At 70.3% G+C, this 57,671-nt stretch carries 44 protein-coding genes and 1 pseudogene (1 of these 45 only partly in view); 14 read left to right on the forward strand and 31 right to left on the reverse strand.

Translation table 11 applies throughout. From position 1 onward, the window contains the following. The first annotated feature begins 1 nt into the window (after position 1). Complete coding sequence (locus OTB20_RS03765) at positions 2 to 790, forward strand: SDR family NAD(P)-dependent oxidoreductase (protein ID WP_267815158.1); 789 nt, start codon at positions 2 to 4, stop codon at positions 788 to 790. Here OTB20_RS03765 and OTB20_RS03770 read toward each other — a convergent pair. Both OTB20_RS03770 and OTB20_RS03775 read right to left on the reverse strand, forming a co-directional pair. Beyond that, a complete protein-coding gene (locus OTB20_RS03770; protein ID WP_267815159.1) occupies positions 766 to 1,128 on the reverse strand; it encodes a hypothetical protein in 363 nt (120 codons plus the stop codon). The two genes, OTB20_RS03765 and OTB20_RS03770, sit on opposite strands and share 25 nt — an antisense overlap. A gap of 74 nt (positions 1,129 to 1,202) precedes the next feature. Beyond that, the gene (locus OTB20_RS03775) at positions 1,203 to 3,194 is read right to left on the reverse strand and encodes a PIG-L family deacetylase (protein WP_267815160.1); all 1,992 of its coding nucleotides are present in this window, start codon (positions 3,192 to 3,194) and stop codon (positions 1,203 to 1,205) included. 893 nt (positions 3,195 to 4,087) lie between these two features. Between OTB20_RS03775 and OTB20_RS03780 the strand changes: the two genes are divergently transcribed. Then, positions 4,088 to 4,690, forward strand: a complete 603-nt coding sequence (locus OTB20_RS03780; RefSeq protein ID WP_267815161.1) for a hypothetical protein — start codon at positions 4,088 to 4,090, stop codon at positions 4,688 to 4,690. Between the two features lie 93 nt (positions 4,691 to 4,783). Here OTB20_RS03780 and OTB20_RS03785 read toward each other — a convergent pair whose 3' ends face one another. Then, positions 4,784 to 7,699: a discoidin domain-containing protein gene (locus OTB20_RS03785; RefSeq protein WP_267815162.1), complete on the reverse strand. Its 2,916-nt coding sequence runs from the start codon at positions 7,697 to 7,699 to the stop codon at positions 4,784 to 4,786. A 285-nt stretch (positions 7,700 to 7,984) separates the two neighbouring features. Between OTB20_RS03785 and OTB20_RS03790 the strand changes: the two genes are divergently transcribed. From OTB20_RS03790 to OTB20_RS03815, 6 genes are all read left to right on the forward strand, one after another. Continuing rightward, entirely contained in the window at positions 7,985 to 8,869 is an 885-nt protein-coding gene (locus tag OTB20_RS03790) for a peptidoglycan DD-metalloendopeptidase family protein (RefSeq protein WP_267815163.1), read from the forward strand. 75 nt (positions 8,870 to 8,944) lie between these two features. Further along, positions 8,945 to 9,697 (forward strand): FHA domain-containing protein, encoded by a 753-nt coding sequence (locus tag OTB20_RS03795; RefSeq protein ID WP_267815164.1) that lies wholly within the window; start codon positions 8,945 to 8,947, stop codon positions 9,695 to 9,697. Continuing rightward, positions 9,694 to 11,181 carry a serine/threonine-protein kinase gene (locus OTB20_RS03800; protein WP_267815165.1) on the forward strand — a complete coding sequence of 496 codons (1,488 nt, stop codon included), beginning with the start codon at positions 9,694 to 9,696 and terminating at the stop codon, positions 11,179 to 11,181. The genes OTB20_RS03795 and OTB20_RS03800 overlap by 4 nt, the downstream gene beginning before the upstream one ends. A gap of 96 nt (positions 11,182 to 11,277) precedes the next feature. Continuing rightward, positions 11,278 to 11,772 (forward strand): hypothetical protein, encoded by a 495-nt coding sequence (locus OTB20_RS03805; RefSeq protein WP_267815166.1) that lies wholly within the window; start codon positions 11,278 to 11,280, stop codon positions 11,770 to 11,772. A 395-nt stretch (positions 11,773 to 12,167) separates the two neighbouring features. Next, positions 12,168 to 15,032, forward strand: a complete 2,865-nt coding sequence (locus tag OTB20_RS03810; protein WP_267815167.1) for a glycoside hydrolase family 48 protein — start codon at positions 12,168 to 12,170, stop codon at positions 15,030 to 15,032. A gap of 154 nt (positions 15,033 to 15,186) precedes the next feature. Then, positions 15,187 to 16,773 (forward strand): carbohydrate-binding protein, encoded by a 1,587-nt coding sequence (locus OTB20_RS03815; protein WP_267815168.1) that lies wholly within the window; start codon positions 15,187 to 15,189, stop codon positions 16,771 to 16,773. A gap of 95 nt (positions 16,774 to 16,868) precedes the next feature. Here the strand turns inward: OTB20_RS03815 and OTB20_RS03820 are convergent, their stop codons facing one another. The 3 genes from OTB20_RS03820 to OTB20_RS03830 all read right to left on the reverse strand — a co-directional run bounded on the left by OTB20_RS03820 (position 16,869) and on the right by OTB20_RS03830 (position 20,179). Continuing rightward, a complete protein-coding gene (locus tag OTB20_RS03820; RefSeq protein ID WP_267815169.1) occupies positions 16,869 to 17,999 on the reverse strand; it encodes a pectinesterase family protein in 1,131 nt (376 codons plus the stop codon). Between the two features lie 2 nt (positions 18,000 to 18,001). After that, positions 18,002 to 19,300: a pectate lyase family protein gene (locus OTB20_RS03825; RefSeq protein WP_267815170.1), complete on the reverse strand. Its 1,299-nt coding sequence runs from the start codon at positions 19,298 to 19,300 to the stop codon at positions 18,002 to 18,004. A 72-nt stretch (positions 19,301 to 19,372) separates the two neighbouring features. Next, the gene (locus OTB20_RS03830; protein WP_267815171.1) at positions 19,373 to 20,179 is read right to left on the reverse strand and encodes a rhamnogalacturonan acetylesterase; all 807 of its coding nucleotides are present in this window, start codon (positions 20,177 to 20,179) and stop codon (positions 19,373 to 19,375) included. 164 nt (positions 20,180 to 20,343) lie between these two features. Between OTB20_RS03830 and OTB20_RS03835 the strand changes: the two genes are divergently transcribed. Further along, entirely contained in the window at positions 20,344 to 21,546 is a 1,203-nt protein-coding gene (locus OTB20_RS03835; RefSeq protein WP_267815172.1) for an RNA-guided endonuclease InsQ/TnpB family protein, read from the forward strand. Positions 21,547 to 21,642: 96 nt separating this feature from the next. Here OTB20_RS03835 and OTB20_RS03840 read toward each other — a convergent pair whose 3' ends face one another. The 9 genes from OTB20_RS03840 to OTB20_RS03880 form a co-directional block, all read right to left on the reverse strand. After that, positions 21,643 to 22,989, reverse strand: a complete 1,347-nt coding sequence (locus OTB20_RS03840) for an ABC transporter substrate-binding protein (protein WP_267815173.1) — start codon at positions 22,987 to 22,989, stop codon at positions 21,643 to 21,645. Positions 22,990 to 23,006: 17 nt separating this feature from the next. Then, positions 23,007 to 23,855: a PmoA family protein gene (locus tag OTB20_RS03845; RefSeq protein WP_267815174.1), complete on the reverse strand. Its 849-nt coding sequence runs from the start codon at positions 23,853 to 23,855 to the stop codon at positions 23,007 to 23,009. After that, positions 23,852 to 25,084 carry a Gfo/Idh/MocA family protein gene (locus OTB20_RS03850; protein ID WP_267815175.1) on the reverse strand — a complete coding sequence of 411 codons (1,233 nt, stop codon included), beginning with the start codon at positions 25,082 to 25,084 and terminating at the stop codon, positions 23,852 to 23,854. The genes OTB20_RS03845 and OTB20_RS03850 overlap by 4 nt, the downstream gene beginning before the upstream one ends. Positions 25,085 to 25,095: 11 nt before the next feature. After that, the gene (locus OTB20_RS03855; RefSeq protein WP_324290331.1) at positions 25,096 to 25,923 is read right to left on the reverse strand and encodes a carbohydrate ABC transporter permease; all 828 of its coding nucleotides are present in this window, start codon (positions 25,921 to 25,923) and stop codon (positions 25,096 to 25,098) included. Beyond that, a complete protein-coding gene (locus OTB20_RS03860; protein WP_267815176.1) occupies positions 25,920 to 26,855 on the reverse strand; it encodes a carbohydrate ABC transporter permease in 936 nt (311 codons plus the stop codon). The genes OTB20_RS03855 and OTB20_RS03860 overlap by 4 nt, the downstream gene beginning before the upstream one ends. A gap of 104 nt (positions 26,856 to 26,959) precedes the next feature. Further along, positions 26,960 to 28,690 (reverse strand): L-arabinonate dehydratase, encoded by a 1,731-nt coding sequence (araD, locus tag OTB20_RS03865; RefSeq protein ID WP_267815359.1) that lies wholly within the window; start codon positions 28,688 to 28,690, stop codon positions 26,960 to 26,962. Beyond that, positions 28,678 to 29,589 (reverse strand): dihydrodipicolinate synthase family protein, encoded by a 912-nt coding sequence (locus OTB20_RS03870; protein WP_267815177.1) that lies wholly within the window; start codon positions 29,587 to 29,589, stop codon positions 28,678 to 28,680. Before OTB20_RS03870 ends, araD begins: the two co-directional genes overlap by 13 nt. Beyond that, positions 29,586 to 30,242, reverse strand: a complete 657-nt coding sequence (locus OTB20_RS03875) for a GntR family transcriptional regulator (RefSeq protein WP_267815178.1) — start codon at positions 30,240 to 30,242, stop codon at positions 29,586 to 29,588. The genes OTB20_RS03870 and OTB20_RS03875 overlap by 4 nt, the downstream gene beginning before the upstream one ends. Before the next feature lie 174 nt (positions 30,243 to 30,416). Next, positions 30,417 to 31,583 carry a hypothetical protein gene (locus OTB20_RS03880; protein ID WP_267815179.1) on the reverse strand — a complete coding sequence of 389 codons (1,167 nt, stop codon included), beginning with the start codon at positions 31,581 to 31,583 and terminating at the stop codon, positions 30,417 to 30,419. Between the two features lie 138 nt (positions 31,584 to 31,721). Between OTB20_RS03880 and OTB20_RS03885 the strand changes: the two genes are divergently transcribed. Further along, positions 31,722 to 32,531 (forward strand): NAD-dependent epimerase/dehydratase family protein, encoded by an 810-nt coding sequence (locus OTB20_RS03885; protein ID WP_267815180.1) that lies wholly within the window; start codon positions 31,722 to 31,724, stop codon positions 32,529 to 32,531. Between the two features lie 50 nt (positions 32,532 to 32,581). Then, positions 32,582 to 32,800 (forward strand): substrate-binding domain-containing protein, encoded by a 219-nt coding sequence (locus OTB20_RS42705; RefSeq protein WP_420716322.1) that lies wholly within the window; start codon positions 32,582 to 32,584, stop codon positions 32,798 to 32,800. Between the two features lie 56 nt (positions 32,801 to 32,856). Here the strand turns inward: OTB20_RS42705 and mmsB are convergent, their stop codons facing one another. From mmsB to OTB20_RS03910, 4 genes are all read right to left on the reverse strand, one after another. Continuing rightward, positions 32,857 to 34,110: a multiple monosaccharide ABC transporter permease gene (gene mmsB, locus OTB20_RS03895; protein ID WP_267815181.1), complete on the reverse strand. Its 1,254-nt coding sequence runs from the start codon at positions 34,108 to 34,110 to the stop codon at positions 32,857 to 32,859. A gap of 3 nt (positions 34,111 to 34,113) precedes the next feature. Next, entirely contained in the window at positions 34,114 to 35,661 is a 1,548-nt protein-coding gene (gene mmsA, locus OTB20_RS03900; RefSeq protein WP_267815182.1) for a multiple monosaccharide ABC transporter ATP-binding protein, read from the reverse strand. Positions 35,662 to 35,772: 111 nt separating this feature from the next. Continuing rightward, entirely contained in the window at positions 35,773 to 36,870 is a 1,098-nt protein-coding gene (chvE, locus tag OTB20_RS03905) for a multiple monosaccharide ABC transporter substrate-binding protein (RefSeq protein WP_267815183.1), read from the reverse strand. 419 nt (positions 36,871 to 37,289) lie between these two features. Next, positions 37,290 to 38,558 carry a YhgE/Pip domain-containing protein gene (locus OTB20_RS03910; protein WP_267815184.1) on the reverse strand — a complete coding sequence of 423 codons (1,269 nt, stop codon included), beginning with the start codon at positions 38,556 to 38,558 and terminating at the stop codon, positions 37,290 to 37,292. 377 nt (positions 38,559 to 38,935) lie between these two features. Between OTB20_RS03910 and OTB20_RS03920 the strand changes: the two genes are divergently transcribed. Further along, a complete protein-coding gene (locus OTB20_RS03920; protein ID WP_267815185.1) occupies positions 38,936 to 39,169 on the forward strand; it encodes a hypothetical protein in 234 nt (77 codons plus the stop codon). Between the two features lie 31 nt (positions 39,170 to 39,200). On the opposite strand, the gene OTB20_RS03925 is transcribed toward OTB20_RS03920, so the two are convergent. Together OTB20_RS03925 and OTB20_RS03930 are read right to left on the reverse strand one after the other, a co-directional pair. After that, a complete protein-coding gene (locus tag OTB20_RS03925) occupies positions 39,201 to 43,391 on the reverse strand; it encodes a bifunctional nitrate reductase/sulfite reductase flavoprotein subunit alpha (protein WP_267815186.1) in 4,191 nt (1,396 codons plus the stop codon). Positions 43,392 to 43,525: 134 nt separating this feature from the next. Next, positions 43,526 to 43,774: pseudogene (locus OTB20_RS03930) on the reverse strand (hypothetical protein); the annotation flags it as partial. Between the two features lie 156 nt (positions 43,775 to 43,930). Between OTB20_RS03930 and OTB20_RS03935 the strand changes: the two are divergent. Beyond that, entirely contained in the window at positions 43,931 to 44,575 is a 645-nt protein-coding gene (locus OTB20_RS03935; RefSeq protein WP_267815187.1) for a dihydrofolate reductase family protein, read from the forward strand. On the opposite strand, the gene OTB20_RS42710 is transcribed toward OTB20_RS03935, so the two are convergent. The 4 genes from OTB20_RS42710 to OTB20_RS03955 all read right to left on the reverse strand — a co-directional run bounded on the left by OTB20_RS42710 (position 44,500) and on the right by OTB20_RS03955 (position 49,226). Next, the gene (locus OTB20_RS42710; RefSeq protein ID WP_420716323.1) at positions 44,500 to 44,841 is read right to left on the reverse strand and encodes a nucleotidyltransferase domain-containing protein; all 342 of its coding nucleotides are present in this window, start codon (positions 44,839 to 44,841) and stop codon (positions 44,500 to 44,502) included. The two genes, OTB20_RS03935 and OTB20_RS42710, sit on opposite strands and share 76 nt — an antisense overlap. Positions 44,842 to 44,926: 85 nt before the next feature. Continuing rightward, a complete protein-coding gene (locus OTB20_RS03945; RefSeq protein WP_267815188.1) occupies positions 44,927 to 45,664 on the reverse strand; it encodes a class I SAM-dependent DNA methyltransferase in 738 nt (245 codons plus the stop codon). A gap of 84 nt (positions 45,665 to 45,748) precedes the next feature. After that, positions 45,749 to 47,227 (reverse strand): ABC transporter substrate-binding protein, encoded by a 1,479-nt coding sequence (locus OTB20_RS03950; protein ID WP_267815189.1) that lies wholly within the window; start codon positions 47,225 to 47,227, stop codon positions 45,749 to 45,751. 4 nt (positions 47,228 to 47,231) lie between these two features. Next, entirely contained in the window at positions 47,232 to 49,226 is a 1,995-nt protein-coding gene (locus OTB20_RS03955) for a hypothetical protein (protein WP_267815190.1), read from the reverse strand. A gap of 628 nt (positions 49,227 to 49,854) precedes the next feature. Between OTB20_RS03955 and fusA the strand changes: the two genes are divergently transcribed. Continuing rightward, positions 49,855 to 51,945, forward strand: coding sequence for an elongation factor G (gene fusA, locus OTB20_RS03960; protein WP_267815191.1), 2,091 nt, complete (start codon positions 49,855 to 49,857; stop codon positions 51,943 to 51,945). Between the two features lie 156 nt (positions 51,946 to 52,101). Here the strand turns inward: fusA and OTB20_RS03965 are convergent, their stop codons facing one another. From OTB20_RS03965 to OTB20_RS03990, 6 genes are all read right to left on the reverse strand, one after another. After that, positions 52,102 to 52,482: a hypothetical protein gene (locus OTB20_RS03965; RefSeq protein ID WP_267815192.1), complete on the reverse strand. Its 381-nt coding sequence runs from the start codon at positions 52,480 to 52,482 to the stop codon at positions 52,102 to 52,104. A 94-nt stretch (positions 52,483 to 52,576) separates the two neighbouring features. Continuing rightward, positions 52,577 to 52,894: a hypothetical protein gene (locus OTB20_RS03970; RefSeq protein ID WP_267815193.1), complete on the reverse strand. Its 318-nt coding sequence runs from the start codon at positions 52,892 to 52,894 to the stop codon at positions 52,577 to 52,579. A gap of 667 nt (positions 52,895 to 53,561) precedes the next feature. Then, positions 53,562 to 54,002, reverse strand: coding sequence for a hypothetical protein (locus tag OTB20_RS03975; protein WP_267815194.1), 441 nt, complete (start codon positions 54,000 to 54,002; stop codon positions 53,562 to 53,564). Next, complete coding sequence (locus OTB20_RS03980; RefSeq protein WP_267815195.1) at positions 54,003 to 54,983, reverse strand: hypothetical protein; 981 nt, start codon at positions 54,981 to 54,983, stop codon at positions 54,003 to 54,005. 190 nt (positions 54,984 to 55,173) lie between these two features. Next, the gene (bla, locus tag OTB20_RS03985) at positions 55,174 to 56,088 is read right to left on the reverse strand and encodes a class A beta-lactamase (RefSeq protein ID WP_267815196.1); all 915 of its coding nucleotides are present in this window, start codon (positions 56,086 to 56,088) and stop codon (positions 55,174 to 55,176) included. Between the two features lie 293 nt (positions 56,089 to 56,381). Then, on the reverse strand, positions 56,382 to 57,671 hold the 3' portion of the coding sequence (locus OTB20_RS03990; RefSeq protein WP_267815197.1) for a discoidin domain-containing protein. The gene runs 702 nt beyond the window's last position; the window shows 1,290 of its 1,992 coding nt (coding positions 703–1,992); its start codon lies beyond the right edge, outside the window; the stop codon is at positions 56,382 to 56,384.

Raw genomic sequence — 57,671 nt, forward strand, 5'->3', positions numbered from 1 at the left:
CGTGCTCATCGACCTCACCGGAAAGACGGCACTGGTCACCGGATCGACCCAGGGCATCGGCGCGGCCATCGCCTCGGGCCTGGCCGCCGCAGGCGCCCGGGTGGCCGTCAACGGCCGCCGCAGGGAATCCGTCGACGAGGCCGTGAAGCGGCTGGGCGAGGCCGGCGGCGAGCTGTTCGCCGCACCCGGCGACATCTCCACCGACGAGGGCGCCGCGGCCGTCTTCCGGGCCGTCCCGCACGCCGACATCCTGATCAACAGCCTCGGCGTCTTCGGCCCGCGGCCGGCCCTGGAGATCGACGACGACGAGTGGCGCCGCTTCTTCGAGATGAACGTGCTCACCGCCATCCGGATGACGCGGCACTACCTGCCGGGGATGGTCGAGCGCTTCTGGGGCCGGATCCTGAACATCGCGAGCGATTCGGCGGTGGTCATCCCGGCCGAGATGATCCACTACGGCATGTCCAAGACGGCGCTGCTCGCGGTGGCCCGGGGATTCGCGAAGGAAGCCGCCGGAACGGGCGTGACCGTCAACTCCGTCATCGCCGGCCCCACGCACACGGGCGGGGTGGAGGACTTCGTGTACGAGCTGGTCGACCGGAACCTCCCCTGGGAGGAGGCGCAGCGCGAGTTCATGCGCCTGCACCGTCCGCAGTCGCTGCTGCGCCGGCTGATCGAGCCGGAGGAGATCGCGAACATGGTCGTCTACCTCAGCTCCCCCTTCGCCTCGGCGACCACGGGCGGAGCGCTCCGCGCGGACGGCGGCTACGTGGACTCGATCCTGCCGTAGGCCGTCTCTCTCCAGCCAGGTGTGCGGCAGTGCGCCGAGCGGCCTGCCCGAGATCCGCAGAGGTCGAACCGGCCGATCGCGAGAGTGGCAAGGTGGCCGGCCCGCGGCTGGAGCTCCGCGGTGCCGTCGGCGATCGCCCCGGCCACCCGGGCGACGTCAGCGGGGTGGTACGTGCGCCACTTCGTCTCACCCCAAGTGGAGCGCGATGCATGGAGGTTGTTGCGGACTCCATTGGCATTCGCGGTGGCGTACAGGCAGGTCGCCCGGATGGTCGGCCAGGCTCGGGCCAGCTGCCTCTCGGCCAACCAGGCGACGTGCTCCGGTTCGGCTGCTGTCACGGGCGCACCTGCTCCCGGCTCGCAAGCAGTCTCTCCCCGCTCCGGCCGGATAGGCAACACCCTCTTCTCATCACCTACTGGCGGACGCTCTCAGTGGTGGCGCGTTTCCACGGCCCCGCGGCCGAGTTCACCTCGGACGCCTTGGCCCAGTACAGCTTGCCGTCCAAGCCCAGAGCGACGAGTACACCGCCGGCTCCGGCCGGGGCGCCCGCGATGAGCAGTTCGGCGGTGGCCCACCGGGTCCGGCCGCTGCCGACCGAGGCAGTGCCGAGCGAGCCGTTGGGGCCGCGGCCGGCGATGGCCTGACCGCAGAGGCCGACGGCGCCGTAGCCGCCGACTCCGCCCAGGTCGACGACGACCGGACGCGCGGAGCCGTCGAGCACGGCCGTCTGCACGGCGCCGGAATCGGGCTTGCGGAAGAACACCCGGATCCCGTCACCGTCGGCGCATACGGACAGCCCGGCGACCGTGCTCGCGGGCAACCCGCTAGGTGTGGGCCGCTTCGGCATGGCGGCTCCCGGCTTCGGCTGTGCCCAGGTCAGCACGGACTCCGGAGTGGCGACGACGACGTGGACACATCCGCTGCTGTCGGTCGTGGCGACCGGGTCGCCGTGCAGGCCGCTGCCGTCCAAGTCGATCCAGTCCGACCACTGCCCGGAGAGGGTCTGCTCGATCGCGTACAGCCTGAGATCTCCGCCGCGTACGAACACGGTGAGCTGCCCCGAGCCGTCCACGGCGGGCGCAGGGGCCGACAGGTCGGACAGGGAGGTGGTGCCGCTGCGCGTCGGCGTACCGAGTGACCGGAACGGACCGAACTCGCCTCCGGGCCGTTGCTGTACGGCTGTCACGACGTCACGGCGGTACTCGGCGCCCTTGCCGAGGTGGGTGCGGATGCCGAACACCGCGATGCGTCCGTCGCGTAGCAGCGCCGAGGTGACTCCGGTGTCGAGCGGCCCGTCCGCCGCCACCAACTTCGGCCCGCTCCAAAAGCCCTCCTCGCCGCGCGTCTTGTGCCAGACGGCAAGTTTCTGGTCGAGCACGCCCATGGCCCACAGGCTGCCGTCCTTGCCCATCTGCAGCCAACTCGTGGAGTTGGCGCGGGAGTACCGGATGGACTGGGCCCAGTTGTTGCCGTAGGGGCGATCGGACACCTTGCGGTCTCCGCAGCCGGCCGGGCTGTTGCAGTAGTTGTCGTTCGGGTCCATCCACGCGTAGGTCTTCACCGTGTCCGCCTTCGCGTCCGCGACGGCCTTGTCGAGAGCGTGCGGCAGATAACTGGTGTTGTAGCCGAGGTAGGTCTGGACGGTGAAGCTCGGGCGGTCCGTAGCTACGGCGTACTTCCGCAGCGCGGCCTGGGCGAAGCGCGCGCTGAAGACGTGGTCCTGATGGTCGACGATCTGGTGCTTCGCGCCCTCTCGGGCCGGGCTGGGGTCCAGGGTGCGCACGTGAGTGGGGCGAAACTGCCGCATGAGCGTCACGAGTGCCGCGACGAGCTGGTCCTTCGTATAACTGACCGGTTTGGCGGGCGTGTTGGAGGTGAGGATCGGCTCCAAGGCGGTGGTCTCGCCGTTCCACAGACCGCGCAAGCTGTGCGGCACGTTCTTGTACATCTCGCGGGCCTCGCGCATCTGCATCCAGACCAGGCTGATCTGAGGCTGTGCCCGGAGGGTGTCCAACTCGGCAGTGCCGCCGTCGCCGGTGGATATGGAGGTGCGGATCCAGGGGCTGGTCTTGTCACCGGTCGCCATCTGGGCGTACGCCGCGCGTATGCCGTTCTGCCGGGCCTCGGCGTACCGCGCCCGGTTGGTGGGCGGCATGGGGTGGCCCGGTGTCTCGTGCCCGGGAGCGTTCACACCGTCGGCCTCCCCGGACGTCACGTACACGGACACCATGGGCCGGCCGGAGCGTATCGAGTGGTCCGTGTCCGGGTTCATGAAGAACAGGTCGTCGTCCGGGTGCGCGACGATCTGCATCACGGACTCGCGGCTCTCGGCGTGCGTGGTCGGTCCGTCGGAGCCGTCCTTGCCGCCTTCCCCGCCCGCATCACCCGATCTGGAAGCGAACACCCTGCCGCCGATCATCGCCACGGCGGCTGCGGACCCGATCAGGAAGGTCCTGCGCGATGGCGCGGGACGTTGATGCCTGGCCCCCATGTACGTGCCCTTTCACTGCGGCAGCCCGAGGCGGCGTCGAACCGCAGCAACGAGCCGAGCCCGGTCGCCAATGCTCGACCAGGGGCCGGATGCTTTTGGAGTCCGCCCCATTATGCGGGTGTTTAATACCTATCCGGCCGGATGCTACCGAGGAGGGAGTTTCTGCCCAGGGGGCCCGGACACCCTTTGTTTGGGGGGTGTTGGGCTCGTCAATGGCGTGATCGGCGGCCTCGGGCGTAAGCGCGTGTGGTGCGTGCCATAGGGCAATTCGTCCCAATGGCTGAGGCGGACAGCCTCCAGCGCGGTCTTGGCGATGTGTCCGGCGCTGTCGTGGATGGGGGTGACGGCGGCTTGTCGGCGCTGGCGGCCGGGGGGCTTAGGTCCTTCGAGGTCGTGACTTTCGGCTTGTTGGATGCCGTCGGCGCAGTGATGGGGTCGTATCCATGGCCTGCCGATCCGTCCACTTCTTCAGCCAGGTATTAATTCCTCATTTTCGGGACTATTGGGAGGGAAGGCCGCCCTGTTTGAGGAGTTCCGTGGATCAGCCAGAACCGGACCGACACGGCGGTCGTGAACGCGGGAGGGGCGGCCGCGGAATTGCAGGGGGCCCCACCCCGGCCCCCTGACAGGGAGTGAGGACGCGGCTCTGGAGTTGCCCTTCTCTTCGACCGTCGGCGAGGCAGGCGGACGACCTCGCCGGGGCGTGTTCGCGCCCTGCCTATGATCGGAGGGCGAAGGGCACAGGCGGGACGAGAGCTGAGGACGCGGACGTGACACACCGTCGCTACGGTTTGATGATTGCGGCCGTGACAGCTGCGGCCGTGCTGGCCGGTTGTCAGAGCGGCGGTGCGACACCGCTGAGTCTGAGCGGGCTTACCGAGACCGCGGACTCCATGGACCCCAAGGGGGCGGACGCCTGCCCGCTCTCCTACGACATTGCCAAGGCGGCGAAGGCCGCCGGTCTGGAGGGCGAGGCCCGGCCGGGGCACGCGGACGGCGGTGACGAGCCGGTCGCTAGCGCCGAAGGCGGGAAGCGGGCCCGGCCCGAGGAGGCGCTGGCGCAGAATCCCGGGGCCCTGGTGAGTTGCGATTTCCTCATCGGCCGGGAGGACGTCGTGGTGCACACCGCTGCGACGCGAGACCGGCAGGCGATCAACCCCCTCGCCCCGGTGATCCAGCAGCGGGCGGGGATGGACCTCGAAGCCCTGACCGCCTACCTGAAGCAGGCCGGAGATGCCGCAGCCGGCAAGCCGGTCGTCGCCGCGAGCGGGAACCTCGCCGCCGTGCGGCTGAAGCTCGACGGTGAGGGCGACGCTTTCCTGGTCGTCGCGGTCGGGGACAGCCCCGGTGCGCAGGACAGCGGGCGCGTCAGCGCCCTGGCGAAGGCGCTCGCCGGCCAGGTGCAGTAACCGGCCGGGTGCACGGGGCCGCCGAGGCCTGATACCCGGACGGCCGGCCCGGAGGAAACCCGAGCCGGCCTCGGTGTGCGGCGTGCGGACGGGCTACGAGCCGTACGCCTCGAGTTCCGACAGCTGGCCGGCGGGCCAGCCGGTGTTGCCGGTGAAGGTCAGGCGCAGATGGCGGACGCCGGACGCGGGAAGGGTGACGGTGACCGTGTTGGATCCCTCCGTGAAGGTGTAGGTGGCGGAGGCCTTCAGCGTCGACCAGGCCGCGTTGTCGGTGGATCCGAGTACGGAGAGGGTCTGGGTGCGGGTTCCCCAGGAGGCGGGGAGTTTCAGCACCAGTCGTCCGACGGTCTGCGTGGCGCCGAGGTCGACGCTGAGCGACTGCGGGAAGACGTTGTTGTTGCTCTCCCAGTAGCTGCCGGCGTTCCCGTCGGTGACGTTGCCGGCCACGTAGCCCTGGGTGTGGGTCGTGTCGGTGGCGCTCTTGCCCTGCGCGAGGTTGGTGCCGGCCGGCGGGGTCGTCGGCGGCGGGGTGGTCGGCGGGGCCGTCGGGCCGCCGTCGGCCGCGTAGACCTCGAACTCGGAGATCTGTCCGGCCGCCCAGCCGGTGTTGCCGGTGACGTTCAGCCGGACGTAGCGGACGTTGGCCGCGTCCAGGGTGATCGATGCGGCGTTGCCGGAGGCGGGGTTGAAGGTGACGCCCGCTGCGGCGCGCAGCGTGGACCAGGCGGCGTTGTCGGTGGAGCCGAGCACTGCGAGGTTCTCGGTGCGCGTGGCCCAGTCGGCGGAGGGCGGCAGCTTGAGGGTGATCTTGCCGATCTGCTTGGTCTCGCCGAGGTCCACCGTCAGGGTCTGCGGGAAGGAATTGCCGTTGCTCTCCCAGTAGGTGGAGGCGTTGCCGTCGACGGCGTTGGACGCCGAGAACGACTGCACGGCCGAGGAAGCGGTGGCCGGCCGGCCCTGGGCGAGGTTGCCGTTCGGCGGAGTGGTCGGCGGAGTGGTGGGAGGCGTGGTCGGGGGTGTCGTGGGCGGGGTGGTCGGGGGTGTGGTGGGAGGCGTCGTCGGATCGCTGGGCACGCCGCCGTTCGTCCACACCGGCGCGGGCCACAGGCCGGAGCACGTCTGTCCGGTGTTCCAGCCGGAGTTGCCGCCGCCGTCGGTGATCTGGAGGCCGGTGCCGATGCAGTTGTGGATCGGGGTCGCCGACTGGGCGATGTTCTTGGCGGTGACCTGGGTGAACTTCGCGGCGAGGTTGGACTGCGCCTGGATGGCGTAGGTCCCGGCCCCGTCGATGTTGATGTTGGTGAACTCCACCCCGCTGATGGGGCCCTCGATCGAATGGATCGCCGCGTACGAGGAGTCCAGGATGTCCGTGTCGGAGATTTTGATGCTGGCGCCCTGCACGCCCTCGTTCAGGCCGGAGAACCAGATCGCGCCGACCCCGAAGTTCCAGTTGAAGTCGCTGTTCCCGGTGCGGATGAGGGTGTTGCGCGCGGCGGTGATGGTGCCGGCGACCGCGGTGCCCTTGCCGGAGTCGACCCCCGGGTAGCGGTTGGCGATGTGCAGGCCGCCGCCGTTGCTGATGGTGTCGGACATGACGTTGTCCGAGATGGTGAAGTCCCTGCCGCCGTAGGTGACGATGTTGTTCGCCAGGATCGGCAGGACGACCGTGTTGTGGTCGAAGCTGATGTTGGTGTTCGGCTTGTCCTGGGGCCAGGATGCAAGGCCGTCGTCACCCGCGTTGCGCACGAAAGTGTTGGTGACGCGGGAATTCGTGACACCGGTGTGGAAGTTCACGCCGTCCGCCGTCATGTCGAGGAAACGGCTGTTCTGGATGGTGAAGTGGTCCATCGGGCCGTCCATCCAGGCGGCGACCTTCACGTGCTGGATCCAGAGGTTGTCCACCGTGGAGTTGGACATCGCCCCACCCACGGCGTTGACCTGGTCGTCGTCGATCCGCTCGCCGATGTCGCCGATGATCGCGAAGTCTTTGAGGGTGACGTTCTTGCTCGGTCCGTTCGCCTCGTGCGACCGGACCGGGCCGGTGTAGCCCCCGCCGGGGACGTACTTGCCGTAGAAGCCGGCGGCGCGGTTGCGGTTCACCGGGTCGCGCCCGCCGAAGACCGTGTGCCAGGGGCCCGCACCTTGGACGGTGACCCCGTCCACGACGACGTGGTCGTAGAGGGTGTAGGTGCCCGGCGGGACGTAGACGGTCTTGCCCTGGGCCTGTCCCGCGTTGACGGCAGCCTGCATGCGGGCCGTCGAATCGGTGCCACCGGTCGGGTCCGCGCCGAAGTCGGCGACGGCGTCGAGCGCCCCGGCCGGCTTGCCGGCGGCCGGGGCGACCTGCTCGAAGTCGGCCAGGTCGATGGTGAAGGCGGGGGACTGGGCGGTCGAGGTCACCTGTACGCGGATCTTGGTGCCGGCGGGGTAGGTGGAGCCCAGCAGGGTGCGGGACTCGTCGTAGAAGTGGTGCGGGTTGGTGTCACCCGGGTTGTTGTTGAAGGGGTAACCGCCGTAGTACCAGCTGTACTTGGAGGTGACGGGAAGGTTCTTCACGGACTGCCCGTTCGCCCGGACGTCCAGCGTCGCGTCGCGCCCCTTCCCGTCGCCGGTGTCCGGGAGGCTGTAGCGCAGGGACATCGCGTTGGCGGGCTTGGTCAGAGTGAACTCGACGTACTGGCCGACCGCGTTCAGTGTCACCGCCTGCCGGCCGGATGCCTCCGACGGGAGCCGCCCGTAGAGCCGGTCGGGGCCGATGAAGGTGCCGTTGGTGGCCGCGTACTCGGCCTCCAGCTCGGTGAACGGCACGCTCGCGCCCCGCCCGGCTATGCCGATCGGCGAGGGTGCGGGCACCCCGGCGGCGTGCGCCGCGGGGGCGGCGCCGAAGCTCAGGGCGGTCAGGGCCGCGGTTCCGGTGAGGGCCAGGGCGAGGAAGACGGCGCTGGCCCGCCGTCTGAGGAAGCGGACTTGCTCGGGCGTCGGGGGAGGGCTTTGTGGCGACTGGGGCACGGGCACGCACGTCCTTGCGGCTCGATCGGCGGGGAGCGGAAGTGACTCAACGCGGGACGCTACGACTCCACATGGAGAAAGTCTATGAGCTGGCGCAAGAAACAGACGCGACTCTGCAATAAGCCTCTATCGACGGTCTTCGTTGCCCCCGCCGGACGCCGGCGACGTGCAGCACGGCCCCCGCACCCTCGTAGCCGCGAGGTGTCGTCATCGGATCCCGCCCCCGACCATGGCGCTGGGCAACGTCCGGCCGGGCGCCGTCCAGGTGAGCGGGGAGGGGAAGACATGCTGCGGTATCCACGCGGACTGCGGGCCGTGGTGCTGATGTGCGTGGCGGGACTGGTGCTGGCGGGCGCGCCCGCCTCGGCCGCGACCGGGGCCGGAGCCGGGGCCCGAGCGGCGACCGCCGCGGCGAAGCCGTCGTTCCAGCTGCCGTTCCCGTGCGGTACGACATGGGAGATGCACACCTGGGCCCACAACCCCGCGCTGGACATGGTGGTGGAGGGCAACACCGGCTCCGACGGCCTGCCCGTCCAGGCGTCAGCCGCCGGCACGGTGTCCGCCACCTACTGGAACAACGGCTCCGGCAATACGATCCAGATCAGCCACGGCAACGGATGGTTCACGGCGTACTACCACCTGAAGGACGACCCGGCGGCCTACGTGAAGAAGGGCGACCCGGTCCTGCCGTCCACCCGGATCGGCCGGATCGGCACCTCGGGCGCCTCGGGCTGGGCCCACCTGCACTACGAGCAGCGCTACCTGGCCACGGGTGGCGACTTCACCGACGAGAGCAACCGGGTGCCCGTCCACTTCGACGGCGTGGAGTACGCCGGGCCCTCGAAGGACTGGACGGGCGTCACCAGCCGCAACTGCACCGGCGTACCGCCCGCTTGGCAGGACTGTCCGTCCGGGTACGTGTGCTTCTATTCGGGCGCCGACGGCACCGGTACGGTCTGTCGCTCCGCCGGGAACGAGCCCAACAGCACCTGCGGCCTGCGCAAGTCCTTCTTCAACAACGGTACGGCCGACCCCGGTTACGACCACATACAGGTCAACTTCGCGGAAGGCGGCAGCACCTGCCTGCACTACGGCTGGAGCGAGGGGCGCGGGAATCTGCCCACCGGCGGCCGGACCGTCCAGAGCTTCCAATGGCGCGGCGAGTGCTGAGAACGCGCCGCCGTTACAGGACTGATTGATTCCGCTGGCTAACCTTCCTCCGGCACTCTGGGGGAAGGAAACGGCGTGTACAGCATCATCGTGGTTCCGGGGCCCACCATGTCCCCGGCCGCACAGATCCGCCTGGCACCGGGGCAGACCCTCCGGTTCGGACGCGGAAACGAAGGCGACGGAGGCCTGCACGTACCGCACGCCGGCGTCTCGCGCTCGGCGGGGGAGATCACCGCCACCGGTACGTACTGGTCGCTCAGCAACCTCAGCCGCTCGTCGACCTACGTGGTGGAGAACCCCGAGGGCGCCGGAGAGCACATCAAGATCGCGCCCGGAAGACTGGGCGCACCCGTCCCGTTCGAGTTCGCCCGGATCGTCCTGCCGGCCGGCTCCGAACTGCTCACCCTGGACGTCTGGGCACCCCGCCACGACTACGCCGACCGGAACGAGACCGGCGAGCCCGGCGGGGAGCCGACCGTGCTCTCCTTTCCGCTCGACCGCTCCAGCCGGTACTTCCTGGTCCTCACCGCGCTCTGTGAGTCACGGCTGCGCGGCGAACCGCACGCACCGTCGCCCACCGTCGAGCAGGTCGTCGAACGGCTCAAGCCGCACTGGACCGCCGCGAACCGCGCCGCCGTGCAGTGGAACATCGACTACCTCGCGGTCAAGCTCCGCCTCAAGCCCGGCCCCGACACGGCGGACCCGGGACCGCGACTGGTCGGCAAGAAGGAGACCCTGGTCTCGCTCGCCCTGCGCTTCGACCTGGTCGGCGAGGACGACCTGGCCGCCCTGCCGGCCTCCGCCTCCCCGCCGGGTAGCGCACGTTGACCGGGCGGGCGGGCCATTTAGGAGCCCTCGAGATCCCGGCGGGCTACAGGATCGGGCCCTGGATCGCCGGCCGTCTGCTGGGCGCCGGTGCCTTCGGCAGCGTGTACGCGGCCGTGCGCGCCGTTCCCGAACCCGGGCTGCCCGGCCGGGCCGCGCTCAAAGTCCTGCCGACCGGCACCCGCACCCCGCGCCAGCTGCGCCACCTGAGCGAGCTCGCCGATCGCGAGACCGAGGTGCTGCGCCGGGTGCGCACGCCCCGGCTGATCCGGATGTACGAGGTGCTCACGGTCGACGACCCCGGCCGTCCCGAACTCGACGGCGCCACCGTGCTCGTCCTGGAGGAGGCGAAGGGGTCCCTCGACGCCATGCTGGCCCGGGGAGTGCCGGCTGCGGGTCCCGCCCTCCTCGCCCAGGTCTGCGAGGGGCTCGACCAACTGCACCGGGCAGGCTGGGTGCACGGCGACCTCAAGCCCGGGAACGTCCTGCTGATGCCCGACGGTTCGGCGCGGCTCGGCGACTTCAACATGGCGGCGGAACTGGAGGGAACCCACGCGTACGCGCCGGCCTTCGCGACGCCCGACTACACCCCGCCTGACCTGCTCTGGTCGGAGGTCGGCGAACGCGGGATGAAGATCCGCCCGACGGCCGACATCTGGGCCTTCGGCGTACTCGCCCACGTCGTCCTGACGGGCACGCTGCCGCTGCCCGGCGGCACGCCCGCCGCCCGCCGGGACGCGGCGCTGCGCTACGCCAGGGGCGACGAGGAACTCCGACTGTCGCCGGAACTGCCGGAGCCCTGGCGGGACATCGTCCGCGACTGCCTGGCGCGGCGACACGAGGACCGGGCCGGGCACACCGCGGCGTCGCTGTGGTGCCGGGCGCAGGAGGCGGCCGACGGCCGGGCCGACCGGACGTACGTACGACCGGTCCCGTGCGACCCGGAGCGGCGAAGCTCCGCACCGCAAACCTCCGCACCGCAAACCCCCCTATCGCAAACCCCCATCCCGCAAGGCCCGGTACCACGCAGTGCCGAACGTGGTTCCGAACCTCGCGCCGCCGGGTCACGGCGCCGCCGTCGCGTGCTGATCGCGGCCGGGGCGGCCGCGCTCACGGGCCTGGGAGTCGTGTGGGGCTCGGGTCTGCTGCCCCTCGCGGGAGCCTCGGCAGCGGGGTACGACCGGTGCCGGCGCGGGGCCGTCTGCTTCTTCGCGGAAGAGAACGGGCGGGGCGAAATATGCTCCTGGGTCGACGGGGACGCCGACTGGACCGACACGCTGGGCCCCTGCCCGTGGACGGCGCGCCGCGCGCCGCGCTCGGTCTACAACAACGGGTTCGACCTTGCGGAGGGAGCGGCCAAGGTCGACGTCCTCTACTACGCGCAGGCGGGCGAGCGCGAGCGGCTGGGCTGCGTGGAGGTACACACAAGGGCGAACCTCACCGGCGCGGACCTGCCGCGCTCCCACGCCTGGGTCCCGAACTGCTGACCGCCCCGGGCAGTACCTCGTACCTGCGAGGTACTGCCCGGCAGGCACCTCCGAGACTCTTGAGGCACATCACACCGCTCTGACAAGGGGTTCACGATGCGCGTCAAGCGTTCCATCCTCGGCATGGCCGGCGTCTGCGCAATGCTGTCCGCGGCAGCCTTCACCACCGGGTCGGCCCAGGCCGCCGTCCCCTCGGGCCAGGCCGCGGCAGCAAGCCGCGTCCTGGTCGCCCCGGCCGCGCCCGCGGCCGCCCAGTCGGCGTCCCTCGTGGCAGCCGCCTCCCCGGGCATCTCGCCGTGGGCCGCCAGTGGCCACGTGTCGCCGGGCGGCAGCTACGGCTGCGCCAGCGGGAACCTGTGCACCCTCGTCTGGGACCCGACGACATCGGACTGGAAGATCTTCTACCTCAACGCCTGCCACCGGTACTCGGTGTCCAACTGGGACGGCAACGGGTTCTACTTCGACGCCCAGACCGGCGGGGTCACCTCCTACCTGTACGGCTCGAACGGCGGCGAGCTGAGCCACTTCCAGCCCGGAGGCGGGCAGGTCGGCGTGAACTGGTCGCCGGTGTACTCCATCAAGAACTGCTGACGGGCCACCCCACGCGAGCCCACCCCCACGCGGGCCCGGCCCCGGTCGAAATCGACCGGGGCCGGGCCCGTTCTGACAGGCGGCGGCACTCTGGTCGTCGACATGGCCCACAGGGCCGCCGGGCATCGGCCGGTGTCAGACCGGGGCGGCAACTGGCGTCAGGGAACAGAGGAGTTGACCGAAGTCCTCGTCGAAGTGCTTCGACTCTTCGCACATCTTGACGCCGTGGGGGCCGGTCTGCAGAGTGGGAGCGCTCCCACTGGTTCGGGACTTGCGCCCGAGCCGGAAGCTCGCCCACCCCACCTCCCCGAGCCGCGAGGAGAACCGCCCCCATGCCATCACCCCCATCACGCCCGTCACCCAGAGGGCGCAGACGACGCAGCCTGCTGACCGCGATGGTCGCAGCCCTCTCCCTTCCGCTCGGACTGACCGCCGTCGGAGCCACCACGGCCGAGGCCGCCGCGGTCCAATGCAGCGTCGACTACAAGGCCAACGACTGGGGCTCCGGCTTCACCGCCGAGCTCACCCTGACCAACCGGTCCACCACACCGCTCGACGGGTGGACCCTCGCCTACGCCTACTCCGGCGACCAGAAGCTGACCAACGGCTGGAACGGCACCTGGTCCCAGTCCGGCAAGACCGTCAGCGTCGCGGCCGCGGCCTGGAACCGGACCGTGGCCGCGGGCGCGGCCGTCACCGCCGGCGCCCAGTTCACCTACAGCGGGACCAACGCCGCCCCGACCTCCTTCGCGGTCAACGGCACCCCGTGCACGGGGGCCCACCAGCCCCCGGTAGCGGTCCTGACCAGCCCCGCGCCGGGCGCCGTCTACACCGTGGGCGACCCCGTCCCGCTCGCCGCCACCGCCGCGGCGGCCGACGGCGCCACCATCGGCAAGGTCGAGTTCTACAGCGACACCACACTCCTGGGCGCGGACACCACGGCGCCCTTCACCCTCGGCGCGACCGGCCTCGGAGCCGGTCCGCACTCCCTCTACGCCAAGGCGTACGACAGCCTCGGGGCCTCCGCGGAGTCGGCCCCCGTCGGCATCACCGTCGCCGCCGGCCCCGCACTCGTCGCCGCCCCCGGGCAGCTTTCGGTACGCCGTGGGGAGACGGGCGCCTTCGAGCTGAAGCTCTCCACCCAGCCGGCCGCGAACGTCGCGGTGAGCGTCGCCCGCACCTCGGGCAACACCGACCTCACCGCGACGCCGACGGCGCTCACGTTCACCCCGGCGAACTGGAACACCGTTCAGAAAGTGACGGTCGCCGCCGGGTCCACGGGCACCGGCTCGGCCGTCTTCACCGCGACCGCTCCCGGCCACTCGAAGGCCGAGGTCACCGCCACCCAGCTGGCTGCCGACTCCACCTACGACGCCCGCTTCCTCAACCTCCACGGGAAGATCACCAACCCGGCCAACGGCTACTTCTCACCCGAGGGCATCCCGTACCACTCCGTCGAGACGCTGATCGTCGAGGCCCCGGACCAGGGGCACGAGACGACCTCGGAGGCGTACAGCTATCTGATCTGGCTCCAGGCGATGTACGGAAAGATCACCGGAGACTGGACCAAGTTCAACGGCGCGTGGGACACCATGGAGAAGTTCATGATCCCCACCCATGCCGACCAGCCCACCGGCTCCTCGTACAACGCCTCCAAGCCCGCCACGTACGCCCCGGAGCACGACCTGCCCTCGCAGTACCCGGCCAAGCTCGACGGAGGAGTCACCTCCGGCGCGGACCCGATCGCGGGCGAGCTGAAGAGCGCGTACGGCACTGACGACATCTACGGCATGCACTGGCTCCAGGACGTCGACAACGTCTACGGGTTCGGCAACGAGCCCGGCAAGTGCTCCGCCGGGCCGACCGCGACCGGACCCTCCTACATCAACACCTTCCAGCGCGGGCCCCAGGAGTCGGTCTGGGAGACCGTTCCGCACCCGACCTGCGACAAGTTCGCCTTCGGCGGCAAGAACGGCTACCTGGACCTCTTCACCGGGGACTCCTCCTACGCCAAGCAGTGGAAGTTCACCAACGCTCCGGACGCCGACGCGCGGGCCGTCCAGGCCGCCTACTGGGCCGACATCTGGGCCAAGGAGCAGGGCAAGGGAACCCAGGTCACCGGCACCGTCTCCAAGGCGGCCAAGATGGGTGACTACCTGCGGTACTCCATGTTCGACAAGTACTTCAAGAAGTCGGGCAACTGCGTCGGGCCCACCGTCTGCCCCGCCGGCACCGGCAAGGACAGTGCGCATTACCTGATGTCCTGGTACTACGCCTGGGGCGGTGCCACCGACACGTCGGCCGGCTGGTCCTGGCGGATCGGCTCCAGCCACGCGCACGGCGGCTACCAGAACCCGCTCGCCGCCTACGCGCTCAGCGAGTACGCCCCGCTGAAGCCCAAGTCGGCGACCGGCGCGGCGGACTGGTCGACCAGTCTGGACCGGCAGCTGGAGTTCTACCGCTGGCTCCAGTCGGACGAGGGCGCCATCGCGGGCGGCGCCACCAACAGCTGGCAGGGGAGGTACGCCCAGCCGCCCGCCGGGACCCCGACCTTCCACGGCCTCTTCTACGACGAGAAGCCGGTGTACCACGACCCGGCGTCCAACCAGTGGTTCGGCTTCCAGGCCTGGTCGATGGAGCGGGTCGCCGAGTACTACCGGCAGACGGGCGACGCGGACGCCAAGACCGTGCTCGACAAATGGGTCGGCTGGGCCCTGTCGAAGACCACGATCAACCCCGACGGCACCTACCGGATCCCCTCCACCCTCCAGTGGTCGGGCGCCCCGGACACCTGGAACGCGGCCGGCCCCGGCGCCAACGCGGGCCTGCACGTCACCGTCGCCGACTACACCGACGATGTGGGCGTCGCCGCCGCCTACGCCAAGACCCTGACCTACTACGCGGCGAAGTCCGGGAACGCCGAGGCCAAGCGCGTCGCCAAGGCCCTGCTCGACGGCATGTGGGCCCACCACCAGGACCCGCTGGGCGTCGCCGTCCAGGAGACCAGGACCGACTACAACCGCTTCAACAATCCGGTATACGTCCCCAGTACGTGGACCGGCACCATGCCGAACGGCGACACGGTGAACTCCTCGTCCACCTTCGCCTCGATCCGCACCTTCTACCAGAACGACCCCGCCTGGCCGAAGGTCGAGGCCTACCTCGCGGGCGGCGCGGCGCCCGTCTTCACCTACCACCGGTTCTGGGCCCAGGCGGACATAGCCCTGGCCATGGGCTCGTACGCGGAGCTGCTCGAGTAACAGCCTCCCCGCCCGGAGACGGCTCCCCGTACGACGAGGCCGGGCAGACCTGTTCCCCAGGTCTGCCCGGCTTTTACTCGGCCCCTGCAGTAAGCGCTTTCTATTTTCCGGCCGAGAGTCACACACAGTCACACACCCCGCCCCAGAGGACCCCATGAAATCGAAATCCGTACTGTCTTTACTCGCCTCCGCCGCCCTGGCGTCCGGCGCGGTCGTCGTGCTGCCCGGCGGCACGGCCGCCGCCGCCTCGACCCGCTACGAGGCGGAGAGCTCCCCGGCCGTCTGTACCGGCACCATCGACTCCGACTGGGCCGGCCACTCCGGCAGCGGGTTCTGCAACGGCACCAACGCGGTCGGCGCCTACGCGCAGTTCACCGTGAACGCCTCCACCTCGGGCACGGCAACACTGAAGGTCCGCTTCGCCAACGGGACGGCCACCGCACGGCCCGCGACCGTCACCGTGAACGGTTCGGCGGCCGGTTCGGTGGCGGCGTCGTTCGAGGGCACGAGCACATGGGCGACATGGGTGACGAAGACGCTCACGGTCCCCGTCAGTTCGGGCAGCAACACCATCCGGCTCAGCCCCACCACAGCGGCCGGCCTGCCCAATCTCGACTTCCTCGACGTCGAAACCGGCGACACCACCCCGCCGACGGGCGCCACGCTGTACGCGGCGCCGAACGGCACCGACAGCGCGGCCGGTACGCAATCGGCCCCTACCACGCTCACCTCGGCGATCAGTCGTATCGCCGCCGGCGGAACGATCCATCTGCGCGGCGGAACCTACCGCTACGCGCAGACGGTCACCATTCCGCAGGCCAAAAACGGCACATCGAGTGCCCGCACCCAGCTGTCGGCCTACCCCGGTGAGACCCCGGTGCTGAACTTCTCGGCCATGAGCGAGGACCCGGCGAACCGCGGACTTGCCGTGAACGCGTCGTACTGGCACGTCAAGGGCATCGTCGTCGAGCGTGCCGGTGACAACGGGATCTTCGTCGGAGGCAGCAACAACATCATCGAGCGCACGGTGACGCGCTTCAACCGGGACTCGGGGCTGCAGCTCTCGCGGACGGCCTCCACCACCCCGCGCGACCAGTGGCCGTCGAACAACCTCGTCCTGAGCGCGGAGTCGCACGACAACGCGGACTCCGACGGGGAGGACGCCGACGGCTTCGCCGCGAAGCTGACCGTCGGGCCCGGGAACGTCTTCCGCTACGCCGTGTCCCACCACAACATCGACGACAGCTGGGACCTCTACACCAAGACGGACACCGGCCCCATCGGTCCGGTCACCATCGAGGACTCGCTCGCCTACGCCAACGGCACCCTCTCCGACGGCACGGTGAACGCCAACGGCGACCGCAACGGCTACAAGCTCGGCGGCGAGGACATCAAGGTCAACCACGTCGTCCGGCGCAGCATCGCCTACCACAACGGCAAGCACGGCTTCACCTACAACAGCAACCCCGGCAGCATGTCCGTGTCGGACAACATCAGCATCGACAACACCCAGCGCAACTACTCGTTCGACGCGGGCACCTCGGTGTTCCGCGACAACGTCTCGTGCCGCAGTGGCAGCGGACCGAACGACAGGACCATCGGTGACGCCGACGGCTCGAACCAGTTCTGGTCCGGCGCCAACGGATCCCGCTGCTCCTCCTACACCGGCGGCCTGACATGGTCCTTCGCCACGGACGGCCGCCTCGTCGCGGCCTTCGGCGGCAAGGCGGTGGCGCCGTAACCGACGCGCCACCGCATGACTTGGCCGCCCCGTCCGGTGCTCCGGGCGGGGCGGCCGACGTCATGCTGGTGAGTCGAGCGGCCCAACAGGACCGGTCAGTGCGGCTGGTACGGCCTCCAGTCGCCCAGGTACTTCTCCCGAGAGCGCGTCCGCGCTTCGGCGGCGGTCAGCTGAGGCCGGTTCGCCGGAACGCTGACCACGGCGCCCGGACCCGCGTTCCCGTACTCGCGAAAGCGCATGGTCTGCCACGGGTACGCCTCGCGCATGTCGGTGTACGGGGCGTCGGTATCGATTCCGGGTCCGATCGCCGTGTCGCGGACGACGAGTGACGGCCAGGCGGTGGAGTCCGAGCTCGGCACCCAGGGGCGGGCGAGCTTGTACGCGCCGTTCTCGGCGCCGGAGGTGATCCGACACCTCGCGGCCAGGAAGCCGTACGGGTTGGCGCGGGCCGTGGACGGCGCGAACACCATGCCCTCGGGGGTGAAGTCGACGTCCCGGTCCAGCGTGTGGAACCGGCAGTGCTCGAAGACCGCCGTGGCCCGGCCGAAGACGAAGTCCACGTCGCCCTCGACGTAACAGTGCGCGAAGTACTGCCGGTCGAAGGTGCTCAGGGCGGCGGTGTCCGCGTAGAGCGTGTCCTGGTGGCCCAGGAAGCGGCAGTGGTGGAATGCCGCGCGGTCTCCGGTCACCTTGACGGCCACCGCCTGGGTGGCGGTGACGACCGGGTGGTCCGCGCGCAGGAAGTCGTTGGCGAAGGTGATCCGGTGGGCGGTGAAGTCCGCAGCCCTGACACTGGTGGTTGCGGATCCGCTGGTGCCGTAGGTGGCTCCGCCACCACCAGGAACCGGGGTGCCGGCCGCGTTGTCGTACACGATCACCACGTCCCGTGGGTCTTCGCTCGCGCCGATCAGAGCCAGCCCGGCGTGGGCCGCGGTGACGTTCACCGTCTCGCGGTACGTCCCCGGGGCGAGGACCAGTGTCCGCCCGGCGCCGGAGCCGGCGTCCAGCGCGGATTGCACCGTGGTGAAGTCACCGGCGCCGCCGGGATGGACGTACAGGGTGAGCGGGGTGAGACGCGCGGCCGGGCTGCCGTAGCGGCCGAAGGACTGCCGGGCGGTCGCGTGCGCGGGGGCGCCCAGGGTGAGGGCGAGCGCGGCGCCGGTGCCCGCGACGAGCAGGGATCTGCGAGCGACCGCACGGTGCGGGCCGTGCAGGGGAACGGTCATGGTCAACCGGCCTTTCCGGCACCCGCGCGGTGGCCCACGATGCCCGGCAGGGCGCGCGGGTCGTCGACCTTGGTGCGCAGCGTCGGCGTCCAGCCCGCCCCCGATCGCAGGGCCTCCTCGGGCATCTCCGCGTTGTGTACGGCGATCAGGTCGACGGGGCGGCCGTTGACGTAGTTGCCACGGGCCGTGAGGGGCGCGTCCTTCCACTTCTTGAGTATCCCGGCCGCGCTGATGCCGCCAGTCAGCGTGAACGCGTTCTTCTCGGCGACGAGCCGGGACTCGAAGCCGATCCCGAAGGAGTAGACGTACGGTTGATCCGCCCGGATCACGAAGTGGTTGTTGTACGCGTCGACCTGTCCGAAGCGGACGCGCGGGGCGCGCTCGACGATCCCGTCGAACACGTTGTGGTGCAGAGTGACCCTGAGCTTGCCCGCGTCGGTCGCGGCGGCGCTGTCGCTGTTGCCGATCATCAGCGTCTTGTCGTGGTTCTTGAAGACGTTCCACGAGGCCGTCACGTGGTCGGCGCCGCGTACGACGTCCAGCAGCCCGTCGTGCTGCTGGTAGACCTCGCCGTAGTAGGACGGCAGCGTGCTGTCGGGGTGGCGGCCGTCGGTGAGGGTGTTGTGGTCGACCCACACATGGGTGGAGCCGTGGACGACCACGGCGTCGTACTCGGAGTTCCAGGCACCGGTGGGACCGTCGGTGGGGTCCCACTGCGGGAAGCAGTCCAGCGGCGCCTCGATGGTGAGGTTGCGGACGATGACGCTGTCGGCGTCCTTGATCTGCAGGCTGGCGCCGGTGATCCCGGCGTCGCTGCCGATGCCCACGATGGTGGTGTGGGAGGGGACGAGGGCGGTGATGGCCTTCTTCTGGTTGGCGGCCGAGGCCACGCGCAGGTTCTCCTGCTCGCCGCTGACCTCCTTCTCATGGCCCCACACGACCGGGTCGTAGTCGGCCAGGTACTGGGGGAACGCGTAGCCCTGGGCCTCGAACGCCTCGCAGCCGGACGCTGTGGCGTTCAGCGTGCCCTTGATCCGGATGATCTTGGCGGCGTCGCCTCCGCGGATCAGTGCGGTCTGGAACTCCTGCCAGGTGGTGACCGTGTGGACGTGCTCGGCGTCGGCCGCCGCGCCGCCGGTGGTACCGGGGCCCTCAGCGGCCCAGCCGTCGCCGGCGGGGAGGGTCTGTCGGCCCGGATCGCGTCCCTGGGCGTGGGCCGGGGTACCCGTGACGGCCAGCACCAGGGCGGTGCTTCCGGCGAGTGAGGCGATGACACGGCCAGGGGAATGCTGTGTACGCATGCTGCGGCTCCTCCGTCTGCGTGAGGTGGGGAAGTACGTGGGGTGGGGATGTCTGCGACGGGCCTAGACGGCCTAGGTCGCGGGCCAGCCGATCCAGGACTCGGGGATGTCGTCGTCGAGGCGGCGCACGTCCCGGGGCGCCACTACCTCGCCGCGCAGCAACTCCGCCGCCACGAGGCGGGCCACGGCGATCGCTCCGGGCGGGTTGAAGTGCGTGTTGTCCTGCTCCGTCTCGGTCCAGTTGAAGTACTTCTGCGTTTCCACCGCGCCGAGTCGCTGCCAGAGGGCGATCGACAACGCTTGGACGTCGAGCAGGGCCACGCCCTCCTCCCGGGCGAGCGCACGCATCGCCGCCGGGTAATCGCCGTGCGTGGGAAGGCTGTTCCCGTCCGTGTCGAATTTCCTGCGCTCCACGGAGGTGGCGAGCACCGGATGGGCCCCGCGGGCGTGTGCCCCCTCCACGTATTGGCCCAAGTGCTCCTGGTACGTCGTCCAGGGGCTGGTGTAGCGCGCGGGGTCGGCGGACTTCTCGTCGTTGTGGCCGAACTGGACGAGGAGAAGGTCACCGGGGCGGATCAGGCCGAGGAGGGCGGTCAGTCGACCCTCGTCGATGAAGCTCTTCGAACTGCGGCCGTTCACCGCGTGGTTGGCTATCTTCAGGGTGTTGTGCAGGAAGAAGGGGAGGGCCATGCCCCACCCGGTCTCGGGCGCGGCGGCCGCGCACTTCTGGGACGCGGTGGAGTCACCCGCGATGTAGAGGGTGCGCGTGCGGCGGTCCCGGTTGGTGGCGGAGGCGGCAGAGGAGGGCGCGGGGTTCACGAAGGGGAGCGGCATGGCCGCGAGGGCTGCGGTGGTGAGCCGTCTGCGGGTGAGGGACACGTGGGGTTCCTCGCTTTCACCTGAATTCTCCCAGGATGCCCCGGCCTTCAGGACGGGGAGGAATGGGTCCTTGGGACGGAGCCGCGTAGCGGCGGAGTTCTCTGCGCATCTGCTGTGACCTGCGCTTTCATTCGTTGTCAGTGGGGTCGGATAGTTTCATCATCATGACGACGACAGCGATAGCCGAGGGGGCCGGGCATGCCCGGTACACCTACCGGCTGCGCGTGTCGTCCACCGTGCTCATAGCCCTGGAAGGGGAGTGGGCGCGGTGCCGTTGGGTGTGGAACGAGTCGGTCGCGATGTCCCGCAAGGTCCACCGCCTGAACAAGACCGCCGACGAGAAGATCACGTGCGGCCCGGCCCAGCTGGACAAAATACTGACCGAGGCCCGTGCCGCGATGAGCTGGCTGCGTGAGGGCGCTTCGGTTCCGCAGCAGCAGATCATCCGGGACTTCGCGAAGTCCCGGGCCAAGGCACTCAAGGACATCAAGGCGAAGCTGCCGATGCGGCAGCGGGCCGGGATGCCCCGCATCAAGCTGAAGCGCGAGGCCGCCCCGTCGCTGAACTACACGCAGCGCGGATTCCGTATCCGGGACGGGCGTCTGCACCTGGCCGGTGGGATCGTGCTGACAGTCGTGTGGTCGCGTGCGCTGCCGTCCGCGCCCACGTCGGTGCGGGTGTACCGGGACAGCCTCGGACACTGGTATGCGAGCTTCGTCGTTGCCACCGCCCTGGATCCGCTGCCCGCCACCGGCCGTGTGATCGGCATTGACTGGGGAGTCAAGGAGACCGCGACCACCACCAGCGACACCCACGACCTGCCCCACCCGCGGCACGGCAAGACAGCCGCCGCGAAACTCGCCCGATATCAGCGGCAGATGACCCGCCGCCGGACCCCGAAGAACCGGCCCGACACCGCCGGATACAAGAAGGCCCGCCGCGCGGCGGCGAAGGTCTCGAAGAAGATCGCCCGGCAACGCCAGGACACCGGACGCAAATGGGCCAAGACCGTGGTCCGCGACCACGATGCCCTGGCCGTCGAAGACTTCAAGCCGAAGTTCCTCGCCAAGTCCACCATGGCCTGCAAGGCCGCCGACGCCGCGATCGGCGCCGTCAAGACCGCCCTGGTCGAAATGGTCCGAAAGCACGGCCGCACCGTCCACCTGGTCCACCCCGCGCACACCACCATGGACTGCGCACACTGCGGAGCGAGAGCCAAGCACCGCCTCCCCCTCTCCGAGAGAACATATAAGTGCACCGCCTGCGGAACCGTGTCCCCCAGGGACAAGAACTCCGCCCGCGTAATGCTCGTCCGGGCTGGTCTCAACCCGGCTAGTGCTGATCTTGTAAGCCCCGCCACCTGCTAGGTGTCAGGCGAAGTGAGCTAGGAATCCCCTCCCTTCAGGGAGGGGAGGATGTCAAACGAGTGGGGTTCACGGTTTCGCGCGGGGCTGCTTCCGCTGCTAGTTCTTCTGGTGTTGCAGCCACTCCGCCTGGGCCTTGTTGAGCTGGCCGGCCATCGTGTCCAGGAATTCCTTGGCCGACATCGTGCCGAGCAGGACCTTCTGGAAGGCCGCCTCGTTGTCGGACTTGCTGATGGTGTTCCAGTCCGCCAGGTGGTAGGGCAGCTGCACGATCCTGATGCTTCCGCTGTTCAGCGACTCGGCGGCGAGCCTGGTCGCCTCGGACTTCTGGATCCACTCGTCCTTCGCGGCCTCCGTGTGGGAGGGGACGGCGCCGGCCGCCTTGTTCCACAGGCTGTTGGGCTCGTGCGAGGCGGCGAACTCGATGAACTTCCAGGCCGTCGCCTTGTTCTTGCTCGCCTTGAACAGGCCGAGGCCGTCCACCGGCTGCGACACCTGCACGCGGGTGCCGTCGTCGAGCGTCGGGTTGGGAAGACCGCGGAACCTGTTCTGGCCCAGCGCCTTCAAGTGGTCCTGGTAGGAGCCCAGGTTGTGGCTCAGCATGCCGATCTCGCCGCTGTCCCACTGGGCGACCATCTTTTTGAAGTCGTTGTTGACGTCGGCGGCCGGGGTGTCCTTCTTGTACAACCCGACGTACTTCTCCAGCGCCTCGACGTTCTTCGGATCGTTGACGGTGGTCTTGTCGCCGTTCCAGAACTCTCCGATGCCGGACTGGCCGTACGTCGCGTCCAGCGCCTGCGCGATGGAGCCCTTGCCGCCGCGGATGGTGAAACCGAACTTGTTCTTGCCGCCTTCGGTGAGCCTGTCGGCCGCCTGGTAGAACTTCGACCACGTGGTCGGCGCCTCAAGGCCGGCGGCCGTGAACAGGTCGGTGCGGTACCACAGCGTGCCGTTGTTGGCGGAGGTCGGAACGGTGTAGAGGGCCTTGCCGCCTCCCACGGACCGGACGCTGTCCAGCATCCCGGTGTTCAGCTTGCCCCCCAGCGAACTGTCCTCCAGTCGTTTCTCCAGCGGATCCAGCGCACCCTGGGCCGCGATGGCCGCCAGCATCGCGGTGGTCACTCCACCGACGTCGGGCAGGCCGCCGCCCTGAATGGCGGTGTCGTACTTGGACTGGGCACTCTCCGCCGGAATCCCGACGTAGTTGACCTCGATGTCCGGATTCGCCTTCTCGAAGGCGGCGATGATCTCCTTCCAGACGTCGGTACGGACACCGCCGTTGTTGTCCCAGAAGGTGATCTCTCCCTTGCCCGAACCCTCGCCGCCCGCGCTCGCGGTGGCGCCGCTGCCGTCGTCACCACAAGCGGTGGCGGCCAGCGCGAGCGTGGCGGCCAGGGCGAGTACGGTGGCCGGACGACTCCGTCTGGTGCTCTTGGTGTTGAACATGATCGGCTCTCTTCTGGTCAGGGGATCAAGGCCTTGCGGATGAGGCTCTCCGCGTCGTCACGGTCGAGACGGCCGTCCGCGACGACCGTGACGACCCGGCGTGAGACGCTCTCGCCGGCTTCGATGGGCACCGGCTCGGAAGGCGCCAGGGATGAGCCGATGCCCGGGTACTCGGCGGAGCGGACGAACCACGGGTCGCGCCGGGTCCGCTCTGTGGCGCCGGCGAAGACCAGCGTCCAGTCGGCGCCGCCGAGCGCCACCCAGTCGGCGCACGTACCGTGCACGGCTGCCTCGCCGTCGGCTTCGCCGGTGAACACCCGGGGAGGTTCGGCCTCCTTGGGTGCCCGCCAGAAGAAGCCGCCGTACGCCGCGCCGGGACGTCCGTTGGTGGCAGGACTGGACAGGAGGAGACGGCCCGCCGTGACGTTGGTGAGCGAGAACGTGAAGTCCAGGGCCCATGCCGTGTGGTGGAGTCCGGCGGCCCGGACCGTGCGGCGCTCCCGCAGGAGTTCCCGGTCTCCGGCCGTCCAGCGCAGCTCCTCCACGAACCCTGCGGAGTCGGCCGACCGGAAGCCCGTATGGCGTTGGGTGCCGTGGTTGTCGAGCTGGGTGGGTCCCCGGTCGCGTACGAAGGTCCGCCCGCCCCAGAAGTTGTGCCCCCCGACGTCGGGAACGGCGACACCGACGCCGAGGTGGTGTGGGTGGTCTCCCGGGCTGAGCTCGGTGACGGTGGTGCCGCCCAGGGTGGCGACCGGGTGGAGGTAGGGACGGGGTGAGAGCCGGGCGGGTAGCTCCGGCCGGATGACGTACCGGCCGACCTGGCGGCCGTCGCGGTGCAGGAGGACCGCGTCCGGTGTGGTGTTCACGGGCTGCTCGCGCCCGGGTGGACGGTGTCCGCGCCCGGGTGGACCCTGCCGCCGACCGTGGCCGACGCCGCCCAGGGGGCGCCGAGCTCGGAGTAGAGAGCCAGCGCGCCGGCCGCCGCGCCCACCAGTGCGTCGATGCCGTGCACGACTCGGCGGGGGGCGCCCTCGCGGGACTCCGAGCGCCAGGCGTCGGCGGGCAGCGCAACCGGGTCAGGTGACTGCCGGATCGCTTCGACCACCTTCATGAAGGCGCCCGTCACCTCCGGCGGCACCAGGAGCTCCGCACGGCCGCGGAGGTGCTCCACCAGGTTCTCCAGCAGGTCCGTCCTGCCGTACACCGTCTCTTCAGGACCGTGCCCCGCGCGCTGGAGCAGGACGCGGTCCTGCTTGTACCAGAAGGTGACGCGGCCACGGTCGCCGTGCACCAGGACGTACGGCTCGTCGGGCCGCTCGGCGCACAGGGTCGCGGCGACGGCGATACGGCCACCGCGCTCCGTGGTGACCCGTACGCACGAGGTGTCGTCGGACTCGATGGCGTTGGCCCGCAGCAGCTCGGTCTCGATGCCTGCAACGTCCTCGGCGCGGGTGGCGCCGCCGAGGGCGAGGGCGGTGGCCACGGCGTGCGCGAGCGGGTTGGTCAGGACGCCGTCGACGACGTCCACGCCGTGCAGGCGACGCCGGCCCGCCCAGGGCGCGCGGCGGAAGTACGCCTCGTCGCGCCCCCACGCGCCTGCCGCTCCGATCCCGGTGATCTCGCCGATGGCACCGGAGGCGACCAGCTCCCGGATCGCCGGCATGGCGTGCGAGCCCAGCGACTGGAACCCGATCTGACAGGCGACACCTGCCGAGGCGATCCCGTCGGCCATCCGGCGGAACTCCGCGTACGAGGGAGCAGGCGGCTTCTCCAGGAGCAGGTGCACTTTCCGGTGAGCGGCGATGAGCGCCAGGCCCGCGTGCGTGTGGATGGGGGTGCAGATCACGGCGATCTCGGCCCCGGTCGACTCCAGCAGGGCGGAGAAGTCCGCGGACTGCTCCGGTGTGCCCAGGCCCTCGAGCTCCCTGCCGGTCAGAGGGGTGAGATCGCAGATCCCCGCGAGGCGTACCAGGCCCTTGTCTTGAAGGCGCCGGATGTTCCTCAGGTGCCAGCGGCCGTGACCGCGAGCACCGGCAAGGACGACGGACAGCGGTGCGTCGGCGCTGACCCCTGCCGCCGGATTCCGTGAGGTCATGAGGTCCTCTCTCATCCCTTCACCGCCCCCGCGCTGAAGCCTGTGATCAGCCACTTCTGGATGAAGGCGAAGACGATGACGACCGGGACGGCGGCGATGATGCCGCCGGCGGCGAGAGCCCCCAGGTCGACGCTGTCCGCGCTCATCAAGGTGCTCAGGCCGACCGGGATCGTCTGCTTGTCCTGGTTGCTGAGGAACATCAGCGCGAACAGGAAGTGGTTCCAGGCGTGCACGAACGCGAAGGAACCGACGGCGATCAGGCCCGGCCGCAGGAGCGGGAGCACTACGATCCGGAACGCCCGGAAGCGGTCGCAGCCGTCGACCCAGGCGGCCTCTTCCAGGGAGTACGGCACGTTCCTGATGAATCCGCTGATCAGGATCATGGACAGCGGCAGCTGGAAGACCGTTTCGGCGACCACCACGCTGCCCAGTGAGTTGATCAGTTGGAGCCCGGCGAAGATCTGGAACAGAGGTACGAGCAACAGTGCGCCGGGCACGAACTGGGAACAGAGCAGCGCGAGCATGAACGCGCGCTTGACCCTGAAGTCGAAGCGGGCGAGAGCGTATCCGCCCGCCAAGGCGACGACCATGGTCAGCACCAGGGTGGCGATGCCCACGAGGACGCTGTTCTGGAAGTACGTCGCGAAGCCGCGGTCCGTCCACACCTTCTCGAAGTGCTCGAAGGTCATGGGCCACGGCACCAGCGAGGTCGAGCCGGCCGGGCGCAGTGCGAAGAGCGCGATCCAGTAGAACGGGACCAGAGTGAAGACCAGGTAGACGCCCAGCAGGAGGTAGATCTGCCAGAGCGGGGCCTCGTCCCAGGCGCGGCGTCTGCTCACTTGTCACCACCTCCGAACTTGCTCAGACGGAGGTAGATCACCGAGCAGAAGAGCAGGATCACGAACGCCACCGTGGTCAGGGCCGATGCGTAGCCGAAGTCGTGCGCGTCCACGCTGGTGTGGGCGACGTAGAGGGGGAGCGTGGTCGTCACCCCGGCGGGTCCGCCGCCGGTGAGGGTGTAGAGCAGGTCGACGTTGTTGAACTCCCACACCATGCGCAGCAGTGTGGACAGGACGATCGCGTCCTTCAGGTGCGGAAGGGTGATGTGCAGGAACTGGCGGAAGCGGCCGGCGCCGTCGACCTCGGCGGCCTCGTAGAGATCCCTCGAGACGGACTGGAGGTCGGCGAGGATGAGGATCGCGAAGAAGGGCACGCCGCGCCACAGGTCGGCGACGATCGCGGCCGGGAAGACCGTGGCGGTGTCGGACAGCCAGGAGGTCCCGTACTCCCCGATGCCCATGTCCGCGAGGTAACGCGTGATGCCCGTCTGCGAGTTGTAGAGCAGGACCCAGATCACGGAGGTGAGGACGCCGGACACCGCCCAGGGAGAGAAGACCAGGGCACGCCCCAGGGCGCGGCCGGCGAAGGTCTGGTTGACGATCAGGGCGAGTGCGAGCCCGAACAGCAACTGGAGGCCGACTTCGACGACGACCCATTGGAGGCTGAAGGTCAGCGTGTCCCAGAACTGCGGGTCCTCGGTGAAGGCGCGGGTGAAGTTGTCGAAGCCCGCGAAGCCGTCGCGCCAGGGCTTGGTGGGGTTGTAGTGCTGGAGGCTGTAGTAGAAGACGCTGAGCACCGGATAGGCGATGAAGCCCAGCATCAGCAGACCCGCTGGGGCGATCAGCAGGTAGGGAAGCCTGCGGGGGGTCGATGAGCTGCCACGCCGCCGGGGTGGCGCAGGCTGTTTCGCCACGGCTGCGGCTTGGGCCATGACTGTTCTCCGTTCTTGCGAGTGCGGTGGCGCTCTTCGCGCGCGAACGTGCGGTGCGGCGAGCGGGGGAGGGGGTCCGGCGCACGTCTTCGGCTGGTGTGGTCTCAGCCTGCGTACGGGTCCGGCACTTTGCCGGGCTTGGCAAGGAAGGCGAAGTCGCAGCCGCTGTCGGCCTGGGTGATCTGCTCGTTGTAGAGCGCCCCGTAGCCACGCTCGTAACGCTCCGCCGGCGGCGCCCACTCGGCCCTGCGCCGTTCCAGCTCCTCGTCGGGTACGTCGAGCCGCAGGGTGCGCGCCTCGACGTCCAGGGTGATGGGATCGCCGTCGCGGACCAGGGCGAGCGGTCCGCCGATGTACGACTCGGGCGCGATGTGGAGCACGCACGCGCCGTACGAGGTTCCGCTCATCCGGGCGTCGGAGATCCGCACCATGTCCCGTACGCCCTGCTTGAGTAGGTGATCGGGGATGGGCAGCATGCCGTATTCGGGCATTCCGGGGCCGCCCTTGGGGCCGGCGTTGCGCAGCACCAGGACGTGCTCCGCGGTGATGCCGAGGGACGGATCGTCGATCGTCCTCTGCATCGTGCGGTAGTCGTCGAAGACGACGGCCGGCCCGGTGTGCCGGAGCAGGTGCGGCTCGGCGGCGATGTGCTTGATGACGGCCCCGTCGGGGCAGAGGTTGCCGCGCAGGACGGCTAGTCCACCCTCTTCGGCGACCGGTTCGGTGCGGGGACGTATCACGTCGTCGTTGTGGACGAGCGCACCGTCGAGCTGTTCGCGCAGCGTGTCATGGGCGACCGTGGGCCTGTCCAGGTGGAGCAGGTCAGTGATGCGGGAGAGGAATCCGGGCAGGCCTCCGGCGAAGTGGAAGTCCTCCATCAGGTAGGGGCCTCCACCCGGCCGGACGTTCGCCAGCACGGGAACCGTCCGCGCTATCCGGTCGAAGTCGTCGAGCGTGAGGTCCACTCCGGCCCGCCCGGCCATGGCGATCAGATGGATCACCGCGTTCGTGGAGCCGCCGAGGCCGAGGACGGTGGTGACCGCGTCCTCGAATGCCTCCCGGGTGAGGATGTCGCACAACGTGATTTCCCGGTGCACCAGTTCCACGATCCTGATGCCGGCCGCAGCCGCCATCCGGTCGTGCCCGGAGTCCACCGCCGGTATCGAGGACGCGCCCGGCATGGTCACGCCCAGCGCCTCGGCCGCCGCGGTGAGCGTGGACGCGGTGCCCATCGTCATGCAGTGGCCGGGGGAGCGGGCCAGACCGCTCTCCAGCTCGGTCATCTCGCAGTCACCGATCAGACCGGCGCGCTTGTCGTCCCAGTACTTCCACATGTCGGTGCCGGAACCGAGGACCTCGCCCCGCCAGTGGCCGGGCAGCATGGGACCGGCGGGTACGAAGACGGCGGGCAGGTCCACGGAGGCGGCGCCCATCAGCAGCGCGGGCGTCGACTTGTCGCACCCGCCCATCAGCACGGCGCCGTCCACCGGGTAGGACCGCAGCAGCTCCTCGGTCTCCATCGCCAGCAGGTTGCGGTAGAGCATCGGGGTCGGCTTCTGGAAGGTCTCGGAGAGCGTGGAAACCGGGAACTCCAGCGGGAAACCACCGGCCTGCCACACCCCCCGTTTCACCGCCTGGGCGCGCTCGCGCAGGTGGGAGTGGCAGGGGTTGATGTCGGACCAGGTGTTGAGTACCGCGATGACGGGCTTGCCCAGGTGCTCCTCGGGCAGGTAGCCGAGCTGGCGGGTGCGGGCGCGGTGGCTGAAGGAGCGGAGCCCGTCAGTGCCGAACCACTGATGACTGCGCAGCTGTTCCGGGCGCTTCACCGGGACCAGCCGGCGGTGATGGCGGCGACCTCGGCGCGCTCGGACTCGGGTAGTGGCCTGCTGGGCGGGCGCACGTCCCGGCGGCACAGGCCGAGCGTGGCGAGGGCCTCCTTGACGACCGTGACGTTGTCCGCCGATCCGTCGGCCGCGCGCAGTTCCTCGAAGCGGCGGATCTGCTCCCACACCTTCATGGCCGCCGGATAGTCGCCGGAGCGGAGCGACTCGATCATGTTGAGCGAAACGGACGGGGCGACGTTCACCAGTCCCGACGTGAAGCCCGTGGCGCCCGCGGAGAAGTACGAAGGGGCATACGGCTCGGCAAGCCCCGCGACCCATACGAAGCGGTCGATGCCGGCGTCCCGGGCGAAGGCGGCGAAGCGCGCCGCGTCCGGCACCGCGTACTTCGCCCCGATGACGTTGGGGCAGAATTCGGCGAGTTCGGCCAGGCGGGACCCGCGGAGTAGCGCGTTGCGGATGTAGGGGACGACGCCCAGTTCGGGGACGGACTCGGCGATGGCACGGTGGTAGTCGACCCAGCCGGCCTCGGAGACGTAGGGATGGACCGGCTGGTGCACCATCACCATCTGTGCCCCGGCAGCGCGGGCGTGGCGTGCGCTGGCGACGGCGGTGGGCACATCATGGCCGACGCCGACCAGTACGACGGCCCGGGTGCCCGCTTCCTCCATGGTCAGCTCCGTGACCTGACGGCGCTCGTCGGGGGTCAGGGCGTAGAACTCGCCGGTGTTGCCGTTCGGAGTGAGGGTGCGGACGCCGGCGTCGAGCAGGCGCCGCAGCAGGAGCCGGTGGGCATCCTGGTCGAGGGAGCCGTCCTCTGCGAAGGGAGTCACCGGGATCGCCACGACCTGGGCGAGGGCCGCCCGTTGGGTTCCGAATCTCGAGGAGGTCATGCCTGCTCGTCCTCTCCGGAGGCCGCGGGGAAGGCCCGTTGTACGAACGAGGCGATGTGGGCGTGCAGGGCCCCGGCCGCACCGTCCGCGTCCGCGTCGAGTGCGAGCCGCAGGATCGCCCGGTGCTCGTCCGCCTCACGTTGCCAGGACGGATCGGAGGCCCAGGCGACGGTGGACACCAGCGCCGCCTGGTCCCGGACCTCGTCGAGCATCCGGCCGAGAAGCGGATTCCCGCACGGCACGTACAGGGCACGGTGGAACTCCCGGTTGGCCAGGGAACGTTCAGCAGCATCGGAGGCCAGGTCGGCGCGTTCCAGGGCCTGGCGCGCGGCGTCGAGCGAAGCTCCCCGCCGTACGCTGCGCCGCAGGGCCTCGGGCTCCAGGAGGAGGCGTACGTCGTAGACCTCGCGCGCCATGTCGGCGTCCACCATGCGCACGGAGACGCCCTTGTACTGGTTCATCACGACGAGCCCGCTGCCGGCCAGGGTCTTGAGGGCTTCGCGCACCGGAGTCTTCGACACCCCGAACTGGGCGGCGAGTTCGGTCTCGACCAGGGCTTGGCCGGGGATCAACTGGCCGGTGAGGATACGGCGTTTGATCGCATCCAGGACGTATTGCGTGCGGGAGGGGATCGGTGTGGGCACAGAGGTCATGCGCGCCTCTCGGGGCTTACAGAGGGACTCGTGTACGGGATCTCATATACCGCGTCTCATATATGAGATACGAAGCGCGATGTGATGAAGCTAGGAGCGCGGCCAGGTTTCGTCAACGCTTCGGAACGAAGAACTTTCTTGTTGTCGTCACGAGTTGGCCCCTCTCGCCATGGCTCAGGACAACTCCTCCAGGGCCTGGCGCACCGCCTCCAGATCCCCGTCCGAGGCCAGCCCCACGTGGTAGAGCCGCACTTCGGTCGCACCGCGGCCGGCTGCTCGCTTCGCATCCTCGGCGAGGGTCCGCGGGGAGCCGCCCATACCGCGGACGACCGTGAAGTTCGCTGCGAGAACTCCCCGCTCACGGCGGTGTTCGGCGAACGGGGCAAGCAGACCCGTACCCCCCGTACACGGCACGACGACACCGTCCGCGACGGACATGATGTGCTCCGGGTCGACGCCGGCATTCGCGCCGCAGCGGTAGGACACCGGGTCCGCGTGCACCAGTACCTGGAAGCCGTCCGGGGCGGCCGTGCGGATCGCGGCAACGGCCTCCGCCTGGAGCGTGCGTGCGCAGGCTTCCCTCCACGCGAGCGTGGCCGCCGCCATCTCGTCGCCGAGGAGGTCCCTCACGGCGCGCCAGCCGCCGGAGGGCTCGGCGCCCCGCCACAGGGGGCCAAGCGCGGAGCGCACCGCCCTGAGCAACTCGCCTGCGTCCAGTCCCTGGTGTCCGTACCCTGCGCGGCAGGAGGGGCAGAAGCAGAGTGACATCAGGTAATGGCCCGCTTCCCCGAGTTCCACGCCGGCTGTCTTGTCGTGAGCGTGCAGATGGGTCAACCCGTACCATCCGAGCGACTCCAGCTCGACGCCCCGCGCCCCGGGCCGAGCCCCGGCCTCGGCGGCCAGGTCGACCAGGTAGGCGCGGGTGGCCGGCTGCGCGATGCAGGGCGCCCAGGGGTAGCGATCCCCGTAGGCGTTGACCACGGAGGTTTCCGGGTGCTCCGTGCCCATGCGGGAGTTGTGGGCCAGGACGACCCAGGAATGGACGGCCACCCCGGCTTCCAGGAAGGCCCCGGCGGCCTCCGCGAACGCGTCGCCCGGCGCCCAGTCCCCGGCGGGGTAGGGCCGCAGGGCGCGGCCGTTCCACCGGGAGCCGAGAGGGTAGAGCGCCGCCGCGTGCGCGGCCGTGACGACGCGGTGGCGCGGGTGGCGGGGAGTCAGGGCGCGCGTGGAGTGGTAGGCCGAGGCGAGGGTCACCTGCGATACGCCGAGCGCCGCGATGGCCGCCGCGGCGCCCGGGTCGCCGTTGATGTCCCAGGGGTACACGAAGGCAGAACTCTTCACGTTCTCTCTCCTACTTGACGAAGTCCGGGAGCGATCTCTACCGTGCCTGGATGTGACTGACGTTCATGTACGTGAATCTCCGCAGGGCGCCGGGATCCCTTCGGCAGCCTGTGCGCACTTGTACCGAGGAGACGCCGCATGCCCGCACCCCGCACCGTCCTGCTCACCGGCGCGGCGGGAGGCCTCGGAACCCTGATGCGGGGCCTGCTGCCCGCGTACGGCTACGCACTGCGCCTGATGGACTTGGTGCCGGTCGAGGGTGCGCCCGACGCCGTCATCGCCGACCTCGCGGACAGGGATGCGCTGCGCGAGGCCGTGCGGGGTGTAGACGCGATCATCCACCTCGCGGGCATCTCCTTGGAAGCCCCCTTCGAGAAGATCCTCACCGCGAACATCGAAGGGACCTACAACCTGTACGAGGCCGCCCGGGAGGAAGGGGTTCAACGCGTCGTGTTCGCCTCGTCCAACCACGCTGTGGGCTTCACCCCCCGCCCCCGGGCCGGTGACGAGCTGATCCAGGTCCGCACCCCGCACCGCCCGGACACGTTCTACGGCCTCTCCAAGTCCTTCGGCGAGGACCTGGCGCAGCTGTACTGGGACAAGTACGGCCTGGAGACGGTCTCCGTGCGCATCGGCTCCTGCTTCGCCGAGCCCACCAGTGTGCGGATGCTGTCGATGTGGCTGAGTCCCGCCGACGGGGCCCGGCTCCTGCACGCGGCGCTCGCCGCCGAGCACGTCCAGCACACGGTGGTGTACGGCTCGTCCGCGAACACGCGGCTGTGGTGGGACCTCTCCACGGCCCGGGCGTTGGGCTACGCGCCCCAGGACGATTCGGAGCGCTACGCCGAGGGGCTCATAGCCGAGCAGGGCGACCTCGACCCGGAGAACCCGGACCACCGATACCTGGGGGGTCACTTCGTCACGAACCCGCCCGTCTGGCCGCACTGACCCTCCACAGCCCCCGTGCGCTCGTCACCCGCCGCTCCCAGACCTTCGGCGTGGCCGGGTTCGACGACATTCCCGAAGCCGCGTACTTCGCCCCGCCGCTGACTGCCGTGCGGCGGGACGTAGGCGAGCCGGGACGCCGCGCCCTCGAGCTGCTGGTGCGGGGAGCTGACCGGCGCAAGTCATGCCCGCGGCCAGGTGCTGGGGTCCGAGTCGAGAAGAACGACGGCACGACCGCCCTCGAGGACCGCGCCGGCTTCCACCAGCAGTGACAGCCGGATCCGGCCGCACCCCCGAGGGGTGCGGCCGGACCCGTTTTCCGTTGCGATCAGGAACCGGCCTTGCGCTTGTTGTAGACGTCGAAACCGACCGCGGCCAGCAGTACCAAGCCCTTGATGACCTGCTGGTAGTCGGTGCCGATGCCGACCAACGACATGCCGTTGTTGAGGACGCCGAGCACCAGGCCGCCGATGATGGCGCCGAGCACGGTGCCGACGCCGCCGGAGGCCGAGGCGCCGCCGATGAACGCGGCGGCGATCGCCTCCAGTTCGAAGTTGATGCCGGCCTGCGGCGTGCCCGCGTTGAGTCGGGCCGCGAAGACCATGCCGGCCAGCGCGGCCAGCACACCCATGTTGACGAAGGCGAGGAAGACGACGCGCTTGCTCTTGACGCCCGACAGCTTCGCCGCGGCCTCGTTGCCGCCGATCGCATAGGTGTGGCGGCCCAGGATGGAGTTGCGCATCAGGTAGCCGAAGGCGACCAGCAGCACGCCGAGGATCAGCAGCACGATCGGGAAGCCGTGGTAGCTCGCCAGCAGCAGGGTGAACACCACGACCGCGGCGGCGATGGCGACCAGCTTGGCGAGGAAGAAGCCCAGGGGGAGCAGGTCGAGACCGTAGCGGGCGGCCTGCCGGCGGCCCCTGAGCTCCTGGAGGACCGCCACCACGAGCACGAGGATCCCCAGCAGGAGGGTGAGGTTGTGGTAGTTCGTATGCGGGCCGGCCTCCGGCAGGAATCCGCTGCTGATCTCCTGGAAGCCCTTGGGGAAGGGCGCCACCGACTGGCCCTGCAGCACGATCTGCGTCCCGCCGCGGAACAGCAGCATGCCGGCCAGCGTGACGATGAAGGACGGGATGCCGACGTACGCGATCCAGAACCCCTGCCAGGCGCCCGCGACCGCGCCGATCAGCAGGGCGGCGGCCAGCGCGAGCGGCCACGGCACGTCGTGCTTGACCATCATGACGGCCGCGGCGGCGCCGACGAAGGCGGCCAGTGAACCGACCGAGAGGTCGATGTGACCGGCGATGATCACGATCATCATGCCGATGGCCAGGATCAGGATGTAGCTGTTCTGCTGGATCAGGTTGGTGACGTTGAGCGGCTGGAGCAGGATGCCGTCGGTCCAGATCTGGAACACCACGATGATCAGCGCCAGCGCGAGCAGCATGCCGTACTGGCGTATGTTGCCGCGCAGCGCCCGCGCCAGCAGGGGGCCGATGCCGCGACCGCCTCCGGGCTCGGCGGGCCGGGCCGTCTTGAGGTCCGTGGTCCCGGTGGTGTCCGTGGTCTCTGTCTGGGCCATGCCCTACACCTGCTCGTTCTCGGTCGCAGCGCTCACGGTCATGAGGCGCATGAGTGATTCCTGGGTCGCGTCCGCGCGGTCCACCTCACCGGTGAGCCGGCCCTCGGTCATCGTGTAGATGCGGTCGCACATGCCGAGCAGTTCGGGGAGTTCGGAGGAGATGATCAGAACCGCCTTGCCCTGGGCGGCGAGTTCGGCGATCACCGTGTAGATCTCGGCCTTGGCGCCGATGTCGATGCCCCGGGTGGGCTCGTCGAGGATCAGCACCTCGGGCTCGGAGAAGATCCACTTGCTGAGGACGACCTTCTGCTGGTTGCCGCCGCTGAGCTTCCCGGTCTCCGCGAACACCGAGGGCGCCTTGATGTTCATGGTCTTGCGGAAGGACTCCGCGACCCGGGTCTCCTCGTGCGCATTCACCCAGCCGCGCCGCGCGACCTTGCCGAGCGCGCTCAGCGAGATGTTGCGGCTGATGTCGTCCATCAGGTTCAGCCCGAGGTGCTTGCGGTCCTCGGTGACGTACGCGATGCCGTGGCCGATCGCCTCGGGGACGGTGCGGGTGCGGACCTCCTTGCCGTCCAGCAGCACCCGGCCTCCCGTGCAGCGCCCGTACGAGCGGCCGAAGACGCTCATCGCGAGTTCGGTGCGGCCCGCGCCCATCAGGCCGGCGATCCCGACGATCTCGCCGCGCCGCACTTCGAGCGACACGCCGTCGACGACCTTGCGCTGATGGTCGATCGGATGGTGGACGGTCCAGTCCTCGACGGCGAAGGCGACCTCGCCCACCTCCGGGGTGCGCTCGGGGTAGCGGTGCTCCAGATCGCGGCCGACCATGCCCCGGATGATCCGGTCCTCGGAGATGCCCTCGGCTTCGACCGCGATGGTCTCGACGGTCCGGCCGTCGCGCAGGATCGTGACGGAGTCGGCGACCTGGGCGATCTCGCCCAGCTTGTGCGAGATGAGGATGCAGGAGATCCCCTGGGCCTTGAGCTCCAGGATGAGGTCGAGCAGTTTGCGGCTGTCCTCGCCGTTCAGGGCGGCCGTGGGCTCGTCCAGGATCAGCAGCTTGACCTCCTTGGCGAGCGCCTTGGCGATCTCGATCAGCTGCTGCTTGCCCACGCCGATGTCGGCGACCCGGGTGTGCGGGCTCTCGTCCAGCCCGACCCGCCGCAACAGTGACGTGGCGTGGGTGAGCGTCTTGCTCCAGCTGATGATCCCCCGGTTGGCGTGCTCGTTGCCGAGGAAGATGTTCTCCGCGATGGAGAGGTACGGCACCAGGGCGAGCTCCTGGTGGATGATCACGATGCCGCGCTGTTCGCTGGCCCGGATGTCCTTGAAGGCGCAGAGCTCGCCCTGGAAGAGGATCTCGCCCTCGTAGGAGCCGTGCGGGTGGACCCCGCTGAGCACCTTCATCAGGGTGGACTTCCCGGCGCCGTTCTCACCGCAGACGGCGTGGACCTCGCCGGGGGCGACACTCAGGGTGACGTCGGAGAGCGCTTTGACGCCGGGGAAGGACTTGCTGATCGAACGCATCTCAAGGACGGGTCCGGCCATGGTGGTGCATCCGTTCGACAGGGGGCGGTACGGGCGGGGGCCTGTCGGGTCGACTGCCCCGCCCGTACGCACCCGGCTCTGGTGTGGGCTCTCTGCGTTCGGGCCCGGTGGCTACTTGAGCTGGCCGGCGGTGTACTGCCCGCCGTCGACCAGGATCTTCTCGTAGTTCTTCTTGTCGACGCTGACCGGCTGCAGCAGGTACGCCGGGACGACCTTGGCCCCGTTCTCGTACTGCTTGGTGTCGTTGACCTCGGGCTTGCCGCCGGTGAGCAGGGCGTCGCCCATCTGCACCGCGATCTTGGCCAGTTCGCGGGTGTCCTTGTACACGGTCTGCGTCTGCTCGCCCGCGATGATGGACTTCACCGATGCCAGCTCGGCGTCCTGGCCGGTGACGATCGGCAGCGCCTTGCCCGAGCTCCCGTAGCCGACGCCCTTGAGGGAGGACAGGATGCCGATGGAGATGCCGTCGTACGGGGAGAGCACCGCGTCGACCCGGGCCGAGGTGTACGACTTGCTCAGCAGGTTGTCCATCCGGGACTGGGCGACACCGCCGTCCCAGCGCAGTGTGGCGACCTGGTTGAAGCCGGTCTGACCGCTCTGGACGACCAGCTTCTTCTGGTCGATGTACGGCTGGAGCACGCTCATGGCGCCCTGGAAGAAGAAGGTGGCGTTGTTGTCGTCCGGCGAGCCGGCGAACAGCTCTACGTTGAACGGGCCCTTGCCGCCGGCGAGGCCCAGGGTGTCGGCGATGTAGGTGCCTTGCAGGACGCCGACCTTGAAGTTGTCGAAGGTCGCGTAGTAGTCGACGTCCGCGGTGCCGCGGATCAGGCGGTCGTACGAGATCACGGGGATCTTCGCTTCGGCGGCCTTGTGGAGGACGTTGGTGAGCGAGGAACCGTCGATCGCGGCCACCACCAGCAGCTTGGCGCCCTTCGTGATCATGTTCTCGATCTGCGAGACCTGGTTCTCGACGACGTTGTCGCCGTACTGCAGGTCGGTCTTGTAGCCCTTGGCCTGGAACTGCTTGACCATGTTGTCGCCGTCGTTGATCCAGCGCTCCGACGACTTGGTGGGCATCGCGATACCGACGAGACCGCCCTTGGTGTCACCACCGCCCGTGCCGTCTCCCGCGCCGTTGGTGCTCTGGCCGCAGGCTGTCAGAGCCAATGTGAGGCCCGCAGCAGCGAGGCCCGTCAAAACCTTCCGCACTATTCCTCCAGTGGTATGCCGCGATCGGCGCGACCTCGGCGGGGGCCTCGGATCGGGTCGAGCGGGGGTCGAGCGCCGGCCCGGGGTGGGAGGGGGCCGGGTTCGCCCGGGGTCGGTACGGCCCAGCGGGCAGCGGGGTGGGTGGACCCCGCGGGAGGCCCGGATGGGTGCCGCTCTGGGCTGGCGTTACATGAGTGTTAACGCTCACAGAAATCTCGTCAAGGGCTCGGAGATCACCGTTGGGTATAGCGCGGGGCGAGCGGAGAGGTGTTCGGGGGAGGCTTGACGGCAGAAATTGCAGCGTCAACAATCAGCTGCGAAGTGGCTCTGCGCTCTCCCCGCCCTCTCGGCTCGGTGCCGGCCACCGGCACCCGTGCCCGTGAACACCGCCGGAAGTGAACTTCTCCGGCCCGTGGGGGTCAGGCGGGCTGCGGGGTGAGGCGCTTATGCCCCTTGCGGTCGTAGTACGCGGTCATGGCGAAGCCGAAGAGCAGGGCGAGGGCGGTGCCGATCGCGATCATGACCCAGGACCGGGTGAGCCCCGCATCTCCTCGCGCGTCGAAGTAGAGGATCGCGCGCACCCCGTCGCTGAGCTGCCGCATGGGCTCGAAGTGGGACAGGAAGCGGTAGAAGGCGGGTACTGCCTGCAGCGGCACGGTGGCACCCGACGAGGGCAGGCCCAGGACGATGAACACGAACATCGACACCAGCTGGCCGATCCCGCCGAACGCGGCGTTGATGGCCTGCACGCCCAGACCGACGGCGAGGGCCGCGCAATAGGAGTAGATCCACAGCAGGGGCAGGTGGGACGCGTCCATGCCGAGGAGGGTGACGCAGGAGAGGAGGACCAGCGAGGCGCTGAGGAGCGTGATGCCCGCGGTCATCACCATCTTCAGCAGCAGCGTCTGGGTGCGGTCGACCGGCACGGTGGGGCGGCGGGTGTGCCAGGGGCCGATCTCGTTGTCCGCGTAGCCGAGGGCGGTGTCGACGCCGTTGCTGATGACGTTGCCGCCCATGAACCCTGCCAGCACGAGCAGCAGGGTGTAGTAGAAAGCCGTCAGGCCGAGGCCGCTGCGGGTGCCGATCGGGTGGCCGACCTGGGTGATCACGTTCACCGGGTCGGCGAGCAGCAGCTCCACGGTGGGGCTCGCCTGCGCGCCGGCCGCTGCCGTGAGCTGTCTGCCGACGGTCTGCGACGCCGCGTGCGCAGCCTTGGTCGTGATCTGAGTGGCGAGGGAGGAGCCGAGGCTGCCCTTGCCGGGGTTGGTGAGCACGGTGATCGTCGGCTTTCGGGTGGCCCCGGAGGTGGTGAGGGCGGTGACGTCGTCCGTGAAGCCGGCCGGGACGACCAGCGCGCCGTAGATCCTGCCGGAATCGAGCTGTTCCTGGGCCCGGGCAAGGCTGAGTGTGCGCCAATCGGCCTTGCCGCCCCCGGTGTCCGCCGCGATGGAGGCCGTGACCTGTGCGCCGAGGTTCTCGCTCTGCCCGGCCGGCGGCTTGCCGATGTCCTCGTTGACGAGGGCGATGGGCAGGTCGTGCAGGTCCTGGTTGGGGTTGACGATGCCGCCCATGTACAGGAGGGACAGCAGCAGGGAGAGCAGTCCGGTGAGGATCGCGGGCACCAGCCACAACCGGGGGTGGCGCAGTAGCGTCGCGGCGGTGACCTGAGGGGCGGCGGGCTCGGCCATGGTTCTCCGTGGGCTTCGGTCGGTCCGAGGACCGCACAGCGGGTGAGAACGGCCGAACGGGGTGATGGCGTGCTGACCGTACGAAAGCCCAGGATGGGGCCCGCACCCACGCGAGCCGTGGCACGCCTCGCCTTCCTCCCCCCGTTGCAGTACGGATACCGCGACGGGCCCCTCCCGGAGCCTGTCCTGGCCGGGTAGGACCCGGGACTCAAGCGATCAGGCTGTGCTCGGCGCCTCGCCGCTTCGACGTCATGACGGGGTGGGGCCGGCGAGGTGCTCCGTGAGGCCCGCGAAGGACAGGAACGTGGTCCGGTTGGCGAGCAGCCAGGTTCCGTCCAGTTCGCGGAACGTGTCTTCGTAGTGGCCCGCTTGGACCGGTGGTCCTCGCTGGTCAGACGGTACGGGCCGGGAGTGACGGGCGGCCGCAGGCGACGGGCGGGCCGGCGCGGGCGGGGCACATCCTGGTCGGGTACTGGGTGGTCGACGTCAAGGGCGAGGAGGGGGCTCTGGAGATCGCGTCGCGGGCGTCGGCGTGCCCCGGGCCGGGCGGGAAGCCCGGCAGCGACCCGGTCGAGGTGCACCCGGTCCCCGAAGGCTCGCCCCAGGCCTGAGCCGAGCGGATCCACGCGGGAGGCGGGTGCGTCAATACACGTCGCGGCCGTAGCGCTTGTCGGCGGAGAGCTGCTTCAGGTAGGCGGCGGCCGCGTCCTCGTCGAGGCCGCCGTGCGCCATCGCTATGTCGCGCAGTGCCCGGTCCACGTCCTTGGCCATCCGGCTCGCGTCCCCGCACACGTAGAAGTGGGCACCGTCCTGGAGCCAGGACCACAGCTGGGCGCCGTGCTCGCGCATGCGGTCCTGTACGTAGACCTTGGTGCGCTGGTCGCGGGAGAAGGCCAGGTCGAGGCGGTCGAGCGTGCCGTGACGGTGGAGTTCCTCCAGTTCGGCCCGGTAGTAGAAGTCGGTGGCCTGGCGCTGTTCGCCGAAGAACAGCCAGTTGCGGCCCCGGTGGCCCAGCGCCCGGCGGTGTTCCAGGAAGCCCAGGAACGGGGCCACGCCGGTACCCGGACCGACCATGACGGCCGGGGTGTCCGCGCCGGCGGGCGGGCGGAAGTGCGCCGAACGGTGGACGTACAGCGGCACGGGGGTGCCCGGTTCGGCGTCCGCGAGGAAGGTGGAGGCCACGCCCTTGCGCAGGTGGCCGCGCGGGCCCTCGTAGCGCAGGACGGACACGGTCAGGCTGACCGCGCGAGGGTCGACGAGGGGGCTGGAGGCGATCGAGTACAGGCGGGGCTGGAGCCTCTTCAGCCGGTCGGCCCACTCCTGGGCGCTGAGCCGGACCGGGAACTCGGCGAGGAGGTCTACGGGTTGGCGCCCCCAGGCCCACCGGGCGAGGCCGTCCTTGTTGTCGGGGCGCGTCAGCTGCTTGAGCATGCGGTCGCCGGTGCGTTCGGTGGCGAAGCGCAGCAGGTCGGAGGTGATGCGGGTGATGTCCAGGTGCCGGTGCAGGGCCTCGGCGAACGGCATGGGTGCGAGGCCGGAGACGAGGACTTCCGCGTCCGGGGAGAGCCCGGTGGTGGCCAGCCATTGCGCCACCAGGTCGGGGCAGTTGACGGGCCGGACGCCGAGCGCGTCGCCCGGTTCGTACGTGGGGCCGTCCGTGCCCAGGTCGAAGGTGAACCGGCGGACCTCCTTGGTGGCGCCGGGCAGGCTGAGCAGCCGGTTGCCGGACAGGTGGGCGGTGTACGGGGCCCCCTTGCTCGGCGTGAGAACGGGTGCGGGCGTCTCGGCGGCCTCCGGTTGCGGGGCGGCGGTCAGGGCGTCGCGCACCTGTTCCACCCACCGGGCAGCGGGTTCCTCGTAGTCGGGCTCGCAGTCCAGCCGCGGAAGGAGGCGTACGGCTCCGAGTGCGTCGAGGCGCTGGTCGAGCCGGCGGCCGTGGTTGCAGAAGGAGTCGTACGTCGAGTCGCCGAGCGCGAGAACCGCGTACCGGACGTCCTCGAAGGGGGTCGCGGCGGTATCGCGGAGCGACTCCCAGAAGCTGGAGCCGTTGTCCGGGGCGTCGCCGTCGCCGAAGGTGCTGGTGATCACCAGCAGGTCCGTGCCGGGCGTCAGGGACGAGGGGGTGAGGTCGGCCATGCTGTGCACGCTCGCCGAGTGGCCCGTTTCGGCGAACTGCTCCCCGATGGTGCGGGCGAGCTCCTCGGCGTTCCCGGTCTGGGAGGCCCACAGGACCACGATCCGGCGGGTCCTGGCATCCGGCGCCGAGGGCTTCGGGGCCGCTGCGGTCGGTGCTGCTGCCGTGCGGGAGTACGTACCGGCGAGCATGCCGTCGATCCAGAGGGCGTGGTCCGCCTCGAACGGGGCGTCCGGAGGGAGCGTCGGGACACCGGTGCCGGGCGGAGCGCAGGCGAGTCCGCCGAGGAAGCCTGCGAGGTACCGGCGCTCGTGGTCCGCGAGGACGGGCGGGGTGAGGTCGCCGAGGCCGAACAGAGCGGCCAGGGCGGGGACGGGGCCGTCCACCGACGAGGTCACGGACTCGACCGGCGTGGCAGAGGAGCGACCCGGCCGGGCATGCGGAGCGGTGGCCGTTGCGCTGGGGTTGTGGAGCGCGGCGCGTCCGGCGTCGGGGCGGGCGGCGGCCAGCGGGGCGCGCGTCCTGGTCAGTGTGACCGCGCAGACCTTGAACTCGGGCTGGAAGGAGACCGGGTCGACGGCGTCGTTGGTGACGGCGTTGACGCTGAGGTATTCGCCGAACAGGTCGTTCCAGTGGAACGGGGCGAAACAGTTCCCGGGCCGGACCCGGTCGGTGAGCACGGCCGGCAGTACGGCCCGGCCGCGCCGTGAGGCCACCTCCACGCCGTCGCCCTCCGCGATGCCGAGGGCGGCCGCGTCCTGGGGATGGATCTCCACGAACGGGCCGGGGTTCAGCTTGTTGAGCTTGGCGACCTTGCCCGTCTTGGTCAGGGTGTGCCACTGGTGCTGCAGGCGCCCGGTGTTCAGGAGGAACGGGTAGTCGTCATCGGGGAGTTCGGCGGCCGGAAGGTGCGGGCGGGCGAAGAAGACGGCTCGCCCCGTGGCCGTCGGGAACACCAGGCGGGGGCGGCTGCCGTCCGGGCGCTCGGCCAGGGTCTGGCTGACGCCGTCGTTGAGGTAGCGGATGGGGTTGCGGCCCGGCCCGGCCGGGGCGGCCGGCCACTGCACCGGGCCGGTGCGCAGCCGCTCGTAGGTGACTCCGCGCAGGTCCCAGCCGGTCTGCGGGTTCCAGGCCTGGCGCAGCTCCTCGAAGACCTCCTCGGCGCACGTGTACGTGAACGCGTCGGCGAATCCCATCGCGCAGGCGACCCGGGCGATCAACTGCCAGTCGGGCAGGGCCTGACCGGGCGGGTCGGCGGCTCCGGGGACCAGGGCGAGGCTGCGCTCCGAGTTGATCATCACCCCGTCCGCCTCGGCCCAGAGGGTGGCGGGCAGGGTGATGTCGGCGTAGGCGTTGGTCTCGGTCTCCTCGAACACGTCCTGGGTGATGACCAGTTCGGCCGTCTCCAGCGCCTTGATCACCGTGCTGCGGTTGGCGACGGAGGCGACCGGGTTGGTGCAGATGATCCAGCACGCCTTGATCTCACCGGCCGCGATCTTCTCGAACATCTCCACGGTGCCGCGCCCGACATCGGTGCGCAGGGTCCCTTCGGGGACTCCCCAGAGCTCCTCGGTGAACCGCCGGTCCCGCTCGACCAGGACCGAGCGCTGACCGGGCAGGCCCGGACCCATGTAGCCCATCTCCCGGCCGCCCATCGCGTTGGGCTGGCCGGTGAGGGAGAAGGGGCCGCTCCCGGGGCGGCAGATCGCGCCGGTGGCCAGGTGCAGGTTGACCAGGGCGTTGGTGTTCCAGGTGCCGTGGGTGGACTGGTTGAGGCCCATGGTCCAGCAGCTCATCCACTCGCCCGCCTCACCGATCCAGCGTGCGGCGAGACGGATGTCCGCCTCCGGTATGCCGGTGATCTCGGCGACCTTCGCGGGCGGGTAGTCCGCGAGGAAGGCGGGCATGTCCTCCCAGCCCACGGTGTGCTCGGCGATGAACCCGGGGTCGGTCCAGCCGCCCTCGACCAGCAGGTGCAGCAGGCCGTTGAGGAGGGCGAGATCGGTGCCGGGCCGGATCTGGAGGAAGAGGTCGGCCTTGTCGGCGGTGGCATTGCGGCGGGGGTCGACCACGATGAGCTTGGCGCCCGCCGCCTTGACCCGGTCCATCATCCGCAGGAAGAGGATGGGGTGGCAGTCGGCCATGTTGGCGCCGATGACGAAGAAGGTGTCCGCGCGCTCGAAGTCCTCGTACGAGCCGGGAGGGCCGTCGGCGCCGAGCGAGAGCTTGTATCCGCTGCCGGCGCTCGCCATGCAAAGCCGGGAGTTGGACTCGATCTGGTTCGTGCGCAGGAAGCCTTTGGCCAGTTTGTTGGCCAGGTACTGGGCCTCCAGGGACATCTGTCCGGAGACGTAGAGGGCCAGCGCGTCGGGGCCGTGCGCGTCGAGGATCTCCCGGAGGCGGCGGGCCGCCTCGACGACGGCCGCGTCCACGTCTACGGGAGCGGCCTCGAAGCCCCGTTCCGCACGGATCAGCGCGGTCTCCAGCCTGCCGGGCGCGGCCAGCATGTCGGCGTGGGTGGCGCCCTTGGTGCACAGCCGCCCGGCGTTCGCCGGGTGCTCCTTGTCGCCGGACACCTTGGCCACCGTACGGCGGCCGCCGGGGGGCCGGGCGATGTCCAGCACGACCCCGCAGCCGACCCCGCAGTAGGAGCAGACCGACCGCACCCGCCGCCCGCCCGTGTCTTGCGTCTCGGTCACAGGAGCCCCCTCGCGAACACCGTCCGGGCGGCCCGGAGCTTCGGGCGCCGTGGCGGCGTGCAGGTCCGTGTGCCGCTGCCCCCAACCTAGAAAGTCCGTGTTGCGTACAGGTGACGGGAGGGTCGGCCCAGGGGTTACAAGCCCCCTGCGCCGAGGCCCCCCCCGAAGGTGAGGTGCCCGGATCCTTGTGCGCCGGCGGCGTATCCGTACACCGCCGAGTCGCCCAGCTCCTCCTCGATCCGGATGAGCTGGTTGTACTTGGCCGTGCGGTCGGACCGGGACAGGGACCCGGTCTTGCCTTCCCGTACGAGGGCCTCGTTGGTGCAGAACACGTCGTCCCCGGTCAGCTGGCACCCGGCCCCGACCCGCGCCGTCACGCTCCTCCTGACCGCGGCAGTGAGCGTCTGGCTCGCGACGACCTGGCTGTGACCTCAGCCAGGACCGGCGGCCCATGAGCCGGATGCCGCCCCGGCGATGAGTTTGCCGGCGCCCACAGGTCTACCTTTGGACCGGGGCAGCCAATTCATCGGGAGTACGCCATGGGCCTCATCCACATCGAACTGTTCGCCACCCTCGACCTCGTCGGGCAGGCGCCCGGCGGCCCCGACGAGGACCCGGTGGGGTTCCCGTTCGGCGGCTGGCAGGCGCCCCTGCTGGACGAGGTGTCCGGGGCGCAGGTGGACGCCGCGTACGAGGGTACGGACGCACTCCTGCTCGGCCGGCGGACGTATGACATCTTCGCCGCCTACTGGCCGCACCAGAAGGGCGGTGAGGACGGCGGGATCGCCACGCTCTTCAACAGCGTCCCGAAGTACGTGGCCTCCCGCGGCAGGCCCGACCTCTCGTGGGCGGGCTCCTCGCAGCTCGGCCCGGATCTGGCCGGGGCGGTGCGCGAGATCCGGGACCGGCACGAGCACATCAAGGTCGTCGGGAGCCTGAACCTGGTGCAGGCCCTCCTGCGCGAGAAGCTCTTCGACCGTCTCGACCTCTGGCTGCACCCGATCGTGCTCGGCGTCGGGAAGAAGGTCTTCGACGGCGGCGAGGTGCCCACCAACGTCACCCTCCTCGAACCGCCGGCAGCCGGACCGAAGGGCACCGTGTACCTGCGCTACGGGCTCGCCGACGGCACGCCCGGGACGGGCGACATGAGCGCACCCGATCGTGGCGTCGGGCACGGCGGCTGAGAGCGGCGAGCGGAGCGGATCAGAAGTGTGCGGCGATCCCGTAGCCGGGCCATGTCGTGGCGGTCCCGGTCGGCTGGCTCGTAGCCCTGGTGGAAATGGACCCGTTGTTCCGCGGAGAGATAGGGAACGGCACTGCGCCGGATCGTACCGGTGACGAAGCAGGCTGCCGGACAGCTGTACGGCCGCCCTGGCTCCGGCGAAGCCTGGGTTGCACTTCCGTCGGGCGCGAAGACCAGGTGGTTCTTGCGGGCCCGGGCGATGAGCATGCCGTCGGTTCCACGCGCACGGCGGTGTTGTAGCCGAGGCCGCCGTCCTCGTGCCCGCTCGTAGAGGGAGTCCGGGAGTCCGGCCTCAGGCCGGCTTGCGCCACACGGAGACGTGCTTCGTGGAGTCCTGGGTGAACGGCGCCCCGTCCCAGTCCGCGACCCGGCGCTCCAGCTCGAGCCCGGCGATCCGTGCCATCAGATCGAGCTCGGCCGGCCAGGCGTAGCGGTGCCGGGAGTTGTCGCGGCGGTAGCCGTCGTCGCCGTCGCGGGTGAAGTGGTGCGAGACGAGGATCTGCTCGACCAGGTCGAAGGTGTCGAAGCCGAGGTGCTGGTCCGAGACGTCGAACGGCACCGCCACCTGGCCGGGCGGCAGGAACCGCAGCGGAGGTACGCCCAGTTCGATGACGAACCGGCCGCCGGGCACCAGGTGGCGTGCGGCATTGCGGAAGCACTCTACCTGCTCGTCCTGCGTGAGCAGGTTCGAGATGGTGTTGTAGACGAGATAGACCAGGGTGAACCCGCCGGGGACGGTGGTGGTGGCCATGTCCCCGAGGGTCACCGGCAGGGTGCTCTCGTCGGTCTTGCGCCGGAGCACCGCCGCCATGTGCTCCGACAGCTCGATGCCCGCCACCGGAACACCGCGCTCCCGGAGCGGGACACCCACGCGTCCGGTCCCGATGGCGAACTCCAGCGCCCGGCCGTCACCGGCGAGCTCGGAGAGGAAGTCGAGAGTCGGTCCGAGCGCGGCGGCCGAGGAGTTCCCCGCCTCCTCGGCGTCGTAGCGGTCGGCGGTCGCGCGGGTCCACAGCTCACTGGTCGTCACGGGCGACCACTCTGCCGAGTGCCGAGGGCTGCTGTCGAGGCATTTGCCTTCCGCAGGCGCGGAGCGCGACAGAGGCCGGCCTCGTCACTGCTCCTGTGGCGGTTTGCCCTCCGCCGCGGACACCTCGACGAACTCCACCTGGCCCTTTGCGTTGAGGCGCAGGATCGGGACGGCCTTGTTGCGCGGATTGCCGTTGTTCTGGAAGGAGATGAACCCGCTGGCCCCGGCCACCTGCTGGGTGCCGTCCATCTGGTGGAACATCCGGGCCACCGCGTCGCCGACGACCTGGCCCTGCCAGTGGGCGGCCATCTGGATCCCGTGGGCCGCGGCGAGCACCGCGTCGTGGCCCATCAGGGCCCCGCCGTCCTCACGGGGGTCGTGCGGGAACCACTGGTCCAGCAGCCCGCCCGGCTGGAAGTTCCTCGCGGAGGGCGCGGACACCGCCTGCGGCGCCGAGCGGTACATGTCGGGGTGGGCGAGGCCGGTGTAGAGCACCTCGATGCCCGTTCCGGCAGCGCGGGCGAGCTCCTCGGGGCTCAGGTTGGTCGTGTCGTCCCCGGTGAACACGGTGAACCGCTGGTCGGTGCAGCTGCGGTTGGCGAGCGCGTCGAGGAAGTGCGTGAGGTGCAGGCCGCGGCCCGCGAAGTACACGAGTTGAGGATGTTGCTGACACAACTGGCCCGACATGTAGTGCAGTTCGTTCTGCCAGGCGCTGCCGACGGAGGAGTCGTAGGTCATGCGCTCGGCGACGAGTTTGTGCTTGTCGCCGTCCTGGAAGGCCTTGGTGAAGGCGGTGCCGAGGGTGGCGGAGTAGAGGTCCCCCTGCGCCACGTCCTGGATGACGACGGCGGTGGCGACGCCGCGCCGCTTGAGGTAGGCGGCGCCCGCGTACGCCTCGTCCTCGTTGGTGGGGGCGATCCGCACGAAGCCGTTGATGTCCTGAATGTTGGTGGCGGTCAGCGTGGCGCCGACCATGGCTATGCCGTGTTCGGACAGGCGCTTTATGGCCGCGAGGTTCTCGTTGTTGCTGGGACCGAGGCCGGCGACCGCGACGAGCCGGTCCGGGGAGTCCTTGCGGGCGATGAGTTCGTCGACGGTGTGCTTCCACTGCGTGGACTCGCTGCCCGGATTGGCTATCAGCAGGCGGATCTTGGGGGAGGCGGAGAGGTCGCCCTGGTTGTGCCGGTACTGGGCGAGGTAGGCGCCCTGCAGTTCGTGCCGGACGCCCTCGGCGGAGTTGCTGTCGCCGGCGGTGGTGGTGAAGGAGGTGAAGTAGGCGACGCTGACGTACGGTTCCTTGTCCGCGTTGGCGAGGACCCGGCGGTTCTCCACCTCGATCTTCCTGCTGACGGCGTCGAGGTGCGGTGCGAAGACGTAGGAGCCGTCGCTCACTCCGACGCACTCGTCGTCAGGGCCCTGCTCGACGACCCCGTCGGCGCACCTGGCCTGGCGGTCCTGGAGCCAGCCCACACCCAGCCAGAGCGCCGCGACCAGGGCGACGGCCGCCGCGACGGCGAGCGCGACGCGGCGTACGACGTGCAGCGGCCATTCGATTCTGGGCATGTGCTCAGCTCTCCCAGCCGGCGGTCTGGGGATCGCGCCAGTGACGGTACCGCTCCGCCTCGTTGAACAGGGCCACGATGTCGTTCCTCCGCAGTTGGGACAGATGGGTGTAGCCGTCGGCGATGATGTCGCCCAGCCGCATGGCGGGGTCGGCGAGCGGGTCGCTCCACACCCAGCGGGTGGTCACCAGCGTGTGGATCACGGACTCGGTGTCCATCACTCGCCCGGGCCGGCGCGGGACGAGCCCGGCGAGGAGCTCCAGCGGTCCGCTGTCGGCGGGGAGGCGGTTGGGAGCGGCGGTGATCGAGTCGAACTCGGAGATCCACTGCCCTGGCGGTACGGCGGTGAAGCGCCGGGTCAGGTGAGCGGTGACCTCCTCCGTCCGGCCGAGGGCGAGCTGGTGGTACATCTCCTGCACCGGCTTGCCCTCGCCGCGGTAGTACTCAGCGAGGAGCTCGTGCGCGGCGTCCCACCCTTCGGGGTGTGCGGCCAGCCGCCACAGGAGGAGCCGACGCAGCCAGGGGTGGAGTATGGGGACGACGGCGACGGGACCGTTCAGCAGCCAGCGGTCGCGGATGTCGCCGAACAAGAAATCGTCGGGGCTGAGCAGCCGGGTGGCGACGGAGAAGTCCCGGGCGGCGGCGCATTCGGCGAGGGCCGCGCGCTGGGCGCCGTCGAAGTCGCGCAGGAGATGGCCGAGGGCGGTGTCGGCGAGGGTGGCGGAGTCCTCCCCGGTGCGCAGCGGCCGGTCGGGCAGGGTCCTCAGCCAATGGTCCTGCTGGGGGCCCGAGCCCGGGAGCGGACCGGCCTGGCGCAGTACGTCGAGCACCTGGTGGACGGCGCGGGGCAGCCCGCCGGTGAGCCGGTGCACGAAGGGGGTGAGGCGGGTCAGGGGCGCCAGGTCGCTGTTCCCGCCCAGCTGGAGCTCTATCCGGATGCGGACCTCGTCCAGGTTGAGGTCGCGCAGGCGTAACGGGTACCACCAGGTGTCCTCGCTGTCGCGCGTGGGCCGGTGGGCGTTCCAGTCGGCCAGGGAGGCCCGGTCGGGACCGCGCAGCTGCCAGGGCCAGGAATCCCCGGTGGCGGAGCCCCAGCGGGGCAGCCAGCGGTTCGAACTGGCGACGACGGTCAGCGGATCACTGGCGTGGCCGGCCACGACCGTCTCGTCGTGCCGGGAGCGCAGCAGCAGGTCGAGGAAGTGACGGCCGTAGTCCGTATGGCAGTTGTCCAGGAGCAGCAGATAGGAGCGGGGCATGAAGTTGCGGGTGGTGTTGCGCCTGAGGTCCTCGAGGAAGGCCGAGAAGAGGACGAGGTCGAGCCGCTCCTGCTCGTCGCCCTCGTGGCGCCAGAGGTTGAGCTCCACCAGGGCTTCCATCGGGTCCGCGCTGCGGATCATGGGGTGGCGTCCGTACCAGTGCGCCCCGGCCGTGAGCCGGTTGCCCAGCCTGCCGCCGAGCAGGCCGGGCACGGTGCGGCGGCTGCGCCGCAGCGCGTCCTGGAAGAGGGTGAGCGCGGCGGTGGAGGCGCCTTCGGGCATGCCGACCGCGCCCATGCCCACTTCGAAGAAGGCGGCCAGGTAGTCGCCGTACCGGGCCTCGTTCTCCTCCTGGAACCGGTCGAGTTGCTGTTGCACCGCGCGCCGCCCCTCCATGAGGCTGCGCATGCGCAGCTCCTGGTCCGAGGCGAGCAGGCCGAGGCTGAGCAGCGGGAAACGGGAGCGGCCGTAGCGGGGCAGCTTGCGTTCGAGCTGGCGGGCCAGGAGTCCGAGGGCGTAACGCGGCAGCAGGGACTGGGCCCCGCCGAAGTTGACGAAGGCGAAGGGGTAGTCGGGCCCGAAGCGTTCCATGAGCGCGCTGTGCGCCTCGCTGGCTCCGCTGCCGGCCGGGCCGAGGAGCATGGTCAGGGGCCTTTCGGCCGCCGGCTCCTCCTTCAGGCACGAGTCGACCAGCGACACGATGCCGCTGCGGCCCCGCAGGCCCATGCCCGTACCCGACTCCATCACGTGTGATCCCCCCCAGGACGACGCTTCGAGGAGTAGAGCCTGCCATCCGGAACCGGAGCGGGACAGGGGTTTCGGCTCCTTGATTCGTTTTCGGGTGGACGGCCGGGTCACCGGGGCGCCCCTCGCCGCGGTGAACCAGCCCTACCGGCAACCCGCGGGGACGGCCCCGCGGCTGCCCCGCCGATAATCCGGTGCCCCGGCAGGACCGGCTCACTACACTCGCCTCACGCGCCGCAGCACATCACGGCGCGCTCGTCGTCGAGTTGAGGAAAGGGGAACCGGGCCATGTGCCGTCACCGCACCGCCGCCTTCGTTCCCCACGCGCGCTACGACGTGATCCCGGTGTCCCAGGGCGCGCGGTGCCGGCTGCGCGGCCGCCACCGTATGCCCGTGACGCACGCCTGACCTCCGAGCTCCGCCCGTCGTACCGCCTGCGCACGCCACCCGCCCGGCCCTGACAGACAGGGGACCGGCGCCGGCGGGCGTCCGCCGGAGTACGGCGCGGCCGCATCCGGACGGCTCCGCTCCGGGGCCGTCACACGCCGGCCGTCAGGACCGAAGACCGAAGCCCTCCGCGTCAGGGAATCGCGCTGCCCTCCTCCTCACCATCGAAAGGCCCCGGGCCATGCGCACCGACCAGCGACCCTTCACCACCGCTTCCCCTGCCACCGCTTCCCTCACCACCACCCGCAATCTGGGCATCCTCGCGCACGTCGACGCGGGCAAGACGACGGTCACCGAGCGGATCCTGTTCACCACCGGCGCGGTGCACAAGCGCGGCGAAGTCCATGACGGCACCACCGTCACCGACTTCGACCCCCAGGAACGGGACCGGGGCATCACCATCTCCGCGGCGGCCGTGAGCTGCGCCTGGGACGGCCACCGCCTCAACCTGATCGACACCCCCGGCCACGTCGACTTCTCCGACGAGGTGGAGCGCTCGCTCCGGGTGCTCGACGGGGCGATCGCGGTGTTCGACGCCGTCGCGGGCGTGGAGCCGCAGAGCGAGTCGGTGTGGCGGCAGGCTGACCGCCACGGGGTGCCGCGGATCGCGTTCGTCAACAAGCTGGACCGGGCGGGCGCGGACCTGGACACCGCGGTCGCCTCGATCCGGGAGCGGCTGGGCACCGTCCCCCTGGTGGTGCAGCTGCCCATCGGCCGGGAGGACGGCTTCACCGGCGTGGTCGACCTCCTGCGGATGCGCGCGCTGCTCTGGCGCACCGGCTGCGACACCTGGGAGACCGGACCGGTCCCCGAGGGGCTGCGGGAGGAGGCCGCCCGCCGGCGCCGGGCGCTGGAGGAGGCGGTGGCCGAACTCCACCCGGCCGCGCTGGAAGAGTTCTGCGCGTCGGCGGCCCTGACCGAGCGCACCCTGGCCGGCGCACTGCGCGACCTGACCCTGAGCGGAGACGGTGTCGTGGTGCTCTGCGGTTCGGCGTACCGCAACCGGGGTGTCGAACCACTGCTCGACGCGGTCCTCGCGTACCTGCCCTCGCCCGCGGACGTGCCGCCCGTACGCGGCATGCTCGACGGCGCGGAGCAGGAGCGCACCGCCGACCCGGCACAACCCTTCACCGCCCTGGCGTTCAAGGTGACGGCGACGGCGACCGGACGGCTCACCTACCTGCGCGTGTACGCGGGTACGACGCGCAAGGGGGAGACGGTGCTGGACGCCGGTACGGGCCGCAGGGAGCGGATCGGCCGGATCCTACGCGTGCAGGCCGACCGCCACGAGGAGATGGAGGAGGTGACGGCCGGTGACATCGTCGCCGTGGTGGGGCTGAAGGACGTACGTGCCGGGGCGACCCTGTGCGCACCGACGGCGCCCGTGGTCCTCGAACCGCCCCTGGTGGCCGTACCGGTGGTGACGGTCGCGGTGGAGGCCCGGCGCAGCGCCGACGTCGGCCGGCTGTCGTCGGCACTGTCGCGGCTCGTCCTCGAGGACCCCTCCCTCGTGGTGCGGTCCGATCCGGAGACCGGCCAGACCGTTCTGTCGGGGCTGGGCGAGCTCCATCTGGAGGTCGCGGTGGAGAAGATCCGCCGCGTCCACGGGCTGGACGTCACCGTCGGCCGGCCGCAGGTCTCCTACCGGGAGACCGTGGTGCGAGGCGTGACGGGTCTGGTGTACCGGCACGTCAAACAGGACGGCGGCGCGGGTCAGTTCGCCCACGTCGTCGTGGACGTCGAAGCGCGGGAGGAGGCGGGGATGGAGTTCCGGTCGACGGTCGTCGGAGGCCGTGTGCCCCTGGAGTACGTGCGCGCCGTGGAGGCCGGTTGCCGGGACGCGCTCGCCGAAGGCCCCCTGGGCGGCTACCCGGTGACCGGACTGCGGGTCACGCTCACCGATGGTGCGACCCACTCGAAGGACTCCTCGGAGATGGCGTTCCGGGCGGCGGGGCGGTTCGCGCTGCGCGAGGCGCTGCGAGCAAGCGTGATGGAACTCCTGGAGCCCGTCGTGGAAGTCACGGTCACCGTCCCGCAGGACGACGTCGGCGGGGTGCTCGGCGATCTCGCGGCCCGCCGGGGAAGGGTGTCGGGCTCCACCTCGCAGGCCGGTACCGCCGTGGTCACGGCGGCCGTCCCGCTGGCCGAACTCTTCGGCTACGCGTCCGGGCTCCGCGGCCGGACCCGGGGCCGGGGCACCTTCACGACCCGCCCGGCCGCGTCCGCGCCCGTACCGCGGGCGGTGGCCGACGCGGTCCTGTCCGCGCGGTAGCCGCAAGGGGGGCGGCGGCCGGGGCCGTGACCCGGCCCGGAGCCGTCCAGCCCCTGCTCTGCCCCGACCCACCGGGGCAGAGCAGGGCTCACCGCGCCGTGCGCGAGACCGGGCCCCGGGCCGGGCCGACGGTGCGCGCTCCGGCCTCCCGCCGGCCTACGGACCCTCGTCGTAGGTCCCCGACTCGATCTCGAGGGCGAGTTCCTGCAGGACCTCGACCGCGGAGATGTCCGTCCGGCCGTTGTCGTGCGCGATGGCGAGGCTGGTGAAGGCCAGGCTGAATCCGGAGACCATCGTGTGCAGCGCCGGCCCGAGGGCCTCGGCGACCAGCATGGCCACCTGCCGGGGCGAGGCGTCGGCGGGCACGCTGATCGACGGCAGCATCTCGTTCAGGAGCGTCGTTGCCACTCCGGGCGCTGCCGTCGGTCCGCCGTCGGTGTCCTCATCGTCTTCCTCACCCGTCTCGACGGCCCGGCGGATGTCCTGGGCCTCGGTGAGGATTCCGATCACTCGCTTGAGTACCTCTGCGCGTTCCACCTGGTCGAGCGTAGCCCCGCTCCGGGACGCGATGGGCGTACCTTCCGCAATCGGCGGGATTGGATGACCGTGCGGGGCTTTCCAGCGGTCGTGGCTACGCGGACCTGCGGCCCAGGGCTCGGCGCACCCCGTAGACAACCACGATCAGGACGATGACGATGACCGCGATGATCACGAGGTTCTTGAAGAACCCGCCGCGCTTCTTGCTCTTCTTGGCCTTCTTGCCCCCGGCGACGACCTGAATTGGGGACGACGCCGACGTACGGACGGCGGCCGCCGAGCCGCTACTCCCGGCGGGCAGACCGCCTGGCGTGAGCACAGCCGTTACCGCCGGTGCCTGGCGGACGACCGGCGCGGCCGCCGCGGTCGCCGCAGGGCCCAGCAGCAGCCCGGCAATGACGAGGAGCGGCAAGAGCGCCGATGTCGCCGCCGGTACCGCAAACGCCTCCACAACACGGTGCTTCTCCACAGTTTCCCCTGTCCTGCGATGTCCCGACCGAATCCGGTGGAGCCCGGCCGGCGGGGGCCTCAGAGCATCGTCGGCGACTTCGCTCGCCCCGGCAAGGCCGTGCGGAACGCTCAACCGTGGGTGGGGGCCATCTACTGGTTCATCGCCGGACCGGCATCGTCCAGCCAGGCTCACAGCGACCAAGCGGCGGAGCGATTCTGCCACTTGTGATGGACGCCGGCGTGACTGGTGGCGAACACCTCGATGCGGCCGCCGACTGCCTCGCCCCGACCCATGCGGTGCGCGCCCCGCATACCGCCGAGAGCCTACTCGCCCACATCCTCACCGAACAGTCGGCGCACGGGAGGGGGGCCGACACGGCTGTGGGGCCGGGCCCGCACCGAGACCCTCACCACCGCGCTCTGCGCCATCGCCGGTACGGGCCTGTGGCCGGACGCGGCGCGGGCGACCTCCTCCGCACAGGACGGCCGTGAGGGTGCGGCGGCTGGCACGATCCGGGGCTCCACACCCCCCGCGGCCTGGATCCCGCCGCCCGCACGAAGGGCCGCCCGGCGCTGCCGGGCTGCCATCACCCCACGCCCGGGAGCGGGGCAAGCCTGACGGAGTGAGCTCAAGGCCGGGCCGGGTCCGGCTCTGCCTCCATGCCCCGCACCACGTCCATGAAGGCTCCCGCCAACGGGCTCAGCCGCTGCTTGCGGAGGTCCAGGACGGGCGTCGGGTTCGAAAGGCCGTGTGCCGCGAGGAGGTTCATGAGGGCCCAGATCAGGTCAGGGCGTCCCGTCACCGGGAGTTCCCGGCCGTCCGGGGTGATGACCGCGGCCGCGGTGGTGCCGGCGAGGAGGTTCGTGCGCGCCCAGTCGACGACGTACGACCTGCCAGTCGGGTCGGCGCGCAGGACGACCTCCCTGGTGCGGTGCAGGACGGCGAGGTAGTCCATCGGTACCGTCAGCCGCCTGGCGGCGTCGAACGGGGGCGTGCCGTCCGCGGGATGGATGCGGAGCACCGTGTCGAGGACCGGGCCGTGGCCCTGGAAGGTGTACGTACTGGTCATCTACAGGAACCGGGCACGCACCAGAACGCCGCCGCGGCGCGACCACCGCCGGTTGACGGAACCGAACGCCGCCGGTTCGCCCGGCAGGTCGTCCACGATCCAGCGGGACTCCTCGCCCGGCTCGGTCACCGGTGCCCGCTCCTCGGGGAAGGCCCGGTCTTGATCGATCAAGGCGGTGTAGCGTGCCGCCGCGTGCGGGTCCAGGCGCCGCAGGTCGATCGTGTCGCCGGTCATCTCGATGCCTCCGGCTTCCCGCGCGATCCGCATCTGCCGCAGCAGCCAGCCGGGTCGCCGGGTCGCGTCCGTCCACCGGCCTTCGAGGTCGGCCATGCGGCTGGTCCGCGTACCCGCCAGCAGGGCGCTCCGGGGCCACAGGGGCGTCACCTTCCCGGGGCTCTTCGGACCGGTCGGGCTGCCGGGACCGGCCGGGTCGACGAGGACGACCAGGCGGCCGGCCGTGACGGCCGAAAGGCACACGGACGGCACACGCCACGATTCCGTGATCTCGAACCCGGTGGCGTCCTCGAGCCCGTCGGAGTCGTGGACCCGGAGCCTGAGCCGGACCAGCGGCGTGAACTCGTCGGGGACGGAGTTGCCGGAGTAGGTCGTGAAGGTCGCCTCGTTGTCGGGGTTGTACCGCACGAGCGACGCCTCCAGGACGTCCGCCCGCGCCAACCGGGCCTTCGCCGAGCCCGGTTCGGACCGCGGTGCCCACATCACGAAGGTGTCGTCGCCGTAGGAGATGCTGTTGCCCTTCACGCGGTCCCCGCGAGTGATGCGGGGGAACCCGTTCCGAGTGAGCTTGAAGGCCTCGACGGGGATCAGGACCGAGCCGACGAGTCCGATGGCGAGCGCGATCCAGGCGCAGTCCTCGCCCTCGCGCCAGGCGACCCATCCCACGAGGAGGGCGATCGGGACCGGGAAGGTACAGAGCGTGGCGAGGATGAAATTGCCGGTCAGCGTGCCTGTGTAGCTGCGCATGTCCCCTCCTCGACCTTGACCTCGTCCCCGCACCCCGGAGCCGGTCCACACCCCCGTACCCCGCGGCACGCACCGAAGCCCGGTATGCCGACCGCTGCCCCCCATCGTCCCGTCGCCCTTGCCGCAGCACCACCCTCCCGGAGGGACAGATCACTTCGTGGTGGGCGGGGGATCCGCTACGGGACGAGTCCTAGATGAGTTCCGCCGCCAGCAATGCGGCGGCCTTGGCCACCAGGGGGTTGTCGGCCGGGTCGTCTTCCTCGGGCTTGGTCGTCAGGACGGCCATCACGATCGGCGCACCGTTCGGCGGCCAGGTGATGCCCGCGTCGTTGTTGCCTCCGTACCTCCCGCCGCCGGTCTTGTCGGCGAGAACCCAGTCGGCGGGGAGGCCGGCACGGAATCTGTCGCCGCTCGTCGTATTGGCGAGCATCCAGCCCGTGAGCCGTTCCCGGTCCTGGGGCGTGAGCGCGTCGCCGAGCGTGAGGCGTGCATAGGTCCGGCCGATGGCGCGGGGTGTGGTGGTGTCCGATACCCGCCAGGGTTCACCCGAGTTGAGTTCGGGCTCCCATCGGTCGAGCCGGGTCCTGCCGTCCCCGATCGAGCGGCAGAAACGGGTGATGGCGGTCGGTCCCCCCAGCTCGCGCAGCAGCAGGTTCCCTGCGGTGTTGTCGCTGTAGCAGATCGCCGCGTCGCACAATTGGGAGACGGTCATGCCGTTTTCGAGGTTCTCGGCCATGCCGGTGCGGGGGGAATAGCCCGACTTCTCTACGTACGCGGTGGTGTACCGGATGCGCTTGGCCAGGAACGCGCCGTCGTGGTCGAGGTCGCGCAGTACGGCCGCCGCGGCAATCGTCTTGAACAGTGAGCACATCGGGAAGCGTTCGTCCGCGCGGTACGCCACCATCCTGCCTGTGCGCATGTTGCGGGCGAACACACCCAGGCGGGCGGAGTGCTGGTGTTCAAGCTCCCGCAGCCTGGAGGTGATGCCGTCTCCGGCGGGTAAGGCGTGTGCGGTTCCGCCGAGGGGCAGAGTGGCGGAGAGTGCCGCGCCGGCTCCGAGAGCGAGTGCGGTGCGGCGCGATGGGCGTGGTCCTGTGGTGCGCAAGGCGTTCTCTTTTCTGTGGCGGTCATGGCCGACGTCGACACACGGGGCAGCCGGGCCGGATTCGCCGCGGAGGCGAACGTGGTGGGCGGCGCCCGACTCCACGGCTTCCCGCCACCCTCGCGCGCCGCGTACGCGGATGCATGAGTATCCGTACTCAGAGTCCCCGCAGGAGCCCCGCCGCCGCCCGGCAGCTGCTCGGCATCAGGGGGCCTCCGCCCCGGGACGCGGCCGACGACCCGACATCCGCCCCGGGCGCAGACGGACGTTGGCCGGCTCGGGAGTCCTGCCCGCTCCTACGCGGAATAGACCTTCAGTGCCGATATCTGGCCGGCCGGCCAGCCGGTGTTGGCGGTGAAGGTCAGTCGCAGATGGCGGGTGGTGGTGCCCGCGGGAAGGCTGAGGGTGACACTGTTCCCGGTCGACGGGTCGAAGGTGTAACCGCCCGCGCCGATGAGCGTGGTGAAGGTTGAGCCGTCCGTGCTCCCCGCCACGGAGACGGTCTGGGTCCGGGTGCTCCACGCGGACGGGGGCGGCACGGCCAGGACAATGCGGCGGGCCGGCTGGGCCGCGCCGAGATCGACCTGAAGCCACTGGGGGAAGGCGTTGTTGGCGCTCTCCCAGTAGCTGTTCGGGTCGTCGTCGACGGCGTTGGCGCAGGCGTAGCCCTGTGTATGACTGCTCTCGGTCGTGGGCCGCTGCCGGGCGAGGTCGACGGTGGAGGACTGGTGGTCAGTGGTCGCGGTCACCGTGCCGGAGGCGGGAGAGACGTTGCCGGCGGCGTCGTGGGCGGTGACGCAGAGGCTGTAGACCGTGGCCGGGGCGAGTCCGGTGACGGTGAACGCGGTCGCGGTGGTGGTCGCGAGCGGGGTGGAGGCGCCGCCCGCAAGGGAGTTGATCGTGTACCCGGCCACCTGGACGTTGTCGGCGGACGGGGTCCAGGACAGGGAGACGCTGGTGGTGGTGTGCCCGGTAACGGCGAGGCCGGCGGGTGCGGTGGGGGCCTGGCCGTCCGGTGGCCCGGACACGACCGGGGCGGTGGGCCGGGTCGCGGTCAGCGCCAGCTGGCCCTTGAGCATCCTGCCGCCGTCCGCGGTGAGCCGCAGGTAGTAGTCGGCGGAGCAGGCCGTGCCGTCCTCGTCCAGCGCCAGCAGCCCGGAGCCGGTCGGTACTCCGGCAGCGGTTTCCGCGGTCTTGGCTATCTGGTTGCCCTCGTTGTACTCGTCGAACATGGAGATGTAGATGCCCTGCGCACCCAGGCGGACCATGTTGTAGAACTGCCGCCACATGAAGTCGCCGTGCACCCGTTGGCGCAGCGACAGGTCACCCGGCAGGACGCAGGGCTGGTAGTCGATGCCGTTGGCGTCGCAGTCCGCCTGGTCGCCCAGACCGATGTTCTGGTGGACCGAATCGGAGTCGGCGGAGTTGGAGATGGCGCCGACCATCCAGGGCGAGATCATGTGGAAGGCGTGATAGACACTCAGGTAGCCGGGGCGCGAGCCGCCGCCGCCCGTCCGCCATTCGCGCGGTACCCCGCCGATCACGTAGCAGCCCTGGGCCTTGAACCAGTTGACCACGTCGAGGCA

Source organism: Streptomyces sp. H27-H1 (assembly GCF_026627445.1).
Taxonomy (GTDB): domain Bacteria; phylum Actinomycetota; class Actinomycetes; order Streptomycetales; family Streptomycetaceae; genus Streptomyces.

Coding starts and splice junctions, on each gene's coding strand:
- OTB20_RS03790 (WP_267815163.1), top strand. CDS start 7,985: ATGCTGCGGTATCCACGCGGACTGCGGGCCGTGGTGCTGATGTGCGTG.
- OTB20_RS03805 (WP_267815166.1), top strand. CDS start 11,278: ATGCGCGTCAAGCGTTCCATCCTCGGCATGGCCGGCGTCTGCGCAATG.
- OTB20_RS03810 (WP_267815167.1), top strand. CDS start 12,168: ATGGTCGCAGCCCTCTCCCTTCCGCTCGGACTGACCGCCGTCGGAGCC.
- OTB20_RS03815 (WP_267815168.1), top strand. CDS start 15,187: ATGAAATCGAAATCCGTACTGTCTTTACTCGCCTCCGCCGCCCTGGCG.
- OTB20_RS03820 (WP_267815169.1), bottom strand. CDS start 17,999: ATGACCGTTCCCCTGCACGGCCCGCACCGTGCGGTCGCTCGCAGATCC.
- OTB20_RS03825 (WP_267815170.1), bottom strand. CDS start 19,300: ATGCGTACACAGCATTCCCCTGGCCGTGTCATCGCCTCACTCGCCGGA.
- OTB20_RS03835 (WP_267815172.1), top strand. CDS start 20,344: ATGACGACGACAGCGATAGCCGAGGGGGCCGGGCATGCCCGGTACACC.
- OTB20_RS03840 (WP_267815173.1), bottom strand. CDS start 22,989: ATGTTCAACACCAAGAGCACCAGACGGAGTCGTCCGGCCACCGTACTC.
- OTB20_RS03850 (WP_267815175.1), bottom strand. CDS start 25,084: ATGACCTCACGGAATCCGGCGGCAGGGGTCAGCGCCGACGCACCGCTG.
- OTB20_RS03860 (WP_267815176.1), bottom strand. CDS start 26,855: ATGGCCCAAGCCGCAGCCGTGGCGAAACAGCCTGCGCCACCCCGGCGG.
- OTB20_RS03870 (WP_267815177.1), bottom strand. CDS start 29,589: ATGACCTCCTCGAGATTCGGAACCCAACGGGCGGCCCTCGCCCAGGTC.
- OTB20_RS03875 (WP_267815178.1), bottom strand. CDS start 30,242: ATGACCTCTGTGCCCACACCGATCCCCTCCCGCACGCAATACGTCCTG.
- OTB20_RS03885 (WP_267815180.1), top strand. CDS start 31,722: ATGCCCGCACCCCGCACCGTCCTGCTCACCGGCGCGGCGGGAGGCCTC.
- mmsB (WP_267815181.1), bottom strand. CDS start 34,110: ATGGCCCAGACAGAGACCACGGACACCACCGGGACCACGGACCTCAAG.
- mmsA (WP_267815182.1), bottom strand. CDS start 35,661: ATGGCCGGACCCGTCCTTGAGATGCGTTCGATCAGCAAGTCCTTCCCC.
- OTB20_RS03910 (WP_267815184.1), bottom strand. CDS start 38,558: ATGGCCGAGCCCGCCGCCCCTCAGGTCACCGCCGCGACGCTACTGCGC.
- OTB20_RS03935 (WP_267815187.1), top strand. CDS start 43,931: ATGGGCCTCATCCACATCGAACTGTTCGCCACCCTCGACCTCGTCGGG.
- OTB20_RS42710 (WP_420716323.1), bottom strand. CDS start 44,841: ATGCTCATCGCCCGGGCCCGCAAGAACCACCTGGTCTTCGCGCCCGAC.
- OTB20_RS03950 (WP_267815189.1), bottom strand. CDS start 47,227: ATGCCCAGAATCGAATGGCCGCTGCACGTCGTACGCCGCGTCGCGCTC.
- OTB20_RS03955 (WP_267815190.1), bottom strand. CDS start 49,226: ATGGAGTCGGGTACGGGCATGGGCCTGCGGGGCCGCAGCGGCATCGTG.
- fusA (WP_267815191.1), top strand. CDS start 49,855: ATGCGCACCGACCAGCGACCCTTCACCACCGCTTCCCCTGCCACCGCT.
- OTB20_RS03975 (WP_267815194.1), bottom strand. CDS start 54,002: ATGACCAGTACGTACACCTTCCAGGGCCACGGCCCGGTCCTCGACACG.
- OTB20_RS03980 (WP_267815195.1), bottom strand. CDS start 54,983: ATGCGCAGCTACACAGGCACGCTGACCGGCAATTTCATCCTCGCCACG.